Annotated in this window: 50 protein-coding genes, 1 tRNA gene and 2 pseudogenes (1 of these 53 running past the window's edge); 18 read left to right on the plus strand and 35 right to left on the minus strand. The window is 69.7% G+C overall.

Annotated features, from left to right (window positions below; all coding sequences use genetic code 11):
• Positions 1–205 precede the first annotated feature (205 nt).
• From FEZ32_RS00005 to FEZ32_RS00015, 3 genes and pseudogenes are all read left to right on the plus strand, one after another.
• Positions 206–661 (plus strand): class F sortase, encoded by a 456-nt coding sequence (locus FEZ32_RS00005; protein ID WP_138680956.1) that lies wholly within the window; start codon positions 206–208, stop codon positions 659–661.
• Between the two features lie 173 nt (positions 662–834).
• Positions 835–2,982, plus strand: a pseudogene (locus tag FEZ32_RS00010) (FAD-binding and (Fe-S)-binding domain-containing protein); the annotation flags it as partial.
• Positions 2,952–3,638 (plus strand): (Fe-S)-binding protein, encoded by a 687-nt coding sequence (locus tag FEZ32_RS00015; RefSeq protein ID WP_217496603.1) that lies wholly within the window; start codon positions 2,952–2,954, stop codon positions 3,636–3,638. The pseudogene FEZ32_RS00010 and the gene FEZ32_RS00015, both read left to right, overlap by 31 nt.
• A 220-nt stretch (positions 3,639–3,858) precedes the next feature.
• On the opposite strand, the gene FEZ32_RS00020 is transcribed toward FEZ32_RS00015, so the two are convergent.
• The 3 genes from FEZ32_RS00020 to cobF are packed head-to-tail and all read right to left on the minus strand — an operon-like array spanning position 3,859 to position 8,012.
• Positions 3,859–4,488, minus strand: a complete 630-nt coding sequence (locus FEZ32_RS00020; protein WP_028703095.1) for a LysE family translocator — start codon at positions 4,486–4,488, stop codon at positions 3,859–3,861.
• 43 nt (positions 4,489–4,531) lie between these two features.
• Entirely contained in the window at positions 4,532–7,213 is a 2,682-nt protein-coding gene (gene polA, locus FEZ32_RS00025; protein ID WP_138679608.1) for a DNA polymerase I, read from the minus strand.
• A 40-nt stretch (positions 7,214–7,253) separates the two neighbouring features.
• Complete coding sequence (cobF, locus tag FEZ32_RS00030) at positions 7,254–8,012, minus strand: precorrin-6A synthase (deacetylating) (protein WP_028703097.1); 759 nt, start codon at positions 8,010–8,012, stop codon at positions 7,254–7,256.
• Between the two features lie 127 nt (positions 8,013–8,139).
• Here cobF and FEZ32_RS00035 point away from each other — a divergent pair, with 127 nt between their 5' ends.
• Entirely contained in the window at positions 8,140–8,574 is a 435-nt protein-coding gene (locus FEZ32_RS00035; protein WP_028703098.1) for a PaaI family thioesterase, read from the plus strand.
• A gap of 157 nt (positions 8,575–8,731) precedes the next feature.
• Here FEZ32_RS00035 and FEZ32_RS00040 read toward each other — a convergent pair whose 3' ends face one another.
• Positions 8,732–9,409, minus strand: a complete 678-nt coding sequence (locus FEZ32_RS00040) for an ANTAR domain-containing response regulator (protein WP_138679609.1) — start codon at positions 9,407–9,409, stop codon at positions 8,732–8,734.
• Between the two features lie 165 nt (positions 9,410–9,574).
• Here FEZ32_RS00040 and FEZ32_RS00045 point away from each other — a divergent pair.
• Positions 9,575–9,657 (plus strand) — tRNA-Leu (locus tag FEZ32_RS00045).
• A gap of 137 nt (positions 9,658–9,794) precedes the next feature.
• Here the strand turns inward: FEZ32_RS00045 and pyk are convergent.
• The 21 genes and pseudogenes from pyk to mraZ all read right to left on the minus strand — a co-directional run bounded on the left by pyk (position 9,795) and on the right by mraZ (position 32,199).
• Positions 9,795–11,165: a pyruvate kinase gene (pyk, locus tag FEZ32_RS00050; RefSeq protein WP_036981559.1), complete on the minus strand. Its 1,371-nt coding sequence runs from the start codon at positions 11,163–11,165 to the stop codon at positions 9,795–9,797.
• Positions 11,166–11,404: 239 nt separating this feature from the next.
• A complete protein-coding gene (locus FEZ32_RS00055) occupies positions 11,405–12,346 on the minus strand; it encodes an RluA family pseudouridine synthase (protein WP_138679610.1) in 942 nt (313 codons plus the stop codon).
• Positions 12,343–12,795: a signal peptidase II gene (locus FEZ32_RS00060; protein WP_051238306.1), complete on the minus strand. Its 453-nt coding sequence runs from the start codon at positions 12,793–12,795 to the stop codon at positions 12,343–12,345. Before FEZ32_RS00060 ends, FEZ32_RS00055 begins: the two co-directional genes overlap by 4 nt.
• Before the next feature lie 134 nt (positions 12,796–12,929).
• On the minus strand, positions 12,930–13,364 hold the full coding sequence (locus tag FEZ32_RS00065) for a TraR/DksA family transcriptional regulator (protein ID WP_051238307.1): 435 nt from the start codon (positions 13,362–13,364) through the stop codon (positions 12,930–12,932).
• Positions 13,365–13,525: 161 nt separating this feature from the next.
• Positions 13,526–14,635, minus strand: a complete 1,110-nt coding sequence (locus FEZ32_RS00070; RefSeq protein WP_138679611.1) for a DivIVA domain-containing protein — start codon at positions 14,633–14,635, stop codon at positions 13,526–13,528.
• A 201-nt stretch (positions 14,636–14,836) separates the two neighbouring features.
• Entirely contained in the window at positions 14,837–15,127 is a 291-nt protein-coding gene (locus tag FEZ32_RS00075) for a YggT family protein (RefSeq protein WP_028703104.1), read from the minus strand.
• Between the two features lie 29 nt (positions 15,128–15,156).
• Positions 15,157–15,693: a cell division protein SepF gene (locus FEZ32_RS00080; RefSeq protein ID WP_138679612.1), complete on the minus strand. Its 537-nt coding sequence runs from the start codon at positions 15,691–15,693 to the stop codon at positions 15,157–15,159.
• A 116-nt stretch (positions 15,694–15,809) separates the two neighbouring features.
• Entirely contained in the window at positions 15,810–16,589 is a 780-nt protein-coding gene (locus FEZ32_RS00085; RefSeq protein WP_138679613.1) for a purine nucleoside phosphorylase YfiH/LACC1 family protein, read from the minus strand.
• A gap of 133 nt (positions 16,590–16,722) precedes the next feature.
• Positions 16,723–17,770 (minus strand): annotated as a pseudogene (gene ftsZ, locus FEZ32_RS00090) (cell division protein FtsZ); the annotation flags it as partial.
• A 175-nt stretch (positions 17,771–17,945) separates the two neighbouring features.
• On the minus strand, positions 17,946–18,665 hold the full coding sequence (locus FEZ32_RS00095; protein ID WP_028703108.1) for a cell division protein FtsQ/DivIB: 720 nt from the start codon (positions 18,663–18,665) through the stop codon (positions 17,946–17,948).
• Entirely contained in the window at positions 18,662–20,083 is a 1,422-nt protein-coding gene (gene murC / locus FEZ32_RS00100) for a UDP-N-acetylmuramate--L-alanine ligase (protein WP_028703109.1), read from the minus strand. The genes FEZ32_RS00095 and murC overlap by 4 nt, the downstream gene beginning before the upstream one ends.
• Complete coding sequence (murG, locus tag FEZ32_RS00105; protein ID WP_028703110.1) at positions 20,070–21,224, minus strand: undecaprenyldiphospho-muramoylpentapeptide beta-N-acetylglucosaminyltransferase; 1,155 nt, start codon at positions 21,222–21,224, stop codon at positions 20,070–20,072. The genes murC and murG overlap by 14 nt, the downstream gene beginning before the upstream one ends.
• Positions 21,225–21,300: 76 nt before the next feature.
• Positions 21,301–22,476: a putative lipid II flippase FtsW gene (ftsW, locus tag FEZ32_RS00110; RefSeq protein WP_028703111.1), complete on the minus strand. Its 1,176-nt coding sequence runs from the start codon at positions 22,474–22,476 to the stop codon at positions 21,301–21,303.
• A gap of 107 nt (positions 22,477–22,583) precedes the next feature.
• Positions 22,584–24,083 (minus strand): UDP-N-acetylmuramoyl-L-alanine--D-glutamate ligase, encoded by a 1,500-nt coding sequence (gene murD / locus FEZ32_RS00115; protein ID WP_028703112.1) that lies wholly within the window; start codon positions 24,081–24,083, stop codon positions 22,584–22,586.
• Positions 24,065–25,129 carry a phospho-N-acetylmuramoyl-pentapeptide-transferase gene (mraY, locus tag FEZ32_RS00120; RefSeq protein WP_138679614.1) on the minus strand — a complete coding sequence of 355 codons (1,065 nt, stop codon included), beginning with the start codon at positions 25,127–25,129 and terminating at the stop codon, positions 24,065–24,067. Before mraY ends, murD begins: the two co-directional genes overlap by 19 nt.
• Complete coding sequence (locus tag FEZ32_RS00125) at positions 25,126–26,562, minus strand: UDP-N-acetylmuramoyl-tripeptide--D-alanyl-D-alanine ligase (protein WP_138679615.1); 1,437 nt, start codon at positions 26,560–26,562, stop codon at positions 25,126–25,128. Before FEZ32_RS00125 ends, mraY begins: the two co-directional genes overlap by 4 nt.
• Positions 26,559–28,283: a UDP-N-acetylmuramoyl-L-alanyl-D-glutamate--2,6-diaminopimelate ligase gene (locus FEZ32_RS00130; protein WP_476692234.1), complete on the minus strand. Its 1,725-nt coding sequence runs from the start codon at positions 28,281–28,283 to the stop codon at positions 26,559–26,561. Before FEZ32_RS00130 ends, FEZ32_RS00125 begins: the two co-directional genes overlap by 4 nt.
• Positions 28,280–30,013 (minus strand): peptidoglycan D,D-transpeptidase FtsI family protein, encoded by a 1,734-nt coding sequence (locus tag FEZ32_RS00135; protein ID WP_244937996.1) that lies wholly within the window; start codon positions 30,011–30,013, stop codon positions 28,280–28,282. Before FEZ32_RS00135 ends, FEZ32_RS00130 begins: the two co-directional genes overlap by 4 nt.
• Positions 30,014–30,150: 137 nt before the next feature.
• The gene (gene ftsL / locus FEZ32_RS00140) at positions 30,151–30,603 is read right to left on the minus strand and encodes a cell division protein FtsL (RefSeq protein ID WP_051238295.1); all 453 of its coding nucleotides are present in this window, start codon (positions 30,601–30,603) and stop codon (positions 30,151–30,153) included.
• Positions 30,600–31,616 (minus strand): 16S rRNA (cytosine(1402)-N(4))-methyltransferase RsmH, encoded by a 1,017-nt coding sequence (gene rsmH / locus FEZ32_RS00145; RefSeq protein WP_051238296.1) that lies wholly within the window; start codon positions 31,614–31,616, stop codon positions 30,600–30,602. The genes ftsL and rsmH overlap by 4 nt, the downstream gene beginning before the upstream one ends.
• A gap of 145 nt (positions 31,617–31,761) precedes the next feature.
• Positions 31,762–32,199, minus strand: coding sequence for a division/cell wall cluster transcriptional repressor MraZ (gene mraZ / locus FEZ32_RS00150; protein WP_028703117.1), 438 nt, complete (start codon positions 32,197–32,199; stop codon positions 31,762–31,764).
• A 288-nt stretch (positions 32,200–32,487) separates the two neighbouring features.
• Here mraZ and FEZ32_RS00155 point away from each other — a divergent pair, with 288 nt between their 5' ends.
• From FEZ32_RS00155 to FEZ32_RS00165, 3 genes are all read left to right on the plus strand, one after another.
• Positions 32,488–33,408, plus strand: coding sequence for an AAA family ATPase (locus FEZ32_RS00155; RefSeq protein WP_036981598.1), 921 nt, complete (start codon positions 32,488–32,490; stop codon positions 33,406–33,408).
• Between the two features lie 70 nt (positions 33,409–33,478).
• Positions 33,479–34,672 carry a DUF58 domain-containing protein gene (locus FEZ32_RS00160; RefSeq protein ID WP_138679617.1) on the plus strand — a complete coding sequence of 398 codons (1,194 nt, stop codon included), beginning with the start codon at positions 33,479–33,481 and terminating at the stop codon, positions 34,670–34,672.
• On the plus strand, positions 34,669–36,993 hold the full coding sequence (locus FEZ32_RS00165) for a transglutaminase TgpA family protein (RefSeq protein ID WP_138679618.1): 2,325 nt from the start codon (positions 34,669–34,671) through the stop codon (positions 36,991–36,993). Before FEZ32_RS00160 ends, FEZ32_RS00165 begins: the two co-directional genes overlap by 4 nt.
• A gap of 22 nt (positions 36,994–37,015) precedes the next feature.
• Here FEZ32_RS00165 and FEZ32_RS00170 read toward each other — a convergent pair whose 3' ends face one another.
• Positions 37,016–37,321 (minus strand): excalibur calcium-binding domain-containing protein, encoded by a 306-nt coding sequence (locus FEZ32_RS00170; protein ID WP_051238299.1) that lies wholly within the window; start codon positions 37,319–37,321, stop codon positions 37,016–37,018.
• Positions 37,322–37,384: 63 nt separating this feature from the next.
• Positions 37,385–37,819, minus strand: coding sequence for a DUF3040 domain-containing protein (locus FEZ32_RS13415; protein ID WP_175415681.1), 435 nt, complete (start codon positions 37,817–37,819; stop codon positions 37,385–37,387).
• A gap of 328 nt (positions 37,820–38,147) precedes the next feature.
• Here FEZ32_RS13415 and gcvT point away from each other — a divergent pair, with 328 nt between their 5' ends.
• The 3 genes from gcvT (at position 38,148) to gcvP (ending at position 42,763) form a co-directional block, all read left to right on the plus strand.
• Entirely contained in the window at positions 38,148–39,260 is a 1,113-nt protein-coding gene (gcvT, locus tag FEZ32_RS00180) for a glycine cleavage system aminomethyltransferase GcvT (RefSeq protein ID WP_138679619.1), read from the plus strand.
• Positions 39,261–39,338: 78 nt separating this feature from the next.
• Positions 39,339–39,713 (plus strand): glycine cleavage system protein GcvH, encoded by a 375-nt coding sequence (gene gcvH, locus FEZ32_RS00185; RefSeq protein ID WP_028703123.1) that lies wholly within the window; start codon positions 39,339–39,341, stop codon positions 39,711–39,713.
• An 89-nt stretch (positions 39,714–39,802) separates the two neighbouring features.
• Complete coding sequence (gcvP, locus tag FEZ32_RS00190) at positions 39,803–42,763, plus strand: aminomethyl-transferring glycine dehydrogenase (RefSeq protein ID WP_138679620.1); 2,961 nt, start codon at positions 39,803–39,805, stop codon at positions 42,761–42,763.
• Here gcvP and rarD read toward each other — a convergent pair.
• Positions 42,760–43,716 (minus strand): EamA family transporter RarD, encoded by a 957-nt coding sequence (gene rarD, locus FEZ32_RS00195; protein WP_244937875.1) that lies wholly within the window; start codon positions 43,714–43,716, stop codon positions 42,760–42,762. The genes gcvP and rarD overlap by 4 nt on opposite strands.
• A gap of 94 nt (positions 43,717–43,810) precedes the next feature.
• Between rarD and FEZ32_RS00200 the strand changes: the two genes are divergently transcribed.
• The 4 genes from FEZ32_RS00200 to FEZ32_RS00215 all read left to right on the plus strand — a co-directional run bounded on the left by FEZ32_RS00200 (position 43,811) and on the right by FEZ32_RS00215 (position 47,083).
• Positions 43,811–44,740: an ABC transporter ATP-binding protein gene (locus tag FEZ32_RS00200; protein ID WP_028703125.1), complete on the plus strand. Its 930-nt coding sequence runs from the start codon at positions 43,811–43,813 to the stop codon at positions 44,738–44,740.
• A gap of 4 nt (positions 44,741–44,744) precedes the next feature.
• A complete protein-coding gene (locus tag FEZ32_RS00205; protein ID WP_028703126.1) occupies positions 44,745–45,605 on the plus strand; it encodes an ABC transporter permease in 861 nt (286 codons plus the stop codon).
• A complete protein-coding gene (locus FEZ32_RS00210) occupies positions 45,602–46,444 on the plus strand; it encodes an ABC transporter permease (protein WP_197720492.1) in 843 nt (280 codons plus the stop codon). Before FEZ32_RS00205 ends, FEZ32_RS00210 begins: the two co-directional genes overlap by 4 nt.
• 102 nt (positions 46,445–46,546) lie before the next feature.
• Positions 46,547–47,083 carry a gluconokinase gene (locus FEZ32_RS00215; RefSeq protein ID WP_097799090.1) on the plus strand — a complete coding sequence of 179 codons (537 nt, stop codon included), beginning with the start codon at positions 46,547–46,549 and terminating at the stop codon, positions 47,081–47,083.
• A gap of 7 nt (positions 47,084–47,090) precedes the next feature.
• Here FEZ32_RS00215 and FEZ32_RS00220 read toward each other — a convergent pair whose 3' ends face one another.
• The 5 genes from FEZ32_RS00220 to FEZ32_RS00240 form a co-directional block, all read right to left on the minus strand.
• The gene (locus FEZ32_RS00220) at positions 47,091–47,528 is read right to left on the minus strand and encodes an Hsp20/alpha crystallin family protein (protein WP_097799091.1); all 438 of its coding nucleotides are present in this window, start codon (positions 47,526–47,528) and stop codon (positions 47,091–47,093) included.
• Positions 47,529–47,657: 129 nt separating this feature from the next.
• Positions 47,658–48,341, minus strand: coding sequence for an alpha/beta fold hydrolase (locus FEZ32_RS00225; protein ID WP_097799092.1), 684 nt, complete (start codon positions 48,339–48,341; stop codon positions 47,658–47,660).
• Positions 48,342–48,391: 50 nt separating this feature from the next.
• Positions 48,392–49,216: an ABC transporter ATP-binding protein gene (locus tag FEZ32_RS00230; RefSeq protein WP_028703130.1), complete on the minus strand. Its 825-nt coding sequence runs from the start codon at positions 49,214–49,216 to the stop codon at positions 48,392–48,394.
• Complete coding sequence (locus FEZ32_RS00235; protein ID WP_138679621.1) at positions 49,210–50,337, minus strand: ABC transporter permease; 1,128 nt, start codon at positions 50,335–50,337, stop codon at positions 49,210–49,212. Before FEZ32_RS00235 ends, FEZ32_RS00230 begins: the two co-directional genes overlap by 7 nt.
• 5 nt (positions 50,338–50,342) lie before the next feature.
• A complete protein-coding gene (locus FEZ32_RS00240) occupies positions 50,343–51,542 on the minus strand; it encodes an ABC transporter substrate-binding protein (RefSeq protein ID WP_097799093.1) in 1,200 nt (399 codons plus the stop codon).
• 413 nt (positions 51,543–51,955) lie between these two features.
• On the opposite strand from FEZ32_RS00240, the gene FEZ32_RS00245 reads away from it, so the two are divergent.
• Together FEZ32_RS00245 and FEZ32_RS00250 are read left to right on the plus strand one after the other, a co-directional pair.
• Positions 51,956–53,257: a carotenoid dehydrogenase gene (locus tag FEZ32_RS00245; RefSeq protein WP_097827679.1), complete on the plus strand. Its 1,302-nt coding sequence runs from the start codon at positions 51,956–51,958 to the stop codon at positions 53,255–53,257.
• Positions 53,258–53,352: 95 nt separating this feature from the next.
• On the plus strand, positions 53,353–55,611 hold the full coding sequence (locus FEZ32_RS00250) for a HelD family protein (RefSeq protein ID WP_051238302.1): 2,259 nt from the start codon (positions 53,353–53,355) through the stop codon (positions 55,609–55,611).
• On the opposite strand, the gene FEZ32_RS00255 is transcribed toward FEZ32_RS00250, so the two are convergent.
• On the minus strand, positions 55,538–56,455 hold the full coding sequence (locus FEZ32_RS00255) for a methylenetetrahydrofolate reductase (RefSeq protein WP_036981611.1): 918 nt from the start codon (positions 56,453–56,455) through the stop codon (positions 55,538–55,540). The genes FEZ32_RS00250 and FEZ32_RS00255 overlap by 74 nt on opposite strands.
• Positions 56,456–56,518: 63 nt before the next feature.
• The gene (locus FEZ32_RS00260) at positions 56,519–57,490 is read right to left on the minus strand and encodes a Dyp-type peroxidase (protein ID WP_138679622.1); all 972 of its coding nucleotides are present in this window, start codon (positions 57,488–57,490) and stop codon (positions 56,519–56,521) included.
• Between the two features lie 128 nt (positions 57,491–57,618).
• Here FEZ32_RS00260 and FEZ32_RS00265 point away from each other — a divergent pair, with 128 nt between their 5' ends.
• On the plus strand, positions 57,619–57,671 hold the beginning of the coding sequence (locus FEZ32_RS00265; protein WP_028703135.1) for a polyprenyl synthetase family protein. The gene runs 1,048 nt beyond the window's last position; only the first 53 of its 1,101 coding nucleotides appear in the window; its start codon is at positions 57,619–57,621; the stop codon falls past the right edge of the window.

The following is a 57,671-nucleotide window of genomic DNA, read 5'->3' on the forward strand; positions in this document are numbered from 1 at the left end:
GATCATCGGAGTCGCGGTGGTCGTCGTCCTGGTCGTCCTGGCGGAGTCCTGGTCTGGTCCCAGGCCAGCAGTGGCTCCTCATCGACCCCCTCGCCCGCCACGACCCTTCGCTCGCGGGCGGCTCGACCGGGGCCGCCGCCCGGCGTCCTCCACGCCGTCCCGGCCGGGCTGCAGCACCGATCCCTCACCGATCGTGCCGGTCTCGATGCAGATCGACCGGATGGGGGTCCGCACGAATGTGCTGTCCCTGGGACTGGACGCCGACAATGCCGCCGCCGCACCTCCCAAGGACGAGCCGAGCACCGCCGCCTGGTACAACAAGGGGCCGCGGCCGGGGTCGGCGCGCGGCAAGGTGGTCCTCACCATCCACACGTACCACCGGGGCGGAGCCCTGGGCAATGCCCTCCACGACCCGGGCACCGGGCTGCGCAAGGGCGACATCATCAGGCTCACGAGTGCGTCGGGAAGCACCGTCTGCTACCGCTACGACCGCAGCCTCAAGGTCGCCGTCAAGGACTACGACCCGGACTCCACCATTCTCTACGACACCGCCGGCAGGCCGATGGTGGCCATCGTCATCTGCTGGGACTACGACGCCGCCAGGGCCGACTGGGACTCCCGGGTGATCTACTACGCCAGTCAGCTCCCGGACTCCCACTGACCCCCGATCCCGGGCCCCGGATGTCGCTCCCAGTCAGACCCGAGTTCTCCGCCGATTTCCGGTTGTCCGCACTGCCGTAATTACAGCCTGGTCGGGACCATGTCGCGCGGTTTAGGCTGACGCCATGCTTCGCAGCGAACACTCCCCCATGCCCCGCAGACCTCGTCGCAGAGTTGCGACACACTCTCGGGCAGGCCGCCGTCACTCAGGACAACCTGGACCTCGCGGCCCGTCTCCGTCGACGCCTCCCACTACCTGCTCACCCCGGGAGCCCTGGTACGAGCCACCTCGGTGTCCGACGTCGCCAAGTCGATGGCAGCGGCCAAGCGCCACAAGGTCTCCCTCAACTTCCGCTCCGGCGGCACCAGCCTGTCGGGTCAGGGCCTCACCCGCGGCCTCATGATCGACACCCGCCGGGCCTTCCGGGGCATCCAGGTGCTGGACAACGGCGAGCGCGTCCGCGTGCAGCCCGGAGCCACCGTCACCGCCGTCAACACGGTGCTCGGTCGGCTCAACCGCAAGCTGGGTCCCGACCCGGCCTCCTCGGTCGCCTGCACCCTCGGCGGTGTGATCGCCGACAACTCATCCGGCATGAGCTGCGGCACCGTCGCCAACACCTACCGGACCCTCGGAGTCGATGGTCTTCGTCCTCACCAGCGGCACCGTCGTCGACACCGGCGACCCCGACTGCGAGGACAAGCTGGCCAGCGCCGAGCCCGAACTCGTCGAGAACCTGCTCGCGATGCGCGACCTGTGTCGCCGTGACGACCTGGCCGCGGAGATCCGCCACCAGTTCTCCATGAAGAACACGATGGGCTACGGGATCAACTCCTTCCTGGACTACGACACCCCCGCGCAGATCCTCTGCCACCTGATGATCGGGTCGGAGGGCACCCTGGGCTTCATCGCCTCCGCGGTGCTGCGGACGATGCCGATCATGCCGCAGATCTCCACCGCTCTGCTGCACTTCGCCGACCCTCGACGCCGCCGCGAAGGCGCTGCCCGACCTGGTGGCCTCCGGGTCAACGTCACCGAGCTGATGGACTCCGCCTCCCTGGAGCTGGGCCGTCAGGATCCCCGCGACGGACACGTCATCCCGGCGCGTCCGGGCGAGGCCGCCGACGCCGCCCTGCTTGGTCGAGTACCACTGCCCCGACGCCCAGTCGCGTCACGAGGCCGAGGAGCGCGGCAATGCCGTGATCGCCGGCCTGGACCTGGTCAACAAGCCGGTCTTCACCGACGACCAGGCGGTCCGCGGACCGATCTGGAACATCCGCAACGGCCTCTACGCCAAGGTGGCCGGAACCCGGCCCTCCGGACAGACCGCCCTGCTGGAGGACATCGCGGGTGCCGGTGGCCTCGCTGGCCGGGGTGTGCGGCAACCTGCAGGGTCTGTTCAGCGAGCACGGCTACCCGGACTCGATCATCTTCGGCCACGCCAAGGACGGCAACATCCACTTCCTGGTGCTGGAGGACTTCCGCCAGAAGCAGGGTCTGGACCGCTACGAGGAGTTCACCGAGGGCATGGTGGGACTCGTCCTGGAGGCCCACGGCACCCTCAAGGCCGAGCACGGCACCGGCCGGATCATGGCCCCCTTCGTCGAGCGCCAGTACGGCCCCGACCTCTACGGGGTGATGAAAGCAGCTGAAGAACTCGCTGGATCCCGACGGCATCCTCAACTCGGGCACCATCATCACCGGTGACAAGGACATCCACCTCAAGGACATCAAGCTCACCCCGACCGTCCAGGAGGAGGTCGACCGCTGCGTCGAGTGCGGCTACTGCGAGCCGGTCTGCCCCAGCCGCGACCTCACCCTGACCCCCCGCCAGCGGATCGTCATCCAGCGCGCCATCGCCCAGGCCAAGGCCGACGGCAACACGGAGCTGGAGGCCGAGCTGCGCGCCAGTGAGGAGTACAAGGTCATCCAGACCTGTGCGGTCGACGGCATGTGCCAGACCACCTGCCCGCTGCACATCAACACCGGCGACCTGGTCCGCCGGCTGCGCGGCGAGGAGAACCCGGCTGCCTGGCAGCTCGGCTGGTCGGCGGTCGGCAAGGCCTGGAACCCCTTCGTGACGGTCGCCAGTGCGGCGATGTCGGTGACCCACCCGATTCCCGCCAAGGCGACCAATGTGGTGACCAAGGCGGCCCGGGCGGTGCTCGGCTCCGACCGGATCCCGATGGTCTCCGACGAACTGCCGGTCGGCGGCAAGCGCCGGGTTCCCGGCCACCGCAGCGGAATGGCCGGTCGCCCCGAGGTCGTCTACATGCCGGCCTGCGTCAACACCATGTTCGGCTCTGCGGTCCCCCAGGAGGAGACCATGCAGTTCGCCGTCCTCAGCCTGCTCACCGCGGCCGGAGTCGGCGTCACGGTGCCCAAGGGGATCAACTCGATCTGCTGCGGCACGCCGTGGAAGTCCAAGGGGATGACCAAGGGCTACGCCTCGATGCGCGCCCGGGTGGTCGACGTGATGCGCCGGGCCACCCATGACGGCGAGCTCGTGGTGCTCTCCGACGCGGTGAGCTGCTCGGAGGGATTCGTCCACGAACTCGAGTACGAGGGCGTCACCAACATCAAGGTGGTCGACGCCGTCCAGTACATCGCCGATGAGCTGCTGCCCTCCCTGCCGCCGCTGCCGAAGGTGGCCTCGGCCGCCCTCCACCCGACCTGCTCGTCGACCCGGATGGGCTGGAACGACTCCATCCGCAAGTGCGCCGAGGCGATCGCCGATGAGGTCTACGTCGCCAACAACTGGGGTTGCTGTGGCTTCGCCGGTGACCGTGGGATGCTCCACCCCGAGCTGACCGCATCGGCCACCGCGCGGGAGGCCGCCGAGCTGGAGCGTCGTCACTTCGACTACTACCTGTCGGCCAACCGCACCTGTGAGCTCGGCATGGAGCGGGCCACCGGCAAGCCGTGGCGCCACGTGCTCAATGTGCTCGCCGAGCGGATGGTCGAGTTCGCCCCGGCATGATCGACAGGGTGCTGATCAGCACGGTCTGATGGCACCGGTCCAGACGCCGATGGCGGCAGCGAGATCTCGCTGCCGCCATCGGCGTCTGTGTGTGCCTGCTGCCGTTCCGGGGTTCAGGTTCACACCGTTCCCGGGGTTCACACCGTTCCCGGGGAGCGAGCCTCCCGGGGAGCGATCCTCCTCGGGGACGAGCCTCCCGGATCCCACTGCAGGGACGGGTTCAGCTGCTGTGGGTGAGGGCGAGGATGCCACCCAGACCGACCATCAGCACCCCGCCGCCGGCGGCCAGGTCCTGCTGTCTTCTGGGGGAACGGGCGAACCAGGCCCGGGCGGTGCCCGAGGCCAGCGCCCACAGGCAGTCGGCCGTCATCGCCAGAATCCAGAAGATCACCGCGAAGATCGCCATCTGCAGGGGCACCGGTCCGGCACCGCGCACCACGAACTGCGGGAACAGGGCGGTGCAGATGGCCAGCGTCTTCGGGTTGGTGACCCCTACCACGAAGGACTTGCCGAACAGCGCCCGCATCTCCCCCGGCGCTCCGACGTCGCCGTCACCACCGGCCCTGCGGTGCCGGATGGTCTGGACACCGAGGTAGATGAGATACCCGGCCCCGACGAACTTGATGACCCAGTAGGCGGTCTCAGAGGCCGCCATCAGCGGGCCGACGCCGAAGGCCACAGCCAGGGCCAGCACCAGCAGTCCGAGGTCGGTGCCCAGCACAGTGAGCAGCCCGGCCCGGCGGCCGTGGGCGATGGAGCGTCCGACGATGAACAGCACGCTCGGGCCCGGGATCCAGGACAGCAGGGCAGCAGCGGCGATGTAGGCCAGAAGAGAACCAGCGGGAATCATGTCCCGACAGTAGAAGCGCTGTGTTTCAGTTCGGCGCTGCTGGTCAGTGCGCGGCGGAGAACCAGGACCGTCCGGTTCCGATCGAGACCGTCAGCGGCACCGACAGGTCCATCGCATGGCCCATCGCGTCGATCACCACCTCGCGGACCGCCTCCTCCTCGTCGACCGCCACCTCGAGGATCAACTCGTCGTGGACCTGCAGCAGGACCCGGGAGGACAGTCCCCGATCGGCCAGCTCCTTGTCGGTGGCCAGCATCGCCAGTTTGATGAGGTCGGCCGCCGATCCCTGGATCGGCGCGTTGAGGGCGGCCCGCTCGGCCATCTCCCGGCGCTGACGGTTGGTTGAGGTGAGGTCCGGAAGGTACCTGCGCCGTCCCAGCAGGGTCGAGGTGAACCCGTCCTTGCGGGCCTGGTCGACAACCGCGGTGAGGTACTCGTGGACCTTGCCGAACCGGTCGAAGTAGTCGTCCATCAGGGACCGCGCCTCGGGCACCGACAGATGGAGCTGCTGGGACAGTCCGTAGGCGCTCAGCCCGTAGGCCAGGCCGTAGTTCATCGCCTTGATCCTGGACCTCTGGGCCACGCTCACCGCCGCCGGATCGACCCCGAAGACATGGGAGGCGGTGACGGTGTGAACGTCGAGTCCGGATCGGAAGGCATCGATGAGGGAGGCGTCACCGGAGACGTGGGCCATGATCCGCATCTCGATCTGGGAGTAGTCGGCGCTCATCAGGGTCTGGAATCCCTCGCCGACCACGAACCCCTCGCGGATCCGGCGGCCCTCGTCGGTGCGCATCGGGATGTTCTGAAGGTTCGGATCGGTGCTCGACAGCCGTCCGGTGGCCGCCACCGTCTGCTGGTAGGTGGTGTGGATCCGGCCGTCGTCGGAGACGCTCTTGAGCAGCCCGTCGACGGTCTGGCGCAGCCGGATGGCGTCGCGGTGCTCCAGGAGGTGCTCCAGGAAGGGGTGCTGGGTCTTCTCGAAGAGGCCGGCCAGGGCGTCGGCGTCGGTGGTGTACCCGGACTTGGTGCGCCTGGTCCTCGGCATCTTCAGCTCGTCGAAGAGGACGCTCTGCAGCTGCTTGGGGGAGCCGAGGTTCACCTCGTGGCCGATCACCTCCCAGGCGGCCTGCTGGGCGTCCAGCACCCGGGTGTCGAAGTCGGAGCGCAGGGTCTCCAGGACCTGGGTGTCGACGGCGATTCCGGCCCGCTCCATCCTCACCAGGGCGGTCTGGACGGGCATCTCGAGGTCGTGGAGGAGGCTGGTCTCCCCGCGCCGGTCGAGGTCGGCCTCCATCTCGCGGGCCAGCCGGACGACCGCCACCGCCCGGGTCATCGCCGACTGGGCGCGGGCCGCGTCGTCCTCGCCGAAGTCGAGCATCGACTGGTCGGAGTCGTCCTGGTCGGCGCTCAGCTCAGCGCCCAGATGGTGGCTCACCAGCTCGTCGAGAGGGTAGGAGCGCCGGTCGGGACGCAGTAGGTAGGCGGCCAGCTCGGTGTCGCAGGAGACTCCCGACACCTCCCAGCCACGAGCCGCCAGGGCCTCGATCGGCCCCTTGCCCGAGTGGATCGCCTTGTCGGCGACGGGGTCGGCGAGCCAGCCAGCCAGGGCCTTGTCGTCGGCGGGAGCGATCTGGGCGGGATCCAGCCAGATCGCGGTGCCGTCCTCGCATCCCAGGGCCAGTCCGGTGGCGTCCCCGGTGCCCCGGCTCCATGTCCCGCTCACCTCGAGGCCGATCCGCCGGCCGGTGCGGCTCCGCAGCCATCCGGCGAGGTCGCCCTCGGTGAGGACCTGGCCGTCGACCTGGACGGTGGCGGCTCCGGCCGGCTCCTCCTCGGGGCCCTCCAGGGCCTGGACGCGGTCCCACAGGTTGCGGAACTCCAGCACCTCGAAGAGGGTTCGGGTGGCCTCGGCGTCCCACGGCCGCTGCGCCAGGTCGTCGAGGTCGACGCCGAGGTCGAGATCGCGCACCAGGGCGTTGAGTCTGCGGTTGCGCCGGACGTCGTCGAGATGATCCCGGAAGGACTGCCCGGCCTTGCCCTTGACGGAGTCGGCCTGACGCACCAGGTTTTCCAGGCCGTCGTAGCCGGCCAGCCACTTCGCGGCGGTCTTGGGACCGACCCCTGGGACGCCGGGGAGATTGTCGGCGCTCTCCCCGACCAGGGCCGCCAGCTCGGGGTAGCGGTCGGGCCTCACCAGGTACTTCTTCTCGACCGCGGCCGGGTCGAGTCTCAACAGGTCGGAGACCCCCTTTCGGGGGTAGAGCAGGGTGACGGAGTCGTCGACCAGCTGGATGGCGTCCCGGTCTCCCGAGACGACGAGGGTCCGCATCCCGGCCCGGGTGGCCCGGGTCGACATGGTGGCCAGGATGTCATCGGCCTCGTAGTCGGGCTTCTCCAGGTGGACGATGTTGAGGGCGTCCAGAACCTCCTTGATGAGGTCGATCTGGCCGGGGAACTCCGCCGGGGTCGGAGCGCGCCCACCCTTGTACTCGCCGTACTGCTCGGTGCGGAAGGTGCCGCCCGCCAGGTCGAAGGCGACGGCCACGTGGCTCGGCTGCTCCTCGCGCAACAGGTTGATGAGCATCGAGACGAACCCATAGACGGCATTGGTGTGCTGGCCGGTACTGGTGGCGAAGTTGTCCACCGGCAGGGCGAAGAACGCCCGGAAGGCCATCGAGTGGCCGTCGAGGATCAGCAGTGTCGGACGGGAGGTCTCGCTCATGGCCCCGACTCTAGCGGGAGGCTGGGACAGCTCTGCGCGGCTAGCGGCGCCGGATGAGGTAGGTGTCGAAGATCCAGCCCTTGCGATCGACGGCGGCGGCGCGCACCTCGAGGATCTCCTGGCGGACGGTGGCCAGGTCGCCGTGCACCAGGATCTGGTCGGGGCTCCCCAGGTAGGCGCCCCAGTAGATGTCCAGACCCTCCGGGTCGATCGAGGCGAAGGTCTGGTGGCCGTCCAGCATCGCCACGACGTCGTCGGTGCCCTCCGGCATCCCCTCGGCCAGCAGCCGGGCTGGTTCGATGACCACCGCCCGGCCCTGTCGGTTGAGTGGGATCTGGTGGGCGGCGGCCAGCGCCATCACGCTGCTGATCCCCGGGATCACCTGCACCGATATCTCGGTCTCGGCGGCGGCCACCAGCTGCTTGACGATGGCCAGGGTGCTCTCGTACAGCGAGGGGTCTCCCCAGACCAGGAACCCACCGGTCTGGCCCTCCCCCAGCTCGGCGGCCACCGCCTGTCCCCACTGGGCCAGCCGCTGGGTGCGCCAGGTGCGCACCGCCGCCGGGTAGTCGGGGGTGCTGCGCCAGGGGCGGGGCGGGTCGTGGAGCTCGACGGTGCGCAGCGGCCGGTCACGGTGCTCGGCGACGATCCGGCGGCGCACCTCGACGAACTCGTCCAGATCCTTCTCCTTGACGACCACGAAGAGCACGTCGAGCCGTTGGATGGCCTTGACGGCGGCCTGGGTCACCCAGTCCGTGTTTCCCGCCCCGATGCCGATGAGTACCAGTTCGCGCGCCATCGGCACGTCCTCCCGTCCGCCATGCCGGGAGGGTCCTCCCGCCGGCCCGATGCTACCGGGCCCGCTCCGGTCCGCGACCCGACCACCCGGGGTGCGACCGACGGCCGGGAGTGCCAGTGTTGGATCCATGACATATGCGATCCCCGGAGAAGAGCTTCCCGAATGGCTGTCCGAACTCGTCAGCCCGTTGGACGACAAGCTGGGGGTCAAGGTTCACGAGATCTCGCCCGACCGCTGCGTGGTGAGCGCTCCGCTGCACGGCAACACCCAGCCCACCGGGCTGTGGCACGGAGGCGCCTCGGGAGTTCTGGTGGAGACGGCCGGCTCACTGGCCGCGATGGCTCACGGCCGTCAGGGCGGACGGTGGGCGGTCGGCACCGAGTTGAGCGTCTCCCACCTGCGCGCACCTCACGGGGAGACGATGACGGCGACCGCGGTCGCCGTCCATCTGGGCCGCCACACCACCACCCATGAGGTCCAGATCCTCGACGACGAGGGTCGCCTCTGTGCGGTCGGCAGGGTGACCTGCCAGATCGTCACCAGGAACCGGTCCGCCGCCTGACCCGGGGCCGCAGCGGCGTCATCCCGCAGCCCACCCCCGGGATCGTCGACCACGCCGGATCAGCGACGCGGCCGGGTATCAACGACGCAGCCGGGTATCAACGACGGCGCGGCCCGGTGTCGCCACCGGGCCGCGCCGTCGCATCAGATGAGCAGGATCAGTCCTGGGCCTGCGGACGGTCCCCACCGTCGTCGTGGGCGATGACCCCCTGGGCGACCTCGCGCATCGGCTTGCGCAGGTCCATGGCGGTCTTCTGGATCCATCGGAAGGCCTCCGGCTCCGAGAGCCCGAGGCTGCTCTGCAGAATCCCCTTGGCGTGGTCGACGACCTTGCGGGACTCGAGCCGCTCCTCCAGGTCGCTGACCTCGTCCTCCACGGCGCGGATCTCGGCGAACCGGGCCAGCGCGATCTCGATGGCGGGGACCACGTCGGAGGCATCGAAGGGCTTGACGACGTAGGCCATCGCACCGGCCTCCTTGGCCCGCTCGATGAGATCGCGCTGGCTGAAGGCGGTGAGCATCACGACCGCGCAGATCCTGTCCTCGGCGATCTTGTCGGCCGCGGTGATGCCGTCCATCTTCGGCATCTTGACATCCATCACGACCAGGTCGGGCTCGAGCTCGGTGGCCAGGGCGACGGCTTCCTCGCCGTCACCCGCCTGACCGACGACCTCGTAGCCCTGCTCCTCGAGCAGCTCGGTGAGGTCCAGGCGAATGAGCGCCTCATCCTCGGCCACCACCACGCGCGGGCGTTTGGTCGCGGCGGAGGAGGCATCATTCGAGGAAGCCTCGTGATCGGAACTCACATTGTTAACCACAGTGGTGCTTCCTTGCATCTCGGACGCTGGCACATTTCTTCGACATCATACAGCCCGCGCCCTGATCGGCACACCATTGCACGGGTACCCCCGTCATCCTTGACCCGGGAGCCCCGGCCACTGCCGGGTCGGCGGCTCCGTGTTGGGGTCACCACGCCAGGGTGTGACAGAATGGCCGGTGCGGCCCGAGTGGCGGAATGGTAGACGCGGCGCACTCAAAATGCGCTGTCTGAAAGGGCGTAGGGGTTCGACTCCCCTCTCGGGCACCGCACTTCCCGGGACAACTGTTCAACGCGACAACCGGTCGAGCGCACAACAGTTCTGCGGGAACGACAAGAGGCGGGCACCACGAAGGTGCCCGCCTCTTGATCCCAGGAATTCATCGATTCCCGGGATCAGTCATTCACTTCTTGATCCTCAGAACCCGGATGTCATTGGTCTTGCCGGGAATGTCCATCGGGGAGCCGGAGACGACCACGATGCGGTCGCCGACCTCGGCGAGCTGGTGCTCGCGGATGTAGTCGTTCACCCAGACATACAGGTCCTCGGAGTTCTTGAACACCGGGGTCACGATCGCATTGGCGCCCCAGGTCCAGGCCAGCGTCTTGGTGGTCACCTCGTCAGGGGTGAAGACCAGCAGCGGGGTGGACGGACGCAGCCGGGAGATCCGCTTGGCGGTGTCGCCGGACTTGGTGAAGGCGACGATGAACTTGGCCTCGGCGCGCTCGGCGATCTCGGCAGCAGCCTTCGAGATGATGCCGCCGGTGGTGTGCGGGGCCCAGTCGATCGGGGCGATCTTGCCGAGGCCGTGGGCCTCGGTGGACTCCACGATGCGAGCCATGGTGCGCACGGTCTCACCGGGGTAGTCGCCCACGGAGGTCTCGGCGGAGGTCATCACGCCGTCGGCGCCGTCCAGAATGGCGTTGGCGACGTCAGCGGCCTCTGCACGGGTCGGACGCGGGGCGTGAATCATCGACTCCAGCATCTGGGTGGCGACGATGACCGGCTTGGCCTGCAGACGGGCCTTCTCAATAATGGTCTTCTGGATGAGGGGGACCTCCTCCAGCGGGCACTCCACGGCCATGTCACCACGGGCGACCATGACGGCGTCGAAGTTGTCGATGATGGAGTCGAGGTTCTCGATGGCCTGCGGCTTCTCCAGCTTGGCGATGACGGGGACCCGACGGCCCTCCTCGTCCATGATCTGGTGGACCCGGTCGATGTCATTGCCGTGCCGCACGAAGGACAGCGCGATGAGGTCGATGCCGACGCCCAGGCACCAGCGCAGGTTCTCCTCGTCCTTCTCGGTCATCGCAGGCAGCGAGACCGGGACGCCGGGCAGGTTGATGCCCTTGTGGTCGGAGACCGGGCCGGGGACGATACACACGCAGTTGACGTCGGTGTCGGTGACCGACTCGACCTTCAGGGAGATGTTGCCGTCATCGATGAGGATGATGTCGCCCGGGTGGCAGTCACCGGGAAGGCCCTTGAAGGTGGTGGAGACGCGCTCCTGGTTGCCGATGATGTCATCGGTGGTGATGGTGAACTTGTCACCCAGTCCAAGAATGATCTTGCCGTTGGATGCGCCCTCGGGCTTCTCGAAGACCCCGGTACGGATCTTCGGGCCCTGGAGGTCGCCCAGCGCGGCGACGTTGAGGCCCAGCTCAGCGCTCACCGAACGCACCAGGTCGAGGCGACGCTGGTGCTCTCCGTAGTCTCCGTGGCTCATGTTCAGGCGGGCGACATTCATGCCGGCCTCCATGAGCTCCTTCATTCCGTCGTGGCTCTCAACAGCGGGTCCGAGGGTATTTACAATTTTCGCTCTACGCACGCCACAGACTGTACCGTGGCCCCGCCACCGCCACGACCTGCGGAGGTCGTTTACACAGTGTGTGCATCCTCACAGAGCCAGTCGTGCACCATCGTCCGATATTCGCAAACATTCGTGCACCGCTCCTGGGAGCCTTTCTCTGTCCTCGTCAGGGGCCGGTTCAATCCTGATCGGTGACTGGTTCAGGGGTGCGCGATGAACTCGTTTCCGGCCCTCACCACCGCCAGGGCGTGGTCCAGATCCTCGGGAAGCGGGCTGGTGAAGGTGACCCACTGACCCGAGCCGGGATGAGTGAAGGACAGTTCGGCAGCGTGCAGCCACTGCCTCTGCAGGCCCAGCTCGGCGGCCAGCACCGGGTCGCAGCCGTAGAGCGGGTCCCCGCAGCAGGGGTGGTGGACGGCGGCCATGTGGACCCGGATCTGGTGGGTTCTGCCGGTGTCCAGGTGCACCTTGAGCAGGCTGGTCCCCCGGAACGCCTCGAGGGTCTCGTAGTGGGTCACCGAGTGCCTGCCGCCGTCCACCACCGCCATCTTCCAGTCGTGGCCGGGGTGGCGTCCGATCGGGGCATCGATGGTACCGGCCAGCGGATCGGGGTGGCCCTGGACCAGGGCGAGGTAGATCTTGTCGACCGTGCGGTCGCGGAATGCGCGCTTGAGCAGGGTGTAGGCGTGCTCGCTCTTGGCAACCACCATCAGACCGGAAGTGCCGACGTCCAGCCTCTGGACGATCCCTTGACGCTCGGCGGCGCCGCTGGTGGAGATCGCGAACCCGGCGGCGGCCAGGTGCTCGACGACACTGGGCCCGTCCCAGCCCTGGGAGGGGTGGGCGGCCACCCCGGCCGGCTTGTCGACGACGATGATGTCGGAGTCGTCGTGGACGATCCGCATCCCCTCGACCAGTTTCGGGGTGAGGGGGGCGATCGGGCTGGGATCGGCCAGGTCGACCTCCAGCATCTGACCGGTGACCACCCGGGTGGCAGCCCGTTGCACGGGTCGGCCGTCCAGCATCACCTTGCCCATTTCGATGAGATCGGCGACACGGGACCGCGAGACGCCGGTCATCCGCGCCGCCGCCGCGTCGACCCGGGAACCGTCCAGTCCGTCGGGGACCAGCAGCACACTCACCGTTCGCCCCGTCCGCCGAAGGCCATCGCCGCGACCACCAGGACCGCGGTGGCGGTGATGAACATGTCTGCGACATTGAAGACCGCGAAGTGCGGCAGGGCGAACAGATCGACCACATGGCCGCGGAGCACACCCGGGGCCCGGAAGAGCCGATCGGTGAGATTGCCCGCGATACCGGCCATCACCATCCCGCAGGCGACCAGGGTCCAGCGGTGCCGGCACCGTGGGGCGGCGTACCCGATCACCACGCCCAGGGCGATGGTGGCGAAGACGCTGATCACCACGGTCGCCGAGGACCCCATCGAGAAGGCCGCACCGGGATTGCGCAGCAACTGGAGCCTCAACAGCCCGCCGAACAGGACCGGCGGGTCGGCAGGATCCAGATGGGCCACCGCCAGGCCCTTGACGATCTGGTCGAGGGCCAGCCCGCAGATCGCGATGAGCACCATCACGATCCTCCAGCGCCGCAGCAGCGCACCGCTGAGCTGCTCGGCAGGGCTGCTCGCCCGGTCCTCGGCAGAACTCGTCGCCCGGTCCTCGGCAGAGCTCGTCGTGGGATCCTCGGCAGGGCTGGTCGTCGAGCTCACCGGCGCTCTTCGCGCTGCTTGCACCGCACGCACATGGTGGCCCTGGGGAATGCCTGGAGCCTGGCCTTGCCGATCGGTCGGCCACAGCTCTCACAGGTGCCGTAGGTGCCCTCGTCCAGCATCTTGAGGGCCAGTCGGGACTGGTCGTAGACCAGCTGGGCGTTGTGGGCCAGAGTCATCTCCTGGTCGCGCTCGAACTGGGAGGAGCCGACATCGACGGGGTCCTTGCCGGCACCGTCGGAGCCCTCGGTCATCAGGTCGGCGAGACTGTCCTGGGCAGCGGCCAGATTGCGCCCCGTCCGCTCGACATCGGCCTGAAGGGACCCGATCACCTCGGCCACCTCCTGCGCGGTCCACGGCTCGTCGCCGTCCCGAACCGGCAGCGAGGCCGCGATACGTCCATCCCGGACGGCACCATCTTGCTGCGCCATGATCACGTCTCTCCATCCTGACTGGGACGGGGCTGCCCGTCCATGCTGCGACCCGCGAGGCGCGGAACTGTGCGCAGACAATACACCTCGTACGAACAGACGCATCGGCCCCATCCCGGAGGATGGGGCCGATGCGTCTGACGGTCGGTGACGCCTGCAGATCAGTTCTGCTGGCTGCGACCGGTGATGAGGGCATCCAGCCTCGGGGTGGCCGAGGTGCCGGGGGCGACCCGGTTCTCCGACCGCACCAGGTCAGCGGTCTCGGTGGGCTCGAAAACGCCCTTCTCGATGCTCTCCGCCTGGCCGCGCAGCTGGTTCACCAGGTTCTGGAGGTAGCCGGACTCGAAGGTGCGCAGCTGGTCGACCTTGCCGGCCAGCTCGTCGCGCTCCTTCTCCAGCTGGGTGAACAGATCATTGCGGCGCGCCTTGGCGTCCGTGGTGACCTGCTCGGCGTTCTGCTTGGCCTCGGAGACCATCCGATCGGCGTTGACCCGGGCAGCCGACTCGATCCGCTCGGCACGGGTCTGGGCGTCGACGATGTGCTCGTGAGCCTTCTTCTCGGCGTCGGAGGTCTTGCGGTGAGCCTCCTCCTGAGCCTCGTGGACGACCCGCTCGGCATCGGCGATGGCCAGCTCGACCATCCGGACGACGGCCGGGGAGGCCTGGGCGCTGGTGGTGACGACGATGTGCTCGGGGCGGACCTGGCCCTCGGTGCTGCCGGACGGCTGGGCAAGAGGTGCCGGGGCGGGAGCCGCGGCGGCCTGCTGGGCCGCCTGGAGCTTGTTCTGGAGGTCCTGGTTCTCACTGCGCAGGCGGGCCAGCTCGGCATTGGCGGCAGCCTCGCCGCCGGACTGCTGAGCAGCTCGCTGGAGCTCCTCGAGCTGAGCCTTGAGACCGGCGTTGGCCTGCTCGGCACCCTGGAGCTTCTGCTCGGCATCCTGCAGCTTCTGCTGGGTCTCGGCCAGGGAGCGCTTGGCGCTCTCGAGCTCGGCATTGCCGGCGTTCTGCTTCTGGGTCCGCAGCTCCTCAAGCTGTGCCTTGAGGTGCTCGTTCTCCTCGCCGAGGCGGGGATCGGGCTGGGCGGTGGCACCGTCGGCGGTCTTGAGGGCGTCCATCTGGGCCTTCAGCCGATCGTTCTCGTCGATGATCGCCGCGAAAGTGGCGTCGACCTTGTCCACGAAGTCGTCGACCTCACCAGCGCGGTACCCTTCGCCTGGGCGTCGCGCCATCGGAAAACGAATTCTGCGCACCTCGTCGAGGGTCAGCGTCATTGTGCACTCCAACAGTTCGGATACAGTCTGAGCCAGTGACGGAGCCACCATGAAGTCGGCGGACATCGCCACGAGACTGGGTCTACGATACTCCCCGGCACCGGGCCGCGTCATCAGGAGTCTCACCCGCGACTCGAACCCTCCACCTCGGGTCGGGGTTCCCGGCACTACTCCGGTCCTGATTCTGCTCCTGGGAATGGCTCAGAAGAAGACCAGCACAGTGACCCGCTGCAGGGCGATGAGGACCACGAAGAGCAGCATGAATCCGAGGCTGAGGGCGACGCCGCCGAGCCGGACCGGAGGAAGAATCCGGTCGAAGAAACGCACCGGCGGATCGGTGACGGTGTAGACCAGTTCGAAGATCACCGCCAGCACCCCGTGCGGCTGGAAGCCACGGGCCAGCAGCGGGACCCACGAGATGATCATCCGCACCACCAGCAGGACCATGTAGAACTGAATCGCATAGAGAACGATGATGCCGGCCAGCGCCACGGGGAGTACTCCTCAGTTGTCGGGGTTCCTCAGGACTGGTTGAAGAATCCCTCGCCGGCGATCCGCGCCTTGTCCTCAGGGGTGACGTTCACATTGCGTGGGCAGAGCAGGAAGACCTTGCTCGTCACCTTCTCGATAGTGCCACGAAGACCCAGGATCAGGCCGGCGGCGAAGTCGACCAGCCGCTTGGCGTCGCCGTTCTCCATCTCGGTGAGGTTCATGATCACCGGCACCCCGTCACGGAAGTGCTCCCCGATGATCCGGGCGTCGTTGAAGGCCCGGGGGTGCACCGTCATGATCCGGTTGATGTCGGCGATGCTCTGCTCCTCCACCGCCCCCTCCGGGGAGTCCTGCCGCTCCAGCGGCTGCGGAGCGCTGGGACGGCGGGTCTGGGCCGGCGTGGAGCTCTCGTTGCGGCGCTGGGGCATCGGAGTGATGCTGGAGGGTTCGTACCCGTCGTCGGAGTACACCTCGGTGGTGAGGTCCTCGTCCGGCAGATCCTCGTCATAGCGCCGGTCGTCGACAAGCCCGACGTACGAGGCCAATTTCCTGCCGAACCCAGCCATCTGGCTCTCCTCACTCGAGTCTGTCGCCCGCTTGATGTGATGTCCGGACGATTCCGTCCACGGTACCGCCGCCTACGTTGCCACCGCACCAGTCGGCCCCGTCGGGGGACACGCTACTAGTTCTTGATCCACACCAGTCCGGCAAGCCTGCCCGATCCGGGATCTCTGCGATGGGAGAACAGCTCCGGGCTCTCCCTGGTGCACGGGTCCAGGCCGACCGCGGCCACCCCGAGACCCTCCAGCTGGGCCAGCGCCTCCGCGCCCAGATCCAGCGAGGGGGTGCCCCACGAGGTGATGGCCCGGGTGGCGGGATGGCTCGCCCAGACCTCCTCGGCCATCTGCCGGGGAACCTCGTAGCAGGAGCCGCAGATGTGGGGGCCGATCCAGGCCAGGATCTCGCGGGCCCCCTGCCTGCGCATCTGCGCCACCACGGCCTCCAGCACCCCGCACAGCAGTCCGTTGCGCCCGGCGTGTGCGGCACCGATCACCCCTGCCTGCGGGTCGGCGAGCATCACCGGCAGGCAGTCGGCCACCCGGATCGCCAGCGCCAGCCCTCCGACCCGGGTCACCATCGCGTCGGCCGCGGGCATCGGGTCAGCGGCGTCGGGAGCCTCGTCCAGCACCGTCCGGTCGGGGTAGCCATGATGGCGACGGACCGTCTCCTGGTCGATGGACAGCACCCGGTTGCCGTGCACCTGGTGGACCAGGGCGATCCCGTCGACCCCCGTCGCGGCGCGCAGTGCGGCCACATTGGCCACCAGGCAGTCCGGCTCGTCGACGTCGACGCGACCGAGGTTCAGCTCGGACAGGGACCCTTCCGACTCCCCTCCCCAGCGATCGGTGAAGGCCACCCCAACGCCGTGGTTGGCGCCGGGGTCGATCCGCATTCTCAGCATCCGCGGAACTACTTGAGGAAGTCCGGCACGTCCAGATCGTCGTCCTCGGGGGTCGCCACGACCCGCGGATTGGTCGGCTCGGCGACCGGGGTCTCCTCGGGGGTCACCCTCGGAGCGACCTTCGGGGCCGGCTTGACCGGGGGGGTCTGGGCCGGACGGGAGGAGTTCTGGCCGGGGGTTCCCGGACGCGCCGCGGCGCGGGTGGTGACCCCGGGTTGGCGCTTGGGGGGCTGGCCGCCGTCGAAGCCGGCGGCGATCACGGTGACCCGCACCTCGTCGCCCAGGGCGTCGTCGATGACCGTTCCGAAGATGATGTTGGCCTCGTCGTGGGCGGACTCCTCGATGAGGTTGGCCGCGCTGGCCACCTCGAACAGGCCCAGGTCGGAGCCGCCGGCGATCGACAGCAGGACGCCGTGCGCACCGTCGATGGAGACCTCCAGCAGCGGCGAGGAGATCGCCATCTCGGCGGCGGCCCGCGCCCGGTCCTCCCCGGAGGCGTGCCCGATGCCCATCAGCGCCGACCCGGCGTTCGACATGATCGACTTGACGTCGGCGAAGTCCAGGTTGATCTGACCGGGGGTGGTGATGAGGTCGGTGATTCCCGAGACGCCCTGCATCAGCACCTGGTCGGCCTGCTTGAAGGCGTCGATGATGGCGATCTGCTGATCGGTCATCGACAGCAACTTGTCATTGGGGATGACGATGAGGGTGTCGACCTCCTCGCGCAGCCGGTCGATACCGTCCTCGGCCTGGCTGGTGCGCCGACGCCCCTCGAAACTGAACGGCCGGGTGACCACCCCGATCGTGAGGGCTCCCAGTGAACGGGCGATCTTGGCGACCACCGGTGCGCCACCGGTTCCCGTGCCACCGCCCTCCCCGGCGGTGACGAAGACCATGTCGGCGCCCTTGAGACACTCCTCGATCTCGTCGGAGTGGTCCTCGGCCGCCTGCCTTCCCTTGTCGGGGTCGGCGCCGGCACCGAGGCCGCGGGTGAGATCGCGACCGACATCGAGCTTGACGTCCGCGTCGCTCATCAGCAGCGCCTGGGCGTCGGTGTTGATGGCGAGGAATTCCACTCCCTTGAGTCCGGCCTCGATCATCCGGTTGACGGCATTGCATCCGCCGCCGCCGACCCCCACGACCTTGATCACGGCGAGGTAGTTCTGGGATGGAGTTGCCACGGGAGTCTGCCTCACTTCGCATTGAACGCTGGTCGCATCACAGGCTATGAGCACTCACCGGGGGTGTCCACCGGGCCCGCCGCATGGCCCCCGACTCTCAATCACTACTTGAGAGATCGACACCTGAGGTGAGTCCGGCACCGGCACGGATCGGCACCAGAGAGGATCGGCACCCTCAGCGTGCGGTGGGATGATCCGGCGAGGAGACGTCGTAGGTCCTGGCCGGGGTGCCGAGCATCGCGGTGGCCACCGTCGACTTCGTCGCCGACTGGTCGGCACTGCCCCAGACCACCCTGCGGTCCTTCGAGAGAACCACCACGATGGCGTCGGGACTGGTGGCCTCCAGGTGATCGGTCTGGGACCTCAGGGTCGTGGAGAGGCTGGCGACGGTGGTCGCCAGATCGCCCAGGAGGCGCTTGTCGCCGGGATCGGCGAGCGCCTGCGGCAGCCCCGGGCGCACCTGACCGGCGACGTGGAAGATCGTTCCGGTCCGGTCGACCCAGTAGTAACGACCGGCGTCGCGCACCTGGTAGACGGGGGTGCGCTCGGTGACCACGATCCGGATGCCGTCGGGCCATGAGCGGTGCACCCGCACGCCCTCGACCGGCGGGAGCTGAGCGATCCGGGCGGCGACCGCACCGACGTCTACCCTGGCCAGCGGAGTGCCCTGGGGGACCCGTCCGGCGGCACGCACCTGACCGGCGCTGAGCAGGCCGGTCCCCTCGACGGTGACGGTGCGCACCGCCAGCAGACTGGACCAGCGCACCACCCACACCCCGGCCCCCAGCAGCACCACCAGGGCGACCAGGGCCGCCACCAGAATCTGCCTGCGACGCCGCCGCTGGCGACGCCGCAGGTCGATGGGACGGGTGAGGTCCGAGACCCTCGAGGTCATCGCTCGCTGTCGCCGCCGGGCAGCAGGCCCAGCAGGATGGGACCGACCAGGGTGACGTCCCCGGCGCCCAGGGTGATCACCAGATCCCCCGGACGCACCTCCTCGGCCAGCGCCGCGGGCAGGTCGCCCTTGTCCGGGACGTAGCGGGAGGACCCTCCGGCCGCCTCCACGGCGTCCTCCACGAGTCGACCCGAGACCCCGGGGATCGGGTCCTCGCGGGAGGCGTAGATGTCGGTGACCAGGACCCGGTCGGCCAGCGCCAGGGCCTTGCCGAACTCGGTGGCGAAGTCGCGGGTGCGGGTGTACAGGTGGGGCTGGAAGCAGGCGATGACCCGGCCGCCGGCGGCGGCCCGACGAGCGGCCCCCAGGGTGGCCCGGATCTCGGTCGGGTGGTGGGCGTAGTCATCGAAGATGCTCACCCCGCCGCGGCGTCCCACCAGCTGGAAGCGACGCAGGGTTCCCGTGAAGGAGGCCAGTCCGGCGAGCAGTTCGGCCTGGTCGACCCCGAGCAGACTTCCGACAGCGAAGGCCGCCGCCGCGTTGGACAGGTTGTAGCGACCGGGAACCTGAAGCTGAAGCCGGCCCGAGGACCGTCCTCCGGTGAGGGTGGCGGCGACGGTGGACCCCTCCAGGTCCAGGTCGGTCAGCCGGACGTCGGCACCGGCGCCCTCACCGTAGGTCACCACCTGGACGTGGCCGGTCTCCTGGAGCCGTCGGGCCAGTTCGGCGGACCCGGGGTTGTCGATGTCGACGACGACGTAGTTCACCCGCGGCCCGGAGGCCATCCGCACGAATCCCTCGAAGTAGGCCTGCGGGGTGCCCCAGTTGTCCAGATGGTCGGCCTCCACATTGGTGACCACCACGATCTGGCTGGGGTACTGCAGGAAGGACCCGTCGGACTCGTCGGCCTCCACCACGAAGGCCTTGCCGCCTCCGAGATGGGAGCTGGTACCGGTGGAGGCCAGCGGGGAGCCGATGACATAGGAGGGGTCCGCGCCGGCGTGGGACAGCGCCACCGCGATCATCGCGGTGGTGGTGGTCTTGCCGTGGGTGCCGGCCACCGAGACCCCCTCGTGACCGAGCATCAGCGCGGCCAGCCCGGCGCTGCGGTGCCAGATCCGCAGTCCACGGCGTCGCGCCTCGACCAGCTCGGGGTTGTCGGCGCGGATCGCCGAGGAGACCACGACGGTCTGCGCGCCGTCCAGATGGCTGGGATCGTGGCCCACCCAGGTGCGCACCCCGGCCTCCGCCAGGGAGCGCAGATTGGCCGAGTCCACCTGGTCGGAGCCCGACACCGGTACGCCCAGCTCCTCGTAGATCCGTGCCACTCCGCTCATCCCGGCACCCCCGACGGCGATGAAGTGGACCGGCCCGATGGATCGGGGGTCCGCCAGCTCAACGGGTTCACGCAGCGTCATCGGGGTCCTCCTGGGGAACGGGGCGGGCAGTTCGGGAGCGGTCGGCCGCTCCCAGCACGATCTCGGCGAGCTTCTCGGCGGCATCGGCCGGCATCAGGCTCTGACCGGCCGACGACATGGCGGCCAGGGTCTGCGGCTGATGGATCCGCGCTGTCTCGGTCAGCAGCCGGGAGGCGTCCAGTGCGGCGTTGTCGACCAGCACGCCGGCGCCGGCCTCCACCACCGAGACCGCATTGCGCGCCTGTTCGCCGTTGCCGTGGGGCAGCGGCACGTAGATGGTGGGCAGGCCGACCGCAGCGGTCTCCACGACCGTTCCGGCCCCCGCCCGGGCGACCATCAGGTCGGCCGCCGCGTAGCCCTGGCTCATGTCGTCCAGATAGGCCACCGGGACCCATCGGGCGCCGGTGTCGGGATCGGTGACCGTGACCGCCGATCCGATGTTCTTGGGTCCCAGCACGTGGAGGATCTGGACCCCGTCCGCCAGCAGCCGGTCGCGGGCCGCCACCACCGCGTCGTTGATGGCCACCGCCCCCTGGGAGCCGCCGCTGACCAGCAGGGTGGGACGGTCCGGGTCCAGGCCGAGTGCGGCCCGGGCTGCCAGCGCGCTGCTGCGTCGTGCCGCGGCGTCCTGTCGGGCCAGTCCGGTGACCGCGTCGCGCAGCGGCATCCCGATGAACCGGGCGCCGGGCAGCGGGGTGCCGGGGAAGGCGACCGCGACCCTGGCGGCGAACCGCGAGGCGACCTTGTTCGCCAGGCCGGGCACGGCGTTCTGCTCATGAATGACGATCGGCACCTTGGCCCGGCGGGCCGCCAGGTAGCCGGGCATCGAGACGTACCCGCCGAAGCCGACCAGCACATCGGCCTGCCGGGTGCGCAGCACCTCGGCGGCCTGGTGGACGGCCCGGCGCAGGTGGGCGGGGACCTCGAGCAGTTCGGCGGAGAGTTTGCGGGGCAGCGGGACCGGATCGATCATGTCCAGTTCCAGGCCCGCCTCCGGGATGACCCTGCCCTCCAGCCCCTTGGGGGTGCCGATGCACGACAGGTGTCCCAGATCGGGGTGGCGCACCAGCGCCTGGGCGGTGGCGATCAACGGCGAGGTGTGCCCTGCGGTACCACCTCCAGCCAGCACGACATTCACCATCTGCGGGTCACCTCTCGTCTCATCGGTCGTCCTCTCATCCTGTCTGTCCCGATCCCGGGAGGTCGTGGCGGCCCCCTCAGCCGCGCCGACCGCCGTCCACCACGGTAGTCACTCGGAGCGGTCCCGAGCGTCGCGACGCGTCGAGATACTTCGCGGCCGCCCGTTCTCCCCGGGCGCAGGCCAGCAGCAGTCCGGCGGCCACCAGGTTCGAGATGAGCGCCGACCCGCCGATCGAGATGAACGGCAGCGGCACCCCGAAGACCGGGAACAGATTGAGCGCGACGCCCATGTTCATGACGGCCTGGATGGCCGTCCACGCCGTGATGGTGGCGGCCAGGGCGCGGCTGAACTGCGAACTGGACCGCATCGCCACCCTGATCCCCGCCCAGGTGAGCAGGGCGAACAGGACGATCACGGCCATCGTGCCGACCAGACCCATCTCCTCACCCAGAACGGCGAACACGTAGTCGTTCTGGGCGCCATCGTACAGACCTCCCCACTTCTGCCGGGAGGCTCCGATGCCGACCCCCCACCAGCCTCCGGAGGCCAGCGCGAAGATCGCGCTGAGCGGCTGCTGGGAGGCGTCCGGGGAGTCCGTGGGACTCAGGAACAGCAGCACCCTGCGCATCCGACTGGGTCGGGTCGCCACCGCCACCGCCACGCTGCCCGCGGCCAGCACCATCAACCCCAGTAGATAGCGCAGCCGGATCCCGAAGGCCCACATCTGGGCGAACATCACCGCGCCGATGATCATCACGGTTCCCAGGTCTCCCTGAGCGATGATGAGGATCACCGGCACCGCGAACATCAGCAGGTAGGGCACCAGGTGGCGCGCTCTGCCGAGGTCCTCGCGACGGGCGGCCAGGTAGCTGGAGCCGGCGATGACCAGGGCCAGTTTGGCGAACTCCGAGGGCTGCAGGGTGACCGGCCCCAGGGCCAGCCAGTTGCGGTTTCCCTTGCCGGCGTCGCTGCCCAGTGGGGTGAAGACGAGGATCAGCATGAGTACCGATGCCGCGTAGGCGGCCAGCCCGGCGATCCGGATCCATCGTTCGCGCAGCCTGGAGGCGATCGCCGCGACTCCCCCGCCGACCACCAGGAACAGCACCTGTCGTTGGGCGTAGTAGTACGGGCTGAGGTCCTGGGACTGCGCGTAGACCGATGAGGAGGACAGACTCATCAGGGCTCCGATGGATGCCAGCAGGATGGTGGCGACCAGGATGACGTAGTAGTCGAGCAGGGCCAGCGACAGCAGCGGCCGGTCGGAGCCGGCCACCTTGCGGGTGCCGCCGTCCAGGCGCAGCAGGTGGCCCAGCCAGGCGATCAACCGATCGAAAGGGCCGTCGGACTGCGAGGGCACTCTCAGCGCCTGACTGGACCGTCGATCGTCCGGGCCGCCTTGGCGAAGTCGTCCCCACGGGCCGCGTAACCGGGCCAGATGTCCAGGCTCGCGCAGCCGGGGGCCATCAGGACGGTGTCGCCGGCCTGGGCCATCTCGGCAGCCCGGTGGACCGCCTCGGCCATCACGGAACGGTCAGTCGAGTCGAGGACCACCACGGGAACCTGAGGAGCGAGGCGGGCCAGCGTCTCGGCGATCATCTTCCGGTCGATGCCGATCACCACGGCGCCGCGCAGCTTGTCGCGGTGGGTGGTGACCAGGTGGTCGAAGTCGGTGCCCTTGGCCTGACCCCCGGCGATCCACACGATGTGGTCGTAGGCCCGCATCGAGGAGTTCGCGGCGTGCGGGTTGGTGGCCTTCGAGTCGTCGACCCAGGTGAGCCCGCCGGCCTGGTGCACGGTCTCGATGCGGTGGCCTCCCAGGTGGAGGTCGCGCAGTCCCTGGGCGACCGCGCGGGGGTGCACCCCGAAGGACCGGGTGAGGGCGGCAGCCGCCAGGGCGTTCTCCACGTTGTGGGGGGCGAAGGGGTGGACGTCGGACAGCTTGGCCAGCTCGATGGCCGAGCTCTGGCGCTGCTCGAGGAAGGCGCGGTCGACGATCTGGTCGTCGACCACCCCGACCATCGAGGGGCCCGGGGTGCCCAGGGTGAACCCGATGGCACGGGCCCCCTCCACCACGTCGGCCTGCTCGACCATCCGCTCGGTCGCCGGGTCGGCGACGTTGTAGACGCAGGAGTGCTGCACCCGGTGGAAGATCTTGGCCTTGTCGGCGCCGTAGGCGGCGAACGGGTCGGGATGATCGGCGTACCACTCCAGGTGGTCCTGGTGCAGGTTGAGCACCGCCGCAGAGTGCAGGGACAGCGACGAGGACCAGTGCAGCTGGAAGCTGGACAGTTCGACGGCGAAGACCTGGTAGTCGACCTCGTCGGCCATCGCCTCCAGGATCGGCCGCCCGATGTTGCCGACCGCCGCGGCCCGCAGACCGTCTGCCTTGAGGATCGCCTCGGTCATCTGGGTGGTGGTGGTCTTGCCGTTGGTGCCGGTGACGGCCAGCCAGGGGATCACGTGGTCGGGGTGCATCAGCCGCCAAGCCAGCTCCGGCTCGCCCCAGACCGGGATGCCGGTGGCCAGCGCCTCGGCCACCAGCGGTTGGAGCGGTCGCCAGCCGGGAGAGACGATCACCAGATCGGTGTCCTGCGGCAGGGACGCGGTGGAGCCGGGCCCCAGGTGCACGGTGGCGCCGAGCACCTCGAGCAGTCCGCCCTTGTCCCGGTGCCCCTCGTCGATGGCGTCGTCGACGACCGTCACCTGGGCGCCGAGCTCCAGCAGGGCGTCGGCCGAGGCGTACCCGGAGGTGCCCAGACCGGCGATCACCGCCCGCACCCTGGTCCAGTCGAAGGTCCGGTCGGCCCCGGCCAGCTGCTGCCTCACGTCGTTCCTGTCGTTCACTGTCCGACCACCCATTCCGCGTAGAAGATTCCCAGTCCCGCCGCCACCATCAGACCGCAGATGATCCAGAACCGGATCACCACGGTGATCTCATTCCATCCCTTGAGCTCGAAATGGTGGTGCAGCGGTGCCATCTTGAACACCCGTTTGCCGCCCGTCATCTTGAACACGCTGATCTGGATGATCACCGACAGGGTCTCGATGACGAACAGGCCACCGATGACGATGAGGAGCAACTCGGTGCGACTCATCACCGCGAGCCCGGCGACCGCGCCGCCGATGGCCAGCGATCCGGTGTCGCCGAGGAAGATCTTGGCCGGCTTCGCGTTCCACCACAGGAATCCGAAACAGGCCCCTGACAGGGCCAGCGCCACGACGGCCATGTCGTGGGGGTCGCGGACCGTGTAGCACTGCGGGCCGGCATGGCCGGTGCACCACTGGTTGAACTGCCACAGGCTCAGCAGGGTGTAGGCGGCGAACACCATGGTCGCCGAGCCGGGCGCCAGACCGTCCAGCCCGTCGGTGAGGTTGACGGCGTTGGAGGCTCCCGCGACGAGCAGGATGACCCAGATCACCCCGAGCCACAGCGGCAGCTGCAGCCACGAGATGTCGCGCAGGAAGGAGATCGCCGAGGATCCGGGGGTGACACCGACGCGGTTCGGGAAGTACATCACCCCGACCGCGAAACCGATCGCCACGATGGCCTGGCCAATGAGTTTGCCGCGGGGTTTCAGGCCCAGCGAGCGCTGGTTGGAGATCTTGCGCCAGTCGTCCAGGAAGCCGATGAACCCCAGGCCGGCGAACAGCCACAGGACCAGCAGGGCCGAGATCGTGACATGGGTCCAGGTGATGAGGTGGGCCAGGAAGTAGGCGACGATCACCGAGACGATGATGGCGGCCCCACCCATCGTCGGGGTGCCCTTCTTGGCGGCGTGGGTCTTGGGACCGTCGTCGCGGATGAACTGGCCGAAGCCGCGCTTGGCGAGGTAGCCGATCAACCACCGGGTACCCAGAAGGGTGCCCAGCATCGATATTCCACCCGCCAGCAGAATGTTCTTCACGCCCGGCCTCCCTTGTCGTCCAGGATCTCCGCGGCGACCCTCTCAAGCCTCAGGGTCCTGGATGCCTTGACCAGCACGACATCATGCGCGAACCAATCTACCGAACCGGCGACCTGGGTGGCATCCACCACGCGGGACTCCACTCCCCCCTCGGCGACGCCGCCGGCCAGGTCGGCGGCGTGCTCGCCCAGGCACAGCACCAGGTCGAATCCCGCCCGGGCCGCCTGGCGGCCGGCCTCGCGGTGCAGTTGCGGTGCGCTGGGTCCGAGCTCGCGCATCTCCCCCAGCACCGCGATCCCCCGGGTCGCGGGGTCGTGCCCACGTCTCCTGGAGAGGATCCCCGACAGCGCGTCGAGGGCGGCTCTCATCGAGTCCGGGTTGGCGTTGTAGCAGTCGTTGACCACGACCAGTCCGTCCCGCCGCTCATCGAGCTCCATCCGCCAGGGCGACCTGCTGGTCGCCGCCGACAGCCGGGCCGCGATGGTGGCGGCGTCCATCCCGCAGCAGGCGGCGGCCGCGGCGGCGGCGACTGCATTGGCCACCTGGTGGGCGCCCATCGTGCGCAGCCGGACCTGTTCGGCCGACTCGGTGCCACCGGAGCGCAGATGGAGGGTGAAGCTGTGGCGCTCCAGGTCGTCGTAGCTCACCTGGTCGGCCCAGGCCTCGATGGCGGCCCCGGGGTGACGGTGGGAGTCGTCGGGACTGAACCAGGCGATCTGACCGGCGGTCCGCGAGGTCATCGCGGCGACCCGGTGATCGGCGGCGTTGAGGACCGCCCACCCGCCGGCCTCCAGAGCCTCGACGATCTCCCCCTTGGCGGCGGCGATCGCATCGCGGGAGCCGAACTCCCCCAGGTGCGCGGTCCCGACGTTGAGCACCATCGCCACGTCGGGGGGCACGATCGAGGTGAGCCACGCGATGTGGCCCTTGCCGCGGGCGCCCATCTCACTCACCAGGAAGTCGGTCTTCTCGTCGATCCCGCAGGCGGTGAGCGGGACGCCGATCTCATTGTTGAAGCTGCCCACCGGGGAGACCGTCGCTCCGGCGGCGTCCAGCACCTGGGCGAGGATGTCCTTGGTGCTGGTCTTGCCCGAGGAACCGGTCAGCGCGACAGCCCGCATCCCGCGCGCCCTCTCGAGGGCCACCAGGTGACGGGCCAGATCGGTGAGTCCCTGCTGGGAGTCGGAGACCACCAGGTGCGGCAGGTCGGCATCGGTGAGCCGGGTGGCCAGCACCGCCGCGGCTCCCGCCCGGGCCGCCGCCCCGGTGAAGTCGTGGCCGTCGACCCGCTCCCCGGGAAGTGCGACGAACAGGCTCCCCCGGTCGGCCAGCCGGGTGTCGATGACGACCCGGGGGCCCACCGGGGTGTCGGCCTCCCCACTCAGCCGGGCTCCGATGGCGGCCGCAATCTCCGACGTGGTCAGGATCCTCATGCCTTCTGGTCCTCTCCGTTCCCCGCGTGGGCATTCTCGACGTGTGCTGTGCCAAGCCGGGCTGGATCACGCCGGGCCGGATCAACCCGGGCTGGGCCGTCGGACTCGTTCTCCGCGGCCTCCCCGCCCGGGTCGGTGTCGCCGGCCCTGAACCTCTCCAGAGCGCTCCACTGCTGGCCGGCCACCACCCGATCGTCGAAGGGCATCACCCGGCCGGCGATCTCCTGGCCCGTCTCGTGCCCCTTGCCGAGGATCGCGACGAGGTCATCGGGGCCGGCCAGCTCCAGGGCGGTGCTGATCGCCCGGCGGCGGGCACCTCCGTCGACGACCTGACGGTCCCCGGGCACCGACCTGGCCCCCTCCAGCACCTCGGCCCGGATCGAGGCCGGATCCTCGGAGCGAGGGTTGTCGTCGGTGACGACCACGACGTCGGCCTCCTGGGCCGCGGTCCGACCCATCGGCCCCCGCTTGGCGACGTCGCGGTCGCCACCCGCCCCCAGGACGGCGACCAGCCGTCCCCGGGTGGCGGTGCGGGCGGCCCGCAGGGCCTCCCCGATCGCCTGGGGGGTGTGCGCGAAGTCCACCAGCACCTCGGGGGCGCCCGGGTCCAGCGGCACCCGCTGCATCCTGCCCGGCACCTGGGCGATCGCCAGCCCGGGGGCCACCGACTCGAAGTCGTGCCCGGCGGCCTCCAGCATCGCCAGGGCCATCACCGCGTTGCGGACGTTGAACTCCCCGGGCAGGCTGAGGTGCAGCTGGCGACGGCCCGAGGGGGTGTCGACCTCCAGCTCACTGCCCAGTCCGCCCTCGGGACGCCAGCTGACCACCCGGTAGTTCGAGGGCGCCTCGATCGAGGTGGTGATGACCCGGACCCGGCCCAGGACTCTCACCTCGTCGGCCAGTCGTCGGCCGTGCTCGTCGTCGACGTTGATGACCGCGACGCGGCTGAGTTCGGAGCTGAAGAGCCGGGCCTTGGCCCGGTAGTAGTTCTCCATCGTCTTGTGGAAGTCCAGGTGGTCGCGGCCCAGATTGGTGAATGCGGTGACGTCGAAGAGGGTGCCGTCGACCCGGTGCAGGGCCAGCGCGTGGGAGGAGACCTCCATCACGGTGTCGCTGGCGCCGTGGTCGGCCAGCGCGGCGAACAGGGCCTGCAGGTCCGGGGACTCCGGGGTGGTGATGGTGGTTCTGGCGCTGGCCAGCGGATGGCCGGCCAATCGGTAGCCGATGGTGCCGATGCTGCCGGCGCAGCGTCCGGCGGCCAGCAGACCGGCCTCCACCAGGAAGGCGGTGGTGGTCTTCCCGTTGGTGCCGGTGATCCCGTACATCGTCATCCGCTCGGCCGGGCGACCGAAGATGAGGGCCGAGGCGCGGGACATCGCGATCCTCAGCTGGTCGACCACCAGGGCGGGCACCTGGTCCAGGCCGTTGTCGGCCAGGATCTGGCGGCCGGCGTCATCGGTGAGCACTGCGACCGCCCCGGAGTCGAGGGCCTGACCGGCGAACTGGGCGCCGTGGAAACGGGTCCCCGGCAGCCCGACGTACAGGTCGCCGGGATCCACCTGCCGGGAGTCCAGGGTGATGCCGCGAACCCCGGTCCCGGGCAGCTCGCCGACCACCGTGGCGCGGGGCAGCACCTCGAGCAGGTCCTGCCACCCGGTGGTGCGCACCACGGAGGGGCGCAGCAGGTGGGAGGAGGGCAGATGGGACGAGGCAGGGCTCACGGCTGATACTCCAGAACGGCTCTGGGGGCCTTCGTGGTGGAGGGTTCAACACCGTACCGGGGCAGCGCCACAGACATGATCCGCTGTGCCACCGGAAGGGCGACCCCACTTCCCTCATGGCCCTTGACGGGATTGTTGAGGACGACATAGGTGAGGATGCTCGGATTCTCGGCCGGGCCGACCCCCACGAAAGACGCCGTGTAGCCACGGTAGCAGTGACAGCTCGGATCGATGCGCTGAGCAGTTCCGGTCTTGCCGATGGTCCGGTACCCCTTGACGGCGCGATCGGGCTCCAGGGTCACCACCGCCTCCATCATGTCGCGCACCTGGGCCGAGGCCTTGGCGGAGATCACCCTGCGACTGGCCGACCCGGGGACCTTCACCTGCTCCCCGTCCCCGTTGCGCGCAGAGCGGATGATGGTCGGCGAGTGGTAGACGCCGCCGTTGACGATCGCGGCGACCGCCGCCGCCTCCTGGACCGCGGTCACCGACAGTCCCTGCCCGAAGGAGATCTGGTCCCGGGTGAAGTCGGCCATCGAGGCGCCGGGTACCGACCCGGTGGCCTCCCCGGGAAGCCCGATTCCGGTTGTCGAGCCCAGCCCGAAGGACCGCAGGTATCGGGCGAGGGTGGCCTTGTCCATCTTGCGGGTGAGCAGAGTGGTGCCGATGTTGGAGGAGTAGGCGATCACTCCTCGGGTGGTGAGGTTGAGGGTGCCGTGACTGAAGGCGTCCTTGATGGTGCCGCCTCCCGAGCTGATCGACGGCGGCACCACCAGGTGCGAGTCGGCGGTCACCAGTCCCTTGTCGGCCAGCGCGGCCATGGTGAGCACCTTCTGCACCGATCCTGGCTCGTAGGCGTCCTGGACCGCGTGATTGATCATCTCGTTGCCGGTGGCCGAGCCCGCCTTGCTGGAGTCGAAGGTGGGCATCGAGGCCATCGCCAGGATCTCGCCGGTCTTGACATTCATCACGATGGCCTCGCCACTGGCCGCCCTGGTGTTGGCCACCGCGCTGGCCAGGGCGTTCTGGACGGTGAGCTGCATGCTGGCGTCCAGGGTCAGGGTGTAGTCGGTCCCGTTGACAGCCGGCACCAGGGTGTCGCGGCCCAGCGGGATCCGGCCGTAGGTCGACGCCTCGTAGGACTCCCGGCCCTTGGTCCCGCTCAGCTGCTTGTTGAGGGAGTACTCCAGTCCCCCGGCGCCCACCCCGTCCTGGTTGACGAAACCGATGACGTTGGAGGCCAGGGTGCCCGAGGGATAGGTGCGCACCGGATCATGGGTCGCGTTGATGCCGTACCACTTGCCCGCGGCCAGGGCCTTGCGGATCAGGTCGTAGGTGTAGCTGGGGACGTGCTTGCGCACCAGGGAGTACCGCGCCAGGGTGCCGTCGGGCTTCCTGCTGGTGACCATCTCGCGGTAGTCCTCGGGGGTCCCGCCCAGGTAGCGGGCCAGCACCTTGGCGATCGCCTTGGGGGCCGCCGCCGCCTTCTGGGTCTCCAGCGGGCCCATCGAGACACGCTCGTCGACGCCGTTGCGGCTGATCATCAGGGGGTCCGCGAAGACCAGCACGGCCGGTTCGCTGGCCGCCAGCACCGTGCCGTTCCGGTCGGTGATCTGTCCACGGTCGGGATAGAGGTCGTAGGCCTGCTGGATCTTCTTCGCCGCCGAGGCCGCGTAGGCCGGGGCCTTGATGGCCTGGAGCTGGAGGGCACGGCCCGCCAACGCCGACATCGCCAGCAGAATGAACACCAGGGCGAGGGTGAGCCGTCCGCGCTGGCTGGCGAGGGCGGTGTGACGCGGTGGGCGCGGCCTTGGACCGATCGCCGATGATCCCCGAGCCGGCCTGGCCGTTCCCGGCCGGTCGGAGGTCATCGAGTTCCCGCCGACACCGGGGCCCTGGTGAGGTCCTCGACCTCATTTCCGGTGACCTTGTGCGGGGTGCCGATCACCTTGCCGGTGCGCAGATCGATGAAGGCCGGAGTGAGATTGGGCACCATGCCGAGATCGGAGGCGGCGCTCTGGAGACTGGTCGGGGACCTCTTGACGTCGATCTTGCTGCTCAGCGCGGCCTGCCGGTGGGACAACGAGTCGACCGCCGCCTTCTTCTCGGCGATCGCCGCCGACTGGCTCTGCAAGGAGGTGTTGAGCACCAGAGCGACCACCAGTCCCAGAGCGAGGATCAGCAGCACCACGACGGTGAAGGCGAGATTGCCCATCTGTCCCGCGGCACGGGGCACCGCCCGCAGCAGGGGTCTGCGACGCTCCCGCTGGGACCCGGGACGGGAGAACCAGCCGGACGGCGTCGCGATCTCGGCGCTCATACTTCCTCCTTGATTCTCTGCACGGCCCTCAGGCGGGCCGAGCCGCTGCGCGGGTTGGTGGTGAGCTCATCGGCGTCGGGCCGCTCGGCCCCCCTGGTGAGGGTGATGAAACGGGCCGTCATCGACTCGGGGACGACCGGAAGTCCGGCCGGTGCCGAGTCCGAGGAGGCGGCCCGGAAGGCCTCCTTGACGGGCCGGTCCTCCAGGGAGTGGTAGGCCAGCACCGCCATCCGACCGCCGACCGCCAGGCGGGACAGCGCCTCGGGGATGACCCGGGCGAGGGTGTCCATCTCCCCGTTGACCGCGATCCTCAGCGCCTGGAAGGTCTTCTTGGCCGGGTGACTGTGGCTGCGTCGGCGCACCGCGGCCGGGATGGCCCCGCTGATCACCTCGACCAGTCGGGCGGAGCTGGTGAAGGGCTGTTCCTCGCGGGCCGCCACGATGGCCGCGGCGATCCGGCCGGCGAACCTCTCCTCGCCGTATCGCGAGATGATCCGGGTGAGCTCCTGGCGGGAGTCGGCATTGACCAGATCGGCCGCCGTGCGCCCCTTCTCCTGGTCCATCCGCATGTCCAGGGGGGAGTCGACCGAGTAGGCGAACCCACGGTCGGCGCGATCGATCTGCAGGGAGGACAGTCCGAGGTCGAGCAGCACGGAGTCGACCCGGGCGAGCCCCAGGTCGTCCAGAACACTCGGGAGCTCGTCATGGACGGCGTGGACCAGGTGCACGCGGTCGCCGAACCGGGCCAGCCGGCGTCCGGCCAGTGCCAGGGCCTGGGTGTCTCGGTCGATGCCGACCAGGCTGGCGGCCGGACAGGCCTCCAGAACCGCCTCGGCATGGCCCCCCATGCCCAAGGTCCCGTCGACATGGACGGCCCCGGGATGGTTCAGCGCAGGAGTCAGCAGCGCAACCACCCGGTCACGCATCACGGGCTGGTGGAGGGAGTCGCTCCCGATGGTCGGGGCGGGGTCGGCGCAGGAGGCACCCTCGGGTGCGCCGTCTGTCCGACCCATCGGTTCCCTCCCGCATACCTGTCATCGTGGAACGAGGTTCCGGCCCGACGAGACCACCTGGCACAGGGGAAGTTGTGCCAGGGGATCTGCGTCGGGACGAAGCCACGCCCCGCGTGTCCGTCACCGTCGTCCCCAGTGCTGTTGGTCACTGGGAGGAGCCGTCGGTGAAGACCTCCTCGTTCATCTCGGCGAACACCGATTCCTGCTCGGTGGAGTAGCGCTCCCACTCGGCGGCGTCCCACACCTCGACGCGGGTGATCGCCCCGACCACGACGATGTCCTTGGACAGCCCGGCGTACTGCCGCAGCGTCGGCGGGATCATCACCCTGCCCTGCTTGTCGGCGACCGTGTCCGAGGCGCCGGCCGCCAGCATCCGCTGGTAGTCGCGCACCTTCTTCACACTCACCGAACCCTTGGCGATCTCCTGGGTCATGGCCACGAAGGTGGCCGTCGGATAAATGGCCAGGCAGTGATCCTGACCCCTGGTGAGTACCAGTCCGCCGTCCAGCTCCTCGCGGAACTTCGCCGGGAGGAAGAAACGGCCCTTCTCGTCGAGCCGCGGAGTGTGTGTACCCAGGAACACCTGGCACCTCCTGATCGTCGAGAGCACCATCTCGCTCCACCGCGCTCCACCATACTCCACAACTCCCCACCGGGTTGCCCTCTCGGAGGCGATCCGCGGATGACACCTCGAGGCCGGTCCGGCGGGCCCGGCGGGCCGCCCCGAGTAGGATCTGCACGAGTGGGACCGAGTGGACGCGAGGAGTGGGACCATCTCCTCGCGAGAAACCGAGCAGAACCAGTGGAGTCAGCAGCACCAACCCGCAGGAGGACGCAAGTGATCGAGTCTGTCCAGGATGTCGTCGAGGTGATGGACCGGGTCCGGGCCGCGGTGGCAAGCGTGATCGAGGGCAAGTCCGACCGCATCGACACCGCGCTGGTCGTCCTGCTGGCCGAGGGTCATCTGCTGCTCGACGACGTCCCCGGGGTCGGCAAGACGATGCTCTCGAGGACCATCGCGCGGTCCATCGACTGCACGGCCCGACGAATCCAGTTCACCCCCGACCTGCTGCCCTCCGACATCACCGGGGTCAGCGTCTTCAACCAGCAGACCCGCGAGTTCGAGTTCAAGCCGGGCGGCATCTTCGCCAACATCGTGGTCGGCGACGAGATCAACCGGGCCTCCCCCAAGACCCAGTCCGCGCTGCTCGAGGCGATGGGCGAGCGTCAGGTATCGGCAGACGGCGTCACCCACCAGCTGGAGGCCCCGTTCATGGTGGTCGCCACCCAGAACCCCGTCGAGATGGAGGGCACCTACCACCTGCCCGAGGCCCAGCGCGACCGGTTCATGGCCCGGATCACGATGGGCTACCCGGAGCGGGCGGCCGAGCTGGAGATGCTCGAGCACCACGGCGCCAGCAATCCGCTGGACTCCCTGGAACCGGTGGCCACCGCCGAGGACATCCGCGCCCTGGTGGCCGTCGTGCGCACCGTCTACGCCGCTCCCGCCGTGATGGACTACATCGTCGACATCACCGAGGCCACCCGCAACCACCCGGACCTGCGGCTGGGCGCCTCCCCCAGGGCCAGCCTCCACATGCTGCGGGCAGCCCGGGCCAGGGCCGCGATGAGCGGCCGTGACTACGTCATCCCCGACGACATCCAGGCGCTGGCGGTGCCCGTGCTGGCCCACCGGCTGATCCCCTCGGCCCACGCCCAGCTCGACGGACGCGCCCTGGCCGACGTCGTCAACGCCATCGTGGCAGACACCCCGCTGCCGGAACGGAGCTGACCGGGTGCGGCTCTGGCGACACCTCACACTGCGCGGACGGGTCCTCCCGATCTGCGGAATCCTGCTCACCGTGGCCAGTCTCGGCCTCGGTCAGCGCGACATGGCCTGGGTGGGGCTGCTGCTCATCCTGCTGCCGGTCCTGGGACTGCTGCTGGTCACCTCCACCCGGCTGAGGATGAGCTGCGTCCGTGAGGTCGAACCCTCCCAGTGCCCCCTCGGCGAGACGATGGCGGTGCGCACCACCCTCAACCGGGGACAGGGGATGCCGATCGGCGTGCTGCGCTTCGAGGAGACCGTTCCGCGCGCCCTGGGGCTGCGACCGCGGTTCAGCGTGCACACCCTGGCGCGCAGATGGCGACGCAGTATCGACTACACCCTCACCGGGCGCGCCCGCGGCAGGTACACCGTCGGCCCGATGCTGGTGCGGGTCTGCGACCCCTTCGGCACCGCGGTCTCGGACCACCAGTTCGCCGCCACCAACCAGGTGATGGTCACCCCGCGGGTGTGGCCCCTGCAGCATCTCGGCAAGGTCGCCGGGACCGGCCGCAGCGGCGAGACGATCCCCCAGCAGATCGGCACCCAGGGTCAGGACGACGTCCTCATCCGGGAGTACCGGCAGGGCGACGACCTGCGTCGGGTGCACTGGCGCTCGAGCGCCCACCAGGGTGACCTCATGGTGCGCCGCGAGGAGCAGTCCTGGGATCCCGCGGCCACCGTGCTGCTGGACTCGCGGGCCGAACGGCACTCCGGTCTGGGCGCCCAGGGATCCTTCGAGTGGTCGGTCTCGGCCGCCGCCTCGGTGTGCTCCCACCTTCTCAGGAGCGGCTACCAGGTGCGCCTGGCCGACGCCTCCGGCCCGGTGATGACCTCTGCGGAGGTCGATCTGGGAGCGGCCCTGGAGCGTTCCCTCACCACTCTCACCGACCAGCGGATCGGCAAGGAGGAGGATCTTGTCGCGGCCGCCCGTGCCTGCACCGGTCGCCAGGCCGGCGAGACGGTGGTGGCCATCCTGGGACGCCTGAGCCAGGCCGACGTCCTCCCCCTGGACGTCGCCCGGACCGGACACACCCAGGCACTCGCCCTGGTGCTGGACACCGACTCCTTCACCGCACGCCGGTTCCGGGGCACCCCGGAACAGGCCGATGAGCACGACCAGGTGGTCGACCAGCTGCGCGGGCAGGGCTGGTCGGTCGTCACGGTGCACCACGGAGACACCGTCCCGGCCGCCTGGCAGGGGTTCGAGCAGATCGGAGCATCCCGATGAGCGCCCCCAGCGCAGAGCGGACCAGCAGGAACCGGACCAGCGGGAATCAGCCCGGTGCGGACCCGTCCGGTACCGGCGCGGGCGGGATCGAGCCGACCAGTCGGCCCCCGCTGCGCAGCTCCGATCTTCCGATGTGCTGCGCGATCGCGCTGGCCATGATTCTTGCCACCCTGGCACTGAGCCCGCTCACGGTGGACCGCAGCTTCTGGCTGCTGGCCGGGTTGACGGTGCTCATCCTCGAGGGCCTGTCGGCGCTGGGGCACCGGTTGCGACTGGCTCCCTGGCTGATCCATCTCGTCCAGCTCCTGGTCCTGGCGGCGATCGGGGTGGGACTCGGCCTGTCGGCCGCCCACGAACTGGGTCTGACCGGCTCCCTGCCCTCCCAGCTGTGGCAGCTGTGCCTGAACTCCTCGGTGGTCGCCCAGACCCAGCCCGCGCCGATGCCGGCCCATGTCGGCGTCCGCTGGCTCACCGTCCTGCTCGTCGGCGTGGTGACCATCCTCGCCGATGTCCTGACCCTGAGCCTGGAGAGCCCGGTGTGGGCGACCGCCCCGCTGCTCACCATCTATGTCATCCCGGCGCTGGCCGCCGAGCAGGCCGCGACCTGGTGGAGCTTCGCCCTGATCGCGGTCGGCTACCTGGTCGTGCTCGCCACCGAGCAGTTCTGCCTCAGTCGACGGTGGACCCGCAATCTGTCCGGGGACACCGCGAGGGCCTCGCGGGTGGCAGCCGGAGTGCCACTGGCCGGGCTCGGCACCGCCCTCGCGGTGCCGGCCGTGGTGCTCTCCCTGGTGCTGGGCAGTGCGCTGCCGACATTCGGCAGTCTCGACATCGACTCGGCCCGCCCTCGCGGCTCCGGTCCGATGCAGCTCACCGATCCGACCATCGATCTCCAGCAGAATCTCACCACCCAGTCCCGGCAGGTCGTGCTGAGCTACCAGACCTCCAGTCGCACCGGGGAGTACCTGCGGATGGCCTCGCTGACCCGGGTGGACGCGTCAGGCTGGCACCTCGCACCGGTCGATCTGTCGACCACCGCCCCCGACAGCACTCCCGGGCTCGACATCGCCAGCAGCCGGCGCACCGTCCAGGTGAGCATCGGCGACTTCGGATCGGAGTTCCTTCCCGCGCCCTACGCCCCGGTCTCCACCACGGCCGGCGGGCAGTGGTCGTGGGATCCGGGCAACCTCACCATCATCAGCACCTCGGACGACCGGGACGACGCCACCCGCAACCTCCGCTACTCGGTGACCTCCGAGCAGCCCGACCTCGACACCGCGGACTTCGCGAGCGCGGCCGCCGGCACCCCCGCCGACCGCACCACAGTCGCCGTCCCGAAGGACACCCCCCAGGCCATCATCAGACTGGCCCGCTCGGTGACCGCCGGGGCCACCACCCCGGTGGAGCGGGCCGCGGCCATCCAGGACTACCTGCGCGATCCCCGACGGTTCACCTACAGCACCAGCGCACCTCCCGGCGACGGCTTCGACGTGATGACGAACTTCCTCACCAGGAGCCGATCGGGGTACTGCATCCACTTCGCCGCGGCGATGGCCCTGATGGCCCGCGTCGAGGGCATCCCCTCCCGGGTCTCGATCGGCTTCCTGCCCGGCACCCGGACGAACGGCGCCTGGCAGGTCCGTGGCTCGAACATGCACGCCTGGCCCGAGCTCTACTTCCAGGGTTACGGCTGGGTGCGCTACGAGCCGACCGCGGCGGTCGGCCAGTCCCCCACCTGGTCGGTGCAGAACCCGAACTCCGTCCCCCAGACGCAGTCCTCGGCCGACGCCACCGAGTCGGCCAGCGCGGCGGCGACCCCCTCGGCACCGTCGGCGAGCACCTCGGCGGGCGCTGCCTCCTCGGCCCCGGCGTCCTCCCAGGAATCCGGACCGTCGCTTCCCTGGCGCACCATCCTGATGAGCCTGGCCGGGGTGCTCGTGGTGGCCCTGCTGGCCTGCACCCCGATGCTGTTGAGGGCCGGCAGACGTCGCCGCCGGTTGTCGTCGGGTGACCCGTCGGCCCTGGTGGCCGGTGCCTGGCGGGAGGTCCACGACTCGTGGACCGACCACGGCCTGAGCTGGGCGGCACTCAGTCCGCGCGCCCAGCTCGCGGCTGTCTCGGACCAGCTGGGGCCAGAGGGCGCAGCGGCCCTCGGTCGACTGGCCGGGGCCGAGGAGAGGGCCCGTTACGCCCGCTCCCTCGGCGAGATCGGAGATGTCGGCGGCGATGTCGAGGTCATCCGGAAGGGGCTCGCCGCAGCAGACACTCCCCGGGCCCACTGGCTGGCCACCTGGTGGCCACGCTCCCTGTGGCACAGGTGACCGCGGTCAGCGATCAGCGGGGTCAGCGCTCGCAGGCGATGCCGTCCCTGTCGGCGTCCAGGCGCTTGTTGTACCTCATCGCCTGGTTGTAGAGGGAGTCGGACCGCTTGAAGGTGGTGACCGGGCGGCGCTTCGCCTTGCCGACCACCCTGTCCTTGGCCTTCGCCCGGCCCACGCCGTGCGGGTAGGCCTTGTTGACGGTGCTGCAGTTCCTGGTCCAGGAGGGTGCTCTGGTGGCCGCTGATGAGGAGGTTGTGGAGACCCCGGTGAGACCTCCGGCCACCAGGGCGGCGCTCAGCGCCAGTGATGCGATGCGACGACGTGTCATGAGCGCACCGTAGCGACGCCGGTCACCGGCGTCCACCGGGGGCCCGGATGAGCGAGGTGGGAATCAGCGCTGTCCGTCGCTGCGACGGCGCCAGCGCTCCTCCATCCTCTGGGTGAAGCTGCGCCCGGTGCCGGCCGGATGGGATCCGCGCGTGGCAGCCGAGCCGCCCTTGCCGGTCGGGGCCCCCTTGCCACCGCCCTTGTGCTGGAGTCCGCTCATCAGCGTCACCGCGCTCACCAGCATCACCACGAAGCCCAGGATGCTGACGATGATGTTGACGATCGCCTCAAGTTCCATCCCGACCAGCAGGAGCACCAGTCCGATGACGATCCCGAGCACCGACCACAGTGTGCGGCCACGGGGTGGACGTCGTTTTCCGGTGCGCCCCTTCGGCCTCGGGGCGTTGCGCGAGAAGTTGCGGGCGAAACCGGGATCGTCGGCTGACAGGGACTCCTCGAGTTCCGCGAGCCGCCGCTGCTCCTCTGCTGAGAGTGGCACGTCGCGCCTCCTTCATCAGTCGATCCCCAGTGGGGTTGACAGACGTCATCTGGTGCTCCCAAGTCTAGGTCGCACCCGGTTCGCGGGGAAACCGATCAGCCCAACTGACAGCAACTGACAGCAACCGCCGATCTCCCGCGGTCCCGTTGCCCGTCCTGGTGCCGCGACCGTTCCTGCTGTGCTGCCCGCGCGGTGATGACCTCGCCTTCGGGCAGATCCCCGGTGACCTCCCGGTCGAAGTGCCATACTTCCTCGTGAGGCCCGCCTTCACGGCAGGGACGCGCCCGCACCGACCGAACTGCACCGAGGTGCTCAGGAAGGCCCATCCATGACCCATCACGATCTCCGCCACTCGCCGCTCGAGTCCGTGCACGAGGAGGCCGGGGCGACCTTCACCGAGTTCGCCGGCTGGCGGATGCCGGTCCGCTACACCTCGGATCTCGATGAGCACCGTGCGGTCCGCACCGGGGCGGGGGTCTTCGACCTGTCCCACATGGGCGAGATCCGGTTCAGCGGCCCTCAGGCGGGGGCGGCTCTCGACCATGCCCTGTCGGGAAATCTGTCCGGACTGGCCACCGGCCGGGCCAAGTACACCCTGCTGCTCACCGAGGAGGGCGGGATCCTCGACGACATGGTCGTCTACCACCTGGCGGACGACGACTACCTGGCGGTGGTCAACGCCGCGAACCGGGAGGTCGACCTGGCCGAGCTCACCACCCGGTCAGCGGGATTCGACGCCGAGGTCGTCGACGAGTCGGCCGACACCGCCCTCATCGCGGTCCAGGGGCCCCGGGCCGCCGCCATCGTCGTCCAGACCATGGCGCAGTCGAACCTGGACCCCGAGGAGCTGGCCGCACTGCGGTACTACCGGTGCTGCGCGGGACGGTTCGAGGGGGATCCGGTACTCATCGCCCGCACCGGCTACACCGGGGAGGACGGATTCGAGCTGTACTTGCCGGCCGGGACGGCCAGCCGGATGTGGCGGGCGCTCACCGCGACCGGGGACCTCACACCCTGCGGCCTGGCCTGTCGCGACACCCTTCGTCTGGAGGCCGGGATGCCTCTGTACGGCCACGAGCTCACCACCTCGACGCGGCCCTCGCAGGCCGGCCTGGGCCGGGTGGTGTCCTTCACCAAGTCCGACGATTTCGTCGGACGGCGGGCTCTGGAGGGCCGCGACGCCTCCGGCGACCGGGTCCTGGTCGGTCTGGCCGGGGAGGGCCGCCGGGCCGCCCGGGCCGGATACTGGGTGCTCGACGCCGACGGGACCACGGTCGGCGAGGTGACCTCGGGAGTGCTCTCCCCCACCCTGGGTCATCCGGTGGCGATGGCCTACGTGGATCCGGGCCTCGCCGGGACCGGGACCGCGCTGTCGGTCGACGTGCGGGGCACCCCCATCGCCTTCACGGTGGTGCCGCTGCCCTTCTACCACCGATCCTGACCCCCGACCACCCCCAGAGAACCAGCGCCGACCGCACACGACAGCCCCGACCGCACACGACAAGCACAGGAGACACACATGACACGCGATGACCTGCTCTACTCCAAGGAGCACGAGTGGCTCTCCACCGATGGCACCGGAACGGCCACGGTCGGCATCACCGACTACGCGACCCAGGAACTGGGAGATGTGGTCTTCGTCTCCCTGCCGCAGGTCGGCCAGCAGGTGAGCGCCGGAACCGCGATCGGCGAGGTGGAGTCGACGAAGTCGGTCTCCGACCTGTTCTCACCGGTGAGCGGCACCGTCACCGAGGTCAACGAGAAGCTCGCCGAGGCACCGGAGCTGGTCAACAGCGACCCCTTCGGCCAGGGATGGCTGTTCAAGGTGGAGTACACCGAGGAACCCACGGACCTGCTCGGCCGCCAGGAGTACCTGGCACTGACCGCCGACTGACTGCCGACTGCTGCCCCGATCCGGACCACTGCTCCCCCCGATTCCCGGCCCGACGGCCCACCCGCCGGCTCCCCGTTGAAAGGACCACCATGCCCGCCAACCGTCCGTCATCTGCCGATCAGACCTTCGCGGCGCGTCATGTCGGTGTCATCGGCAGGGACCGGGAACGCGCCCTCGCCGAGCTGGGAGCGGACTCCCTGGACGAGCTCATCGAGCTGGCGGCACCGGCCGACATCCTGACCCCGGTGACGGCGCCCAGCCTGCCGCCGGCGGCGGACGAGGCGAGCGTGCGCGCGGAGCTGGCCCGTCTGGCCGGCCGCAACCGGGTCACCCACGCCCTGATAGGCCAGGGGTTCCACGGCACTCTCACTCCCGCGGTGATCCGCCGCAATGTCTTCGAGAACCCGTCCTGGTACACCGCCTACACCCCGTACCAGCCGGAGATCTCCCAGGGACGACTGGAGGCACTCATCACCTTCCAGCAGATGGTGGAGGACCTCACCGGCCTGCCGGTGGCCAACTCCTCCCTGCTCGACGAGGCGAGTGCCGCCGCCGAGGGGATGTTGCTGGCCCGGCGCGCCTCCCGGGCCAGGACCTCCCGGTTCATCGTCGGGCGGGCCCTGCTTCCCCAGGTGCGTGCCGTGGTCGCCGGGCGGGCGGCCGCTCTAGACCTGGAACTGGTGGAGGCCGATCTCACCGATCCGGCATCATGGCGGCCCGAGGTCGAGCAGGGGTGCTTCGGCCTGCTGGCCGCCTACCCGGATGCCGAGGGACGGGTCTGGGACCCCAGAGAGGTCTTCGAGGCGGTCCACGAGGCCGGTGGGATCTGCGTGGCCGAGTGCGACATTCTCGCCCTGGCGATGCTCACTCCGCCCGGGGAACTGGGCGCCGATGTGGCCGTCGGGACGACCCAGCGGTTCGGCGTCCCGATCGGCTACGGCGGTCCGCACGCCGGCTACATGGCGGTGCGCAAAGGCCTGGAGCGCCAGATCCCCGGCCGCCTGGTGGGGATGTCCAGGGACGCCGACGGCGTCCCCGCCTACCGGTTGGCCCTGCAGACCCGCGAGCAGCACATCAGGCGCGACCGGGCGACCTCCAATATCTGCACCGCGCAGGTGCTGCTGGCCGTGATGGCGGCGATGTACGCCGTGTGGCACGGGCCGGAGGGGATCCGGCGGATCGCCCAGCAGGTCCACGACCGGACGGTGGCGCTGGCCGAGGCGCTGGGCGCGGCGGGGCTGGATCCGGCCGAGGGGCCGTTCTTCGACACGCTGCGGATCAGGCTTCCCGGGCGGGCCGAGGAGATCTGGCTGCGCGCCCGCCAGGCCGGGTACACGCTGGCCCTGCTGGACGCCGACACCTTGGGACTGAGTCTCGACGAGACCGTCACCGCCGAGGACGTCACCGCCCTGGCCGGGCTGATCGGGGGACGCCACACCGACGCCGGGGCCGGCGCGGACGCCGCCTGGGAGTGGCCGGGCGCCCTCATCCGGACCAGCGACTTCCTCACCCACCCGGTGTTCACCAGCTACCGCTCCGAGACCTCTTTCATGCGCTACCTCAAGCGGCTGGCCGATCGCGACTACGGGCTGGACCGCGGCATGATCCCGCTGGGCTCGTGCACCATGAAGCTCAACGCGGCCGTGGAGATGGAGCCGGTGAGCTGGCCGGAGTTCGCCGACCTGCACCCCTTCGCACCGGCCGACGATGCCGCCGGGACCCTGCAGCTGATCGACGACCTGGAGACCTGGTTGGCCAAACTGACCGGCTACGACACCGTGAGTCTGCAGCCCAATGCCGGCTCCCAGGGGGAGTACGCCGGTCTGCTGGCCATCCGCGGCTACCAGCACTCCCGCGGCGAGGACCAGCGCCGGGTCTGCCTGGTGCCCTCCTCGGCCCACGGCACCAATGCCGCCTCGGCGGCGCTGGCCGGACTGCGGGTGGTGGTGGTAGGCTCCGATGACCAGGGCAACATCGATCTGGCCGATCTGGCCGCCAAGATCGAGGCCAACGCCGACCAGTTGGCGGCGATCATGCTCACCTACCCGTCCACCCACGGCGTCTACGAGGCCAAGGTGCGCCGGGTGTGCCAGATGGTCCACGACGCCGGCGGGCAGGTCTACATCGACGGGGCCAATCTCAACGCCCTGCTCGGGGTGGCCCGACCCGGCGAGATCGGCGGGGACGTCTCCCACCTGAACCTCCACAAGACCTTCGCCATCCCGCACGGGGGCGGCGGACCGGGAGTCGGACCGGTGGCCGTCAAGGCCCACCTGGCACCCTTCCTTCCCGGCCATCCGCAGAGCCCGCGCCACGACCATGTCAACACCCGGGGCGGCAGCCTGGAGCACGGCAGTGCGCCGGTGGCGTCGGCCCCCTACGGCTCGGCCTTGGTGCTGCCCATCTCGTGGGCCTACATCCGGCTGATGGGTGTGGACGGCCTGCGGGAGGCGACCGGCCAGGCCGTCCTCAACGCCAACTACGTGGCCAGGCGGCTGCAGAGCCAGATCCCGGTGCTGTACACCGGGGCCAACGGTCTGGTGGCCCACGAGTGCATCCTCGACCTGCGCCCGCTCACCCACCGGACCGGGATCAGCGTCGACGACGTCGCCAAGAGGCTCATCGACTACGGCTTCCACGCCCCGACGATGTCCTTCCCGGTGGCCGGCACGCTGATGGTCGAGCCCACCGAGTCCGAGGACCTGGCCGAGCTGGACCGGTTCTGCGACGCGATGGGGGCCATCGTCGCCGAGGCCGACAGGGTGGCCGAGGGGGCCTGGCCGGCGGACGACAACCCGCTGGTCAACTCCCCCCATCCGGCATACCGGTTGATGGCCGACGACTGGCAGCACCCCTACTCCAGGAAGGTCGCGGCCTATCCCGGGGTCGCCGCCTCAGCCGGCCGGGACGAGGAGTCCGGTCTCCACATGAACCCGGTGACCCGGATCCAGGCGAAGTACTGGCCCCCGGTGGGCCGCATCGACAACGCCTTCGGCGACCGACACCTGGTCTGCTCCTGCCCTCCCCCCGAGGCCTTCGAGGAGGTCTAGGACGGATCGACCGCCCGGCGGGCCGCCCGCCGGGCGGCGCTGCCGGCGATCAGCGAGTCGACGGTCAGCACGATGAGGGCGATCCACACGATCCCGAAGCCGATCCACCGGGAGGTCGACATCGACTCGCCGAGCACGGCGACGCCGACGATCAGCTGCAGGATCGGGGTGATGAACTGGATCAGCCCGATCAGCGACAGCGGTATCAGCCGGGCCGCCTCGGCGAAGAAGAGCAGCGGCAGGGCGGTCACCACACCCGAGAGCACCAGAAGTCCGGTGTGCACCCCCGCCGGTGCCAGGAAGGTCGAGCCGCCCTGGATCTGGAGGACGACGAGGAAGGCCAGGGCGACGGGGGCCAGGGTGGCGCTCTCGGCTCCCAGGGACTGCCAGGGGTCCAGCGAGACACCGATCCGGTTCTTCGCCAGCCCGTAGAGGCCGAAGCTGAAGGCCAGCACCAGAGCGGTCCACGGCACCGTCCCGGTGGAGACGGTGAGGAAGACCGCGGCCACCAGCCCGATGCCGACCGCCACCCACTGGAGCCGGCGCAGCGTCTCGTGCAGGACCAGCACCCCCAGCCCGATGGTGACCAGGGGGTTGAGGAAGTACCCGAGGGCGGCGTCGGTGGTGTGGCCGGCGCGAACCGCCCAGACATAGGTGCCCCAGTTGCAGGTGATGAGGACCCCGGCCAGGGCGACGCCGGCGGCCAGCCCGCGGTGGTGGAGCAAGTCGCGCAGCCATTCCCAGTCGCGGCGCCAGAGCAGCACCACGGCGCAGGTGGCCATCGTCCACAGGATCCGGTGGGCCAGGATCTCCATCGCGCCGGCCGGGGCGAGTGCCACGAAGTAGAGCGGGAAGGCGCCCCAGAGCCCGTAGGCGATGAGGGCTGCGGTGACGCCGCGCCCCCGGGAGGCCTCCGCCGAGGGGGCCGAGGGGGACGGTTCCGAGGAGATCACCGCGCAAGAGTAGCCCGCCTCCGCGGTATCCGATGACCGGTTCCACAGGCACCGATGCCGCTGCGGATGACACCTCGCCGATAGGCTCTGACGGGTGAGTGATCAGACCGTCGTCTCCGCCCGTGGCCTGCGCAAGGTCTACGGAGACTTCGTGGCGGTCGACGGCATCGACTTCCGGGTCCGCCCCGGCGAGTCCTTCGGCCTGTTGGGACCCAATGGCGCCGGGAAGTCCACCACGATGCGGATGATCGGCGGCACCCTGGGCCGCTCCGGGGGAACGCTCACGGTTCTGGGCCTGGATCCCCAGCAGCGCGGCCCCCAGGTCCGCGCCCACCTCGGCGTGGTCCCGCAGTCCGACAACCTCGACGAGGAGCTCACCGTCGGCGACAACCTGCTGACCTACGGCCGGTACTTCGGCCTGCCCACCTCCTGGCTGCGCCCCAAGGTCGCCGACCTGCTGGCCTTCGCCCAGCTCACCGAGAAGTCCGCGGAGAAGGTCCGCAATCTGTCGGGCGGCATGAAGCGGCGTCTCACCATCGCACGGGGGCTCATCAACGAACCCGGCATCCTGCTGCTCGACGAACCCACCACCGGTCTGGACCCGCAGGCCCGCCACATCCTGTGGGACCGGCTGTTCCGACTCAAGGAGCAGGGGGTCACCCTCATCGTCACCACCCACTTCATGGACGAGGCCGAGCAGCTGTGCGACCGGCTCATCGTCGTGGACCACGGCCGGATCATGGCCGAGGGCTCCCCCGCCGACCTCATCGGCCGGTACTGCTCCCGGGAGGTCCTGGAGCTCCGGTTCGGGTCGGCCCGCAACGGTGAGGCGGTGGCCGCACTGGAGGATGTCGGGGAGCGCCGCGAGGTGCTGCCCGACCGGATCCTGGTCTACGCCGAGTCCGGGGACACCGCGATGGCCGCGGTGACCGCCCGCGGGCTCGAACCGATCACCTCGCTGGTGCGTCGCACCAGCCTGGAGGACGTCTTCCTCACCCTCACCGGCCGCTCCCTCATCGACTGACGCCATGACCACCCGCATCCACGACGCCGGCTCCGAGATCGCCCAGCGCGGGACGCCGCTGCGCCCCGACCAGATGGCCGCCCGGATGTCGAGGCGCGGCATCTGGCAGGTGGCTCGCTGGCAGCTGCTGGCGATGCGGTCCTGGACGTGGTCCCTGATCATCGAGTCGATCGGTCAGCCGCTGCTCTACATGGTGGCGATGGGGGTTGGTCTGGGCACCCTCATCAGCGCCAACGGACGCACCGTCGACGGCGTCTCCTACCTGGTCTTCGTCGCGCCGGCGATCATGGTGCTGACCGCCACGATGAGCGCCGCCACCGAGTTCTCCTACCCGGTGATGCGGGGATTCCGCTGGGACCGGCTCTACCAGGGTCCGGCCGCCACCCCGGTGACCCCCGCCCAGATCGCCCTGGGTCACCATCTGGCGGTGATGGTCCGGTTCCTCGGCCAGGCGGTGGTGTTCTGGCTCATCATGATCGCCTTCGGCGCAGCACCCGGGCCGTGGTCCTGGCTGTGCGTGCCCATCACGATGCTGTCCGCATCGGCCTTCGGCGCCCTCCTGCAGGGCTATGCGGCGGGTCTGGACAGCGAGGGGGAGGAGTTCAACTTCGTGCTGCGGTTCGTCGTGATGCCCCTGGTGCTGTTCTCGGGGACCTACTTCCCGCTCTCCTCGATGCCGGGCTATCTGCAGTGGATCGGCTGGATCTCCCCCATCTGGCACGGCACCGAGCTGGCCCGCGAGGTCAGCTACGGAGCCGGCGAGCCGGGATGGCTGATCGTCGTCCACCTCGCGGTGCTCGCCGGGCTCAGCGCGGCCGGGATGGTCTGGGCCTGCCGCAACTACACCCGAAAGCTCACGCAGTGACTCGCCCGGCGAACAGCCAGACCCAGGAGATCATCAGGAGGCTGGAGAGACGCCGCCCGGCGCCCGGCCTCTACTCGGGAAACACCACCGCGGTGCTGGAACGGGGGCTGCGCGCCATCAGGTCCCAGAACTGGGCGGTGCTCGTCTCCGGGTTCTTCGAACCGGTGCTCTACCTGCTGGCGATGGGAGTCGGGATGGGAGGGCTGGTCGGCACCGTCGAGGGTCCCGGCGGCCATCCGATCTCCTACGCCGCCTACATCGCCCCGGCCCTGCTGGCCACCTCGGCGATGAACGGGGCGATCTACGACTCCACCTGGAACGTCTTCTTCAAGCTCAACTTCTCCAAGCTCTACCAGGCGATGCTGCAGACCTCCCTGGGACCCCTGGACGTCGCCATCGGCGAGATCCTGCTCGCCCTGCTGCGCGGACTCCTCTACGCCCTGGGATTCATGGCGGTGCTGGTGACGATGGGCCTGGTGACCAGCTGGTGCGCGGTGCTGATGATTCCCGCCGCCCTGCTCGTCGCGCTGGGATTCGCATCATTCGGGATGGGGATCACCAGTTTCATGAAGACCTTCCAGCAGATGGACATGATCAACCTCGTGATGCTGCCGATGTTCCTGTTCTCGGCCACCCTGTACCCGATCAGCGTCTACCCGCAGCCCGTCCAGTGGATCGTGCAGGCGATGCCGCTGTGGCACGGCGTGGAGTTGATGAGACAGTTGTCGGTGGGACACCTCACCGCGGCGACCGGGGCCCACGCCCTCTACTTCCTGGTGATGTCGGGACTGGGGCTGTGGCTGACCGCCGGCCGGCTGCGAGCACTGTTCCTGCGATGAGACGTCAGCCGGAAGGCCCCGGCCGGCTGCGTCGAGCCGGCCGGTTCTCGAGGGATCAGGGCCCTGGCGCAGCAGATTCGTGACTCACGGAACGGAGCAGAGATGGCAGCACCCGGCGTACCGCCGCTGGTCGTGGTGATGGGGGTCTCGGGCTCGGGGAAGTCCGCCCTGGGGACTCGACTGGCGGCCCGCCTGGACCTGGCCTTCGTCGACGGGGACGATCTGCATCCGGCCCGCAACATCGCCAAGATGGCCGCCGGCCATCCCCTGGACGACGCCGACCGGGAGCCCTGGTTGCAGATAATCGGCCGGTGGCTCGAGGACCACCGCGACCGCGGCGGGGTGGTGGCCTGCTCGGCCCTCAGGAGCAGCTATCGCGACCTCATCCGAGAGCACTGCCCCGAGGTGGTCTTCCTGCACCTGGCCGGGAACCGCGACCTCATCGTCGAGCGGGTCGCCGCACGGTCCCACCACTTCATGCCGGCCAGTCTCGTCGACTCCCAGTTCGCCACTCTCGAACCGTTGGGCCCCGATGAGGCCGGGACCACTCTGGACATCGCCCGGACGATCCCGGATCTGGTCGTCGAGGCGGCACACTGGCTGGCCGGTCGCGGCCCCTCGGCCGCGACCGGCGGCTGAGCTGCGCTCAGACCTCGACGCTGCTGCGGACGCTGCCGGCCCTGGCGGCATCGCTGTGACGCACCGAGATCTTGCGCGGCTTGGCGGCCTCGGCGACCGGAATGGTCAGGCGCAGTACGCCGTCGGAGTAGTCGGCCCCGATCTGGTCGGTGGCCAGTCCGTTGCCCAGGGTGAGCTGGCGGGCGAAGGTGCCCACCGCGCGCTCGCGGGTCAGCCACTGGGACTGCTCTCCGGCGTAGGAGCTGCGCTCGGCGCGAATGGTGAGGGTCTGGCCGTCGATGTCGATGTCGATGCTCGCCGGGTCCACCCCGGGCAGATCGAGCTCGGCGACGTAGGAGTCGCCGTCGCGGTACAGGTCCATCGGCATGGCGACCGAGGCGGGAGTCCGTGAGACTCCCGAGAACAGGCGATCCATCTCACTGAGCGAGTCAAACGTACGTGCCATCGGTGATCATCCTCCGAGTTGTGCGGTCTGTGGTCTGGGGACGATGCCCGTCCCCGGCTCCTTGAGCCTTGCAGACTTAACTTTAGACACCGATACCCCAGAACCCAAACGGAGTTGAGTCTGCTTCGCTCAATTCTGTGTCGGCCCGAGGAGAAATGGCACGACCTCGGCGAGGAACTCCTCCTGCCGGGTGATGTGCACCCGGTGACCGCCGTCGATCTCGACCAGACGGACGTCGGGCAGTTCGGCGGCGACCAGCGCGAACCGGGTCTGGTCGAGATAGGAGTCGTTGCCCCCGGCGATCATCAGGACGGGCATCGTGATCCTGCCCAGATCCCGCCACCACTGCGGCCTCGGCCGGCCCAACTGGTCGAGGACGCGGGAGACCATCACCGGATCGAAGCGCCGGTACCCCGACAGGGCGCCGACCTTGATGAGAGCCCCCGACCAGCGGTGGTAGACGGGTCCGGAGTCGGCACGCGATCGTGCCGGGACCGGGAGCTCCTCGAGGACCAGGCGGCTCACCCGCTGCGGGAACCTCTCGGCGATCATGCTCGCCACGTGGGCGCCCAGGGAGTGCCCCACCAGCTGGAACCGTTGGAGGCCGAGGCGATTGATCTGCGCCATCACGTCGGCCACGAAGGCCTCAAGGCAGTACCCGTCCGCCCTGCGCCGTTCCCCCACCGGACCGTGTCCGAGCAGGGTGAGGCAGTGCGGGTCGGTGCCGAGCGGCTTGGCCGCCAGCACCAGGCCGCCCCAGGTGGTGCGCGAACTGGTGATGCCGTGCAGACAGACGATCGGATCAGTGGTCACCTGCGAGACATATCACGACCCGCACGAGCCCGGGCAACTCGGCGCAGGCGTCAGGACAGCAGGTCGAGGATGCGACGTCGCAGCCGGCGGAACTCGGGGTCGTCCAGGGTGCGCGGTCGGGGAAGGTCGATCGGGACATCCTCCAGGACGCGCGCCGGTCTGGCGGAGAAGACGACAATCCGGTCGGACAGCAGCAGCGCCTCCTCGACGTCATGGGTGACCATCAGGGCGGTGAACCCCTGTCTGCGCCAGAGCCGATCGATCTCGACCTGCAGGGTGGACCGGGTGAGGGCGTCGAGCTTGCCGAGCGGTTCGTCGAGCAGCAGGATCTCCGGACGTGTCACCAGGGCGCGGGCCAGTGAGGCCCGTTGAGCCATTCCCCCCGACAGTTCGGCCGGCAGGGTCTGGCGGAACTCCTCCAGACCGACCATCTCGATCATCGCGTCGACCCGGTCCCGCCAGACCGGATCATCCCTGTGCCCCTGGACGCGGGGCCCCAGCCCGATGTTCTGCTCCACGGTGAGCCATGGCAGCAGGGTCGGGTCCTGGAAGACCAGACCTCGCGAGGGGTCGGGTCCGGTGACCCGGCGGCCGTCGACGTAGATCCTGCCGGTGAGGGGCTTGTCGAGCCCGGCCGCCAGCCTCAGCAGGGTGGACTTGCCGGACCCGGAGGGTCCCACCAGGCTCACGAAACTTCCCGGGCGGGCGGACAGACTGACATGGTCGAGCACCGGGAGGGGCTCCCCGTGACTGAGGAAGGCCTGGCTGATGTCGAGCAGGTCGATGGCTCCGCGGGTCGTCGCGGGGCGGCCCGTCCCGGTAGCTGTGTCTTTGGCTGTGTCTGTACCGGTAGCTGTGTCCGAGTCGGTCACCATCTCGTGAGATCCTTCTGCCATGCCAGGACGCGGTTCCTGATGGCCAGTTCGACAGTGAGCAGGGTGCCGCAGAAGATCACCATCACCGCGATCGCCGCATACATCGCGGGATAGGCGCTCCACCCCTTCTTCCAGTTGATGTACCAGCCGAGCCCCGCATTGACCCCCAGGGTCTCCGCGATGGTGAGCGCCACGAAGGCGGTGGGCAGGGCCATGAAGATGCCGGTGAAGATGTTCGGCAGGGCCGCCGGCAGGGAGACCTTGAGCACCAGGAACCGCGGCGAGGCGCCGAGAGTCTGGCAGACGTCGAAGTACTCCTTGGGGACCGATCGGATGCCGGCATTGGTGAGCACCGTCATCGGGAACCAGACGGTCAGTGCGACCAGGAAGACCGCCGCCCAGAAGGTGTTGGGGAAGACGATGAAGACGATCGGGATCCAGGCCAGGGTGGGCACCGGACCGATGTACTTGACGATCGGGCTGAGCCAGTACCCGACCCGTCGCGACCATCCCATCCACATCCCGGTGGCCAGACCCGTCGCCCCGCCGATCAGCAGACCGAGGGCGAGCAGACCGGCGGAGTGGGCCACCGAGGATCCCAGCAGCACCCGGTCCGACCAGGCCTCGGTGATGAGCTGGCCGGGCGGGGGGAAGTAGGGAGGCCGTCCCCATCCGGCCTTGGCGGTGGCCAGGTCCCACGCCAGCACCACCACCGCGACCGCGATCCACCAGCTGGACCAGTGGGCGAGCCATCGCGAGGCGGCCAGCCGACGCGGGCCCGCCGGGCGGCGGGCGATCAACCAGACCACGGCCAGGGCCACGGTGGTGCCGGCGGTGAGCACCGTCACGACCGTCTGACCGTGCACCACGAAGGAGTCCGAGTCGGGCACCAGGGCGATCACCAGGGTCGTCACCAACCACGCGAGGAGCACGGCGGCCACCATCCGCGGGCTCGCCGTCCGCTCCTTGTGACGTCGCGTCAGCCCGGTGAGAATCCGCGGATCGGCGGCCAGCGCCTCGTCCCGCTCGCGGGTGGTGCCGGCGGTCGAGAGGGTCGGCGACCCGTCGACTGCGGCAGTGCGGGTCGCCCCGGAGGCAGCAGTGGAGACTGCAGTGGACATCGCGCTCACCACCCGATCCCGAGTGTCGCGAATGCCTTGTCGGCCAGCTTCTGCGGGTTCGCACCGGCGTCCAGGTAACCGGTCTTCTGGAACTTCCCGATGCCCGGCAGCAGGGCCGCCTTCAGCTTCGCCACCGAGGGCTCCCAGACGTATCCCGACAGCAGCTTCTGGATGGTCCCGACGTCGCCCGCGACGTACTTCTTGTCGACCTCGATGTGAGCCACCTCGGCCTCATGGCCGGCGACATAGCGCGACCCGCGGCACCAGGCCTCGATGAGCTTGCGGGCCAGCGGCTCCTCCTTGCGCACCAGGTCGCCGTTGAGAGCGGTGCAGCAGCAGTAGGCCTGCTTGTTCATACCGCTCATGTTGCTGGCCAGCTCCATCCCGTAGTCGCCCAGGATGGGTCGGTAGGCGATCGGGTCCGAGGTCGCGATGGCGTCCACCTGACCGCGCCGCAGCGCATCGGCCAGGGTCGAGGGGTCGAGGACCTTCCAGTGCACCTGCCTGGCCTCCGGCAGCGGATTGATGCCGGCGTCCAGCAGGTCCATCGAGAAGAACATGGTGGCGCTGGAGGACAGGCTCGGGATGCCGATGGTGCCGCCCTTGAGGTCGGCCACCGTCCCCTTGAAGCCCTTGGGCACCACGAGCCTGAGGCAGCCCGCGTGCAAGCCGGCCACGAACTTGACGTTCTGGCCCTCCTCGACCGGCTTCAGCCAGGAGTAGAAGATCCCCGAGGAGGCGTCGAACTGACCGGAGCCGACGGCCGCCTTGATGTCCTCGTCGCCGACCGTGCGGTGGAGGGTGACATCCAGCCCGGCCTCCTTGAAGAAGCCCTTCTCCTTGGCGACGATCGAGGGTGCGTCACAGACGTCTCCGCCGTAGATGATCGACAGCGGGCGATTGCGCACCTCGGCGGCAGCAGGGGCGGAACCCCGCTGTCCGGAGCGCCCGATGAGAGCGCCGACCCCACCGCCGAGCGCCAGTCCGCCCAGGGCGGCGGCCGCCACACCGGTGACGAAGGTGCGGCGGCTGATGCCGCGGTGCTGGTCCTCGGAGGCCTCGTCGACCAGAACGGCGCCGGAGGGCAGCACGATCCGCTCGGCGGAGGACTCCCCGGGGACCGTGCCGGGACGGCTCGCACCGGGATGGTCGGATTCGGAGTGGGGACCGGTGGGGCGCGGTCCATTCGATTCATTGTGTGACATGACAACTTCTTCTGCAGAAGGGGTCCGTCGCCGGGTGGAGACAACGCGGTGTCTCACTGGGGCGCAGGGGACCCGAGGGAGTGACTCGGTGGGTTCGGGAGAGATCCGGATTGACGACTCGTCTGCAGCCGATCACGGTCGGCCGAGGCTCAGGTCAGCAGGGACAGGAGCACATACAGATCGCACAGGCCCGTTGTGGGCGACGTGCTGAATCCATCTGCTCGGCCATGCCTCGGCATTCCTCTCACCAACAACCCCCACGTCCACGGGGTGGAATCACCGTAGGCCGAGCTCCTCCCCATCCCAACTCCGTCTCACTTGTCAATACCCCATCTCTCCTCTTGAGACGCCGAAGCACCGTGGCAGCCCTTCGGAGGCTGCACGACGCCCTGCCGGGACGGCAGAATGGACGGGTGCCACCCGCCGATCAGCCCTTCCGCGTCACCGTTCACGGCGACAACCTCGTCGCTCTGGCGGCGGCACTGCGGCTGTCGCGACTGGGCCACCGGGTGAGTCTGGTCTGCGCCGACCCTCGATGGCGCCGGGACTCGACCCGTCCGCTGGCCGCCACCCTCCCGCCGGTGCTGGAACTCCCCTCCGCATGGAAGGACCTGTTCGCCAAGTCCGGACGCAGCATGGACGCCGAACTGTCCGGGCGGGGGCTGCGACTGGTCCAGGCCCCGTCGCCGGTGCACCTGCTCGACGGCGATGAGCTCACCCTGCCCACCGAGCGCGCCGACCAGCTGTCGGCAGTGCGCCGGCGCTTCGGGCCCGACGTCGCCGACTGCTGGCGGGCCGTCCTGGACCGGGCCGACGAGATCTGGCAGGCGAGGCGCCGCCTGGGGGTGGAGCGCGCGGTGACCTCGACACCGCGAGTCGGCTCCCTGCCCGAGACGATCAGGACCACCCCGGCACTGACCGGCCTGACCAGGGACCTGCCTGACCTGCTGGCGGCCTGCCTGGACAGCCTCGGCCCCCTGGAGGGAGGCACCCGGCCCGGGGCCGGGGGCGTCCTGCTGGCCGCCGACCTGGCCGTCCCACGGGTGTTCGGCCGGTGGCACCTGGTCGGGCCGCAGGGCCCCACCGATCTCCAGCCCCTGCTGGACCTTCTCGACGCCAGGCTCGACCGGCGCGGCATCGCGGTCCTCGCGGGGACCCGACCGGCGTCCGGGGCGCCGGTGAACGCTGCGGCAGGCACCGGCAGCGAAGGCCCCGCTGACGCGGTGGTCGAGGCCACAGCCCCGCCGGTCCGTCGACGCCCGATCCGCCGACAGCAGACCTTCTGGGCCCCGGTCCGCACCCTCACCACCACCCTCGCACCCGATCCCCGCGACGCCGATGAGGGCATCCGGGAGCAGATCGAGCACACCCCCGACGGCCCGGTGGTGCGATGGCGATGGCGCAACGGCGACCGGCTGGTCACCGTCACCGACGACCACACCCGGCCGGTGCCCGATCCCGCCCGGGGACCGGCCCTGTCGGACACCGGGGGCTGGCGGCGGCGTCCGGTGCTCGGCTGGACCCGGCACGACGGCGTCGCCACCCTGGCGGCCAGCCCCGCCTCCCACGGCGGGCCCGAACCCTGGGCGCAGCTGCTCACCGGGGCGCTGGCGGCCTACCAGGTGCACCTGCACCTGACCGGGGAGGACGTCTCCCCCACCAACCGGGCGGTCGGGGCGGACGGGCGAGCCCACCGCCGGATGCCGTCGGCCTGAGGCGAGATCGTGCTCCGAACCGATCGGGAGCGCGTAAACTCTCCCGTCAGCCCGCGTGCAGACGCGGGTTGGACGCCCACCCCAGGGAGAATTCGTTGACCTCTGATTCCTCCGCCGCCACGACCGTGGACACGGTCGCCCAGGAGATCGCCGCCGAGCAGGCGCACGTCGACCGGGTCTATGCACAGCTCAAGTCGGACACCGCCGCCGCGAAGAGACTGGCCGACGCCAGCCGGCAGATCTATCACTCCGACCGGACCACCTGGGTCCGCGAGGAGGACGCCACCGCGATGTTCGAGCGCGACGCCTTCGCCTTCAACGCGGCGCGCCGACTGGCGGTCCTGGACTCCGAGCACGAGGGTCTGGTCTTCGGCCGTCTGGACCTGGCCGGGGACCAGGAGGTGCGCCACATCGGTCGGATCGGGGTCCGAGACGCCGACTACGAGCCGCTGGTCATCGACTGGCGGGCGCCGGCCGCCGAGCCCTTCTACCGGGCCACCGCCAGCTCCCCGATGGGGGCCACCCGGCGGCGGGTGCTGCGCTGCCGCGACGACAAGGTGATCGGCATCGAGGACGACCTGCTGGACGCCGCCAACCCCGACGACCTCCCGGTGATCGGCGAGGGGGCCCTGATGGCCGCCCTCAGTCGCGCCCGAGACACCCGGATGCACTCCATCGTGGCCACCATCCAGGCCGAGCAGGACAAGGCGATCCGCGCCCCCTACCAGGGAGTCACCACGATCGCCGGCGGACCGGGAACCGGCAAGACCGTCGTCGCCCTGCACCGGGCCGCCTTCCTGCTGTACACCCACCGGACCCGACTGGAGAACGGCGGCGTGCTGGTCGTCGGGCCCAGCGAGGTGTTCATGAACTACATCGAACGGGTGCTGCCCAGCCTCGGCGAGGACTCGGTCACCCTGCGCTCGGTCGGCGATCTGGCCACCGATGTCCTCAAGCACGGCTCCGACCGGCTCGACGAGTCCCACGCGGCCACCCTCAAGGGCAGCCTCAAGATGGTGCACCTGCTCGAGCAGCTGGTCGCACTGCCGCTCACCGCCGACCCCTCGGCGCTGAGCCTGCGCGTCACTGTCAAGGGGGAGGTGCTCACCCTCGCCGCGAAGACCCTGGCCCGCACCCGCACCCGCATCCTGGCGCGCAACAGGTACAACCGGAGTCTCACCCCGGTCACCCAGTCCCTGCTGGACCAGCTGTGGTCGCGGATGCCCCAGGAGGCCATCGCCTCCTACGATCTGACCCGTGAGGACTTCGACGAGATGGTCACCTCCCAAGCCTCCTTCCGGATGTTCCTCAACGCCTGGTGGCCGCCGATGAGCCCCGCAGACGAGCTGGCCCGGCTGGCCTCCCCCGAGGTGATGGACCGGGTCGCCGCCGACCTGACCGAGACCGACCGGGCGGTGCTCTCCGCCTCGATCCCCGACGCCGACGAGCACGGCCGCCGGGACTGGTCGGTGGCCGACGTCGCCCTTCTCGACGAGCTGGCCGCGGTGCTGGGGCCGACCCCGGCCGCCCCGGACGCCGACCGGCCCGTCTTCATCGAGGAGGGGGAGAACGTCCAGGAGCTGGTGACCATGGCCGACACCCTCAGCGACTCCCGCACCCCGGAGTCCGACGAGGAACCTCAGGACACCTTCGCCCATGTCCTGGTCGACGAGGCCCAGGACATCACCCCGATGCAGTGGCGGATGCTGCGCCGGCGCGGCCCCCAGGCGTCCTGGACGATCGTCGGGGACCCGGCCCAGTCGGCCTACCCCTATCCGGCCGAGACCGACGCCGCGGTGGCCGAGCTCACCGGCCATGCGCCGCGGCGGACCTTCCGGCTGACGAAGAACTACCGCTCCCCCGCCGAGGTCTTCGACCTGGCGGCCGATGTCATCTCCACCGTCCACCCGGACGCCGATCTGCCCGAGGCGGTGCGCTCCACCGGCATCCAGCCGGAGCTGGCGCGCACCGACCGGGCGCATCTGGCCGAGGAGATCACCGCCAGGGTGTCACACCTGGTTGACCAGGTGAGAGGCACCATCGGGGTGATCTGCCCGCCCTCCCTCATCGGGGTGGCCCGGGATCTGGTGACCGAGGGTTCGCCGCTGGCAGCCTGGACGGACCGGGTGATCCCGGTCACCACGATGCAGGCCAAGGGGCTGGAGTACGACGCCGCCGTGGTGGTCGATCCCGACGACATCGTCGCCGAGGCTCCCGGCGGGGTACGGGTGCTCTACGTGGCACTGACCCGCCCGACCCAGCGGCTGGTGGTGCTGGGGATCAGCGATCCCACAGCTGCGGCCGGCGATCACGCACCATGGAGTGCAGCTCTGTGGTCGCACGCGACCGATTGAGGGTGTAGTAGTGCAGGCCGGGCGCTCCCTCGTCGAGCAGCCGGCAGCACAGCTGGGCGGCGGCCTCCAGGCCGATCTCGCGCACCGCGGCCCGGTCATCGGCCACCCGGGTCAGTCGTGCCACCAGGTCGGCGGGCACATCGGTGCCCGACAGGTCGCCGAACCGGCGGATCTGTCCGTATGAGGTGATCGGCATGATCCCCGGGATGATCGGGATGTCGCATCCCAGGGCTCGGACCCTGGCCACCAGCCGGGTGTAGTGCTCGGGGATGAAGAACAGCTGGGTGATCGCGAAGGAGGCCCCGGCCCGGGCCTTGTCGGCCAGGATGCGGGCGTCCAGGTCCAGATCGCCGGAGGCCGGGTGGCCGTCGGGGAAGGCCCCGACGCCGACGCAGGCCTGCGGGTTGACCCGCTTGACCAGCCTCACCAGTTCGGTGGCATTGGCCAGCCCGTCGGGCCGGGCCAGCCAGGGCTCGGTGGCCCCACCGGGCATGTCGCCGCGGATGGCCAGGATGTGGTCGACCCCGGCGTCCCGGTAGTCGCAGACGGCCTGCTCCAGCTCGGCGACGCTCTGCGAGACGCAGGTGAGGTGACCCACGGTGCGCAGCCCGGAGGCGACCATGTGCCGGGTGCAGCGCAGCGTGCGGTCCCGGTTGGAGCCGTTGGCGCCGTAGGTCACCGAGATGAAGTCGGGCTCGAGGGGAACCAGCGAATCGGTGGCCTGCCACAGCCGGTAGACGTCCTCCTCGCTGCGCGGCGGCATGAACTCGAAGGACCGCAGGGGCCGTCCGGGTCGTGCCAGCAGGTCGGCGATGGTCGCCGTGGAGGTTTTCGAGGGCTGCATGGCCATTCACCCTAGAGCAGGACCAGCACCGGAGCCGATCCTGAGACGCCCCGGGAGGCCGACTCAGCCGGCCAGACCCGCCAGCAGGCTGGCCGAGGGGGCGAAGAAGACGCACCCGGTCTTCGCCTCGGAGAAGTCCAGGATACGGTCGTGGAGTCCCGGCGGATCACCGATGAACATCCGCTCCAGCATCTTCTCGGTCACCCACAGGTGCCGGGCGTAGCCGATGAAGTAGGTTCCGAACTCGCCCTGGCCGGGGCTGCCGAAGGGCATGTTGTCGCGCAGGATGTCGTGCTCGCCGGCGTCGTCGGTGATGGTGTTGAGGGTCTTGTGCGACTTCTGTCCCTCGACGGCGTCGTCCAGCTCCAGATCGTCGGCCTTGCGCCGGCCGATGATGGCCTCCTGCTGCTCGGTGCTGAGCTTCGCCCAGCTGCTCATCTGGTGCAGGTACTTCTGCACCAGGACGTAGGAGCCGCCGACGAACTGCGGGTCCTCGTCACCGACCAGGGTGCTGGCGGGAAGGTTGGGGCCGACCGGGTTGGCCGTCCCGTCGACGAACCCGAGCAGGTCCCGGGCGTCGAAGTAGCGGAACCCCGAGGTCTCGTCGATGGTCGTCACGGCGTCCCCCAGGCCCTCCAGCAGCAGGCGCTCCAGCTCGAAGCACATGTCCTGACGGTTGGAACGGATATGGAAGAGCAGGTCGCCGGGGGTCGAGACGGCAGTGTGCGCGGCGCCCCGGACCTCCTTGAAGGGATGCAGCTCGGCCGGGGTGCTCAGTCCGGTCAGTTCCGGCCAGACCCGGGCGCCGATCCCCACCGTGCACGACAGCTGGGCGGGCAGATCCCGGAACCCGATGGTCTTGACCAGCCCCTCGAGGCCGGCCACCACCTCACGGACGGTGTCCATCGCGCCGGGACGGTCGACCACCCCCACCACCAGGAAGATCGCCGAACGGGTCAGCGGTGCATCGACCTGCTGAGGGGCGATCGGAACCCTGCCGGCGAAACTCTGATCCGATGAGGTGGACGCTGTCACAATGACTCCCCTATCACGTTGGGACTCCGCCAGCACGGTGATCTCCTCCGCCGGTGGCCGGCGGTGCTGGCCCGCCTGAGTCTATCGGCAGGATGTGGGCGCGGGGGCCGGAGCCCTAGGCTGGCGCCATGTGCGCCTACTTCGACCCCGCCGCCCCGGCCGGCGATGACTTCCGCCGCGC

Source organism: Acidipropionibacterium jensenii (assembly GCF_005890135.1).
In the GTDB taxonomy this organism is placed as follows: Bacteria; Actinomycetota; Actinomycetes; order Propionibacteriales; family Propionibacteriaceae; genus Acidipropionibacterium; species Acidipropionibacterium jensenii.

Bases quoted from the DNA above. Each gene is read 5' to 3' on its own strand.
- murD (WP_028703112.1), bottom strand. From the start codon at position 24,083: ATGGGTGGTCGGACAGTGAACGACAGGAACGACGTGAGGCAGCAGCTG.
- FEZ32_RS00065 (WP_051238307.1), bottom strand. From the start codon at position 13,364: ATGGCGCAGCAAGATGGTGCCGTCCGGGATGGACGTATCGCGGCCTCG.
- cobF (WP_028703097.1), bottom strand. From the start codon at position 8,012: ATGGCGCGCGAACTGGTACTCATCGGCATCGGGGCGGGAAACACGGAC.
- FEZ32_RS00230 (WP_028703130.1), bottom strand. From the start codon at position 49,216: ATGGTGACCGACTCGGACACAGCTACCGGTACAGACACAGCCAAAGAC.
- murG (WP_028703110.1), bottom strand. From the start codon at position 21,224: ATGGTGAATGTCGTGCTGGCTGGAGGTGGTACCGCAGGGCACACCTCG.
- FEZ32_RS00005 (WP_138680956.1), top strand. From the start codon at position 206: ATGCAGATCGACCGGATGGGGGTCCGCACGAATGTGCTGTCCCTGGGA.
- FEZ32_RS00035 (WP_028703098.1), top strand. From the start codon at position 8,140: ATGACATATGCGATCCCCGGAGAAGAGCTTCCCGAATGGCTGTCCGAA.
- FEZ32_RS00255 (WP_036981611.1), bottom strand. From the start codon at position 56,455: ATGCAGCCCTCGAAAACCTCCACGGCGACCATCGCCGACCTGCTGGCA.
- FEZ32_RS00020 (WP_028703095.1), bottom strand. From the start codon at position 4,488: ATGATTCCCGCTGGTTCTCTTCTGGCCTACATCGCCGCTGCTGCCCTG.
- FEZ32_RS00165 (WP_138679618.1), top strand. From the start codon at position 34,669: ATGAGCGCCCCCAGCGCAGAGCGGACCAGCAGGAACCGGACCAGCGGG.
- FEZ32_RS00220 (WP_097799091.1), bottom strand. From the start codon at position 47,528: ATGGCACGTACGTTTGACTCGCTCAGTGAGATGGATCGCCTGTTCTCG.
- rsmH (WP_051238296.1), bottom strand. From the start codon at position 31,616: ATGGGTCGGACAGACGGCGCACCCGAGGGTGCCTCCTGCGCCGACCCC.
- FEZ32_RS00085 (WP_138679613.1), bottom strand. From the start codon at position 16,589: ATGCTGAGAATGCGGATCGACCCCGGCGCCAACCACGGCGTTGGGGTG.
- FEZ32_RS00040 (WP_138679609.1), bottom strand. From the start codon at position 9,409: ATGCAAGGAAGCACCACTGTGGTTAACAATGTGAGTTCCGATCACGAG.
- FEZ32_RS00215 (WP_097799090.1), top strand. From the start codon at position 46,547: ATGGCAGCACCCGGCGTACCGCCGCTGGTCGTGGTGATGGGGGTCTCG.
- FEZ32_RS00080 (WP_138679612.1), bottom strand. From the start codon at position 15,693: ATGGCTGGGTTCGGCAGGAAATTGGCCTCGTACGTCGGGCTTGTCGAC.
- FEZ32_RS00205 (WP_028703126.1), top strand. From the start codon at position 44,745: ATGACCACCCGCATCCACGACGCCGGCTCCGAGATCGCCCAGCGCGGG.
- FEZ32_RS00135 (WP_244937996.1), bottom strand. From the start codon at position 30,013: ATGTCGGCGTTGGCGGGCCGTGCCCTCCAGCTCCAGGCCATCAAGGCC.
- FEZ32_RS00240 (WP_097799093.1), bottom strand. From the start codon at position 51,542: ATGTCACACAATGAATCGAATGGACCGCGCCCCACCGGTCCCCACTCC.
- gcvP (WP_138679620.1), top strand. From the start codon at position 39,803: ATGCCCGCCAACCGTCCGTCATCTGCCGATCAGACCTTCGCGGCGCGT.
- polA (WP_138679608.1), bottom strand. From the start codon at position 7,213: ATGAGCGAGACCTCCCGTCCGACACTGCTGATCCTCGACGGCCACTCG.
- FEZ32_RS00070 (WP_138679611.1), bottom strand. From the start codon at position 14,635: ATGACGCTGACCCTCGACGAGGTGCGCAGAATTCGTTTTCCGATGGCG.
- FEZ32_RS00155 (WP_036981598.1), top strand. From the start codon at position 32,488: ATGGACCGGGTCCGGGCCGCGGTGGCAAGCGTGATCGAGGGCAAGTCC.
- pyk (WP_036981559.1), bottom strand. From the start codon at position 11,165: ATGAAGGAGCTCATGGAGGCCGGCATGAATGTCGCCCGCCTGAACATG.
- gcvH (WP_028703123.1), top strand. From the start codon at position 39,339: ATGACACGCGATGACCTGCTCTACTCCAAGGAGCACGAGTGGCTCTCC.
- FEZ32_RS00125 (WP_138679615.1), bottom strand. From the start codon at position 26,562: ATGAGGATCCTGACCACGTCGGAGATTGCGGCCGCCATCGGAGCCCGG.
- FEZ32_RS00095 (WP_028703108.1), bottom strand. From the start codon at position 18,665: ATGACCTCGAGGGTCTCGGACCTCACCCGTCCCATCGACCTGCGGCGT.
- murC (WP_028703109.1), bottom strand. From the start codon at position 20,083: ATGACGCTGCGTGAACCCGTTGAGCTGGCGGACCCCCGATCCATCGGG.
- FEZ32_RS00235 (WP_138679621.1), bottom strand. From the start codon at position 50,337: ATGTCCACTGCAGTCTCCACTGCTGCCTCCGGGGCGACCCGCACTGCC.
- ftsL (WP_051238295.1), bottom strand. From the start codon at position 30,603: ATGAGCGCCGAGATCGCGACGCCGTCCGGCTGGTTCTCCCGTCCCGGG.
- FEZ32_RS00170 (WP_051238299.1), bottom strand. From the start codon at position 37,321: ATGACACGTCGTCGCATCGCATCACTGGCGCTGAGCGCCGCCCTGGTG.
- FEZ32_RS00015 (WP_217496603.1), top strand. From the start codon at position 2,952: ATGTTCGGCTCTGCGGTCCCCCAGGAGGAGACCATGCAGTTCGCCGTC.
- gcvT (WP_138679619.1), top strand. From the start codon at position 38,148: ATGACCCATCACGATCTCCGCCACTCGCCGCTCGAGTCCGTGCACGAG.
- FEZ32_RS00060 (WP_051238306.1), bottom strand. From the start codon at position 12,795: ATGGTGCTCATCGCGATCTGCGGGCTGGCCCTCGACCAGATCGTCAAG.